This window comes from Methylobacterium sp. 275MFSha3.1, assembly GCF_900108435.1.
Classification (GTDB): Bacteria; Pseudomonadota; Alphaproteobacteria; order Rhizobiales; family Beijerinckiaceae; genus Methylobacterium.
The window spans coordinates 334,928-390,913 of the sequence record NZ_FNWP01000003.1 but is presented as its reverse complement, the minus strand read 5'-3'; the positions used below and the strand labels follow the sequence as shown (position 1 = coordinate 390,913).

The following is a 55,986-nucleotide window of genomic DNA, read 5'->3' as shown; positions in this document are numbered from 1 at the left end:
TCACGACGCTCCTGTTCATGCTGTGCTTCGCGGCGCTCGGCGCCGGCAACGGCGCGCTGTTCCAGCTCGTCCCGCTGCGCTGGCCCACCAACACGGCGGTGGCCGGCTCGATGATCGGCGAGATCGGCGCGCTCGGCGGCGCGATCCTGCCGAACGTCATGGGCCTGTCGAAGCAGTATACCGGCTCGTTCTCGCTGGGCTTCGTCGGCTACGCCGTCTTCACCGCGATCGTGCTCGGTTGCCTCGCCCTCTGGCAGCGCAAGTGGGTCGGGAGCTGGGTCGGGCCGCGCGGCAAGGCGCTCGGCAAGGCGATCGGCACCCCGACCGAGGCCGAGCAGGGTCAGCTCCGGCCCGCGACGGCCTGACCGGCGCCGCGGCGCCTCCCGGCGACGACCGACACGAGACGGGGGCCCGGGCGGCCCCCGTTTTCAGTTGCACCCCGTGGAATGAATTCACGTGCCGGATGCACGTCGGCGGTTGCCTTCCGCCGCGCGACGCGTTTGAATAATGCATTACGAAAGAGCGCCCGGCCCGTGAGCCGAGGTGCCCGGCGACCGCGCGAGGCGGCGCCCCCATGGGAGGAACGGTCGATGTCGAAGCGCTTCAGCGCCACGAACGGCGTGCTCGGCCTGCTCTGTCTGATGTACTTCATCACGTACCTGGACCGGGTGAACATCGCCACGGCCGGTGCGGAGATCATGCGCGATTTCGGCATGTCGAAGACCGATTTCGGTCTGATCCTGTCGGCCTTCGCGTACCCCTACGCGATCTTCCAGGTGATCGGCGGCTCGGTCGGCGACAAGTTCGGCGCCCGGCGCACGCTGCTGGCCTGCGGGGTGATCTGGGCCTCGGCGACCATCCTGACCGGCATGGTCGGCGGCCTCGTCAGCCTGTTCATGGCCCGGGTGCTGCTCGGCTTCGGCGAGGGCGCGACCTTCCCGACCGCGACCCGCGCCATGCAGAACTGGACGGCGCCCGGCCGGCGCGGCTTCGCGCAGGGCATCACCCACGCCTTCGCGCGGCTCGGCAACGCGGTGGCGCCGCCGATCGTGGCGTTCCTGATCTACCATTTCGGCTGGCGGACGAGCTTCGTCATCCTCGGCGCGGTGAGCTTCGTCTGGGTCGCGATCTGGTGGCTGTACTTCCGCGACGACCCATCCGAGCATCCGGCGATCACCGAGGCCGAGCTCGCGACGCTGCCGCCGCCCCGCCAGGTCGGCGCGAAGCAGAGCGTGCCGTGGGGTGCCCTGACGCGCCGGATGCTGCCGGTCACCGTCACGTATTTCTGCTACGGCTGGACGCTGTGGCTCTTCCTCGGCTGGCTGCCGAGCTTCTTCAAGGAGAACTATAGCCTCGACCTGAAGAACTCGGCCCTGTTCGCCTCGGGCGTGTTCTTCGCCGGCGTCGTCGGCGACACGGTCGGCGGCCTGCTCAGCGACTCGATCCTGCACCGCACCGGCAAGGTGAAGCTCGCGCGCCTGTCGGTGATCGTGATCGGCTTCCTCGGGGCGGCCGCGAGCCTCGCGGGCGTGTTCATGACCCGGGACCTGACCCTCGTGGCGCTGCTGCTGTCCTCCGGCTTCTTCTTCGCCGAGCTGGTGATCGGACCGATCTGGTCGGTGCCGATGGACATCGCGCCGAAATACGCCGGCACCGCCAGCGGCCTGATGAACACCGGCTCCGCCGTGGCGGCGATCGTCTCGCCGATCGTCTTCGGCGTCATCGTCGACGTGACCGGGAGCTGGACGCTGCCGTTCGTCGGCTCGATCGGCCTGTGCCTGCTCGGCGCCGCGCTGGCCTTCACGATGCACCCTGAGCGGGAATTCGTGGATCCCGTCACGCCGTCGGTCGGCCCCGCGGCCACCGTCCCGGCCGGGGAGTAGCGCGCGATGGCGGAGACGATGAAGCGGTCGGGTCCCCTCGCCGGGATGCGGGTGATCGAGCTCGCCCACATCATGGCCGGGCCGGTCTGCGGGCTGATGCTCGCCGACATGGGCGCGGAGGTGATCAAGGTCGAGAAGAGGGAGGGTGACGACACCCGTCGCACCGTCCCGCCCGCCCTCGAGGGCGAGAGCGCCGCCTACATGATGATGAACCGCGGCAAGCGCGGACTCAGCCTCGACCTGAAGGATCCGGACGGTGTCGCGGTCCTGCGGCGCCTGCTCAAGGGCGCGGACGCCCTGATCGAGAACTACCGCGGCGGCACGATGGAGCGCCTCGGGATCGGGTACGAGACCCTCAAGGTCGAGTTCCCGGAGCTGGTCTACTGCTCGCTCTCCGGCTTCGGCCGCACCGGTCCCTACGCCGACCGGGCTGGGTTCGACCTCGTGGCGCAGGGTATGAGCGGCCTCATGTCGGTGACGGGGGAGGGGCCCGGGCGTCCGCCGATGAAGTGCGGGCCGCCGGTCACCGACATCACCGCCGGCATCCTGGCCGCCATGGGCATCCTCGCCGCCTACGCGAACCGGCTCCGCACGGGCCGGGGCCAGGCGGTCGACACGTCGCTGTTCGAGGCCGGCATCACCCACACCTACTGGCAGTCGGCCATCGCCATGGCGACCGGGGTCGCGCCCGGGCCGATGGGCTCGGCCCATCCGCTGAACGCCCCCTACGAGGCCTTCGAGACCGCCGACGGCTGGATCACGATCGGCGCGGCCAACCAGACCAACTGGCTGCGCCTGCTCAAGGCCATCGGCGCCGACGACCTCGCGGAGGATCCGCGCTTCGCGCTCAACCGCGACCGGATGGCCAACCGGCACGCGCTCGCCGCGACCCTCGCGCCGATCTTCCGGGCCCACGGCTCGGCCGAGTGGCTCGCCCGGCTGGAAGCCGGCGGCGTCCCGGCCGGCCCGGTCCTCGACGTGAACGCGATGCACCGGGACCCGCAGACCCTCGCCCGCGAGATGGTGGTCGAGGTCGATCACCCGCGGGTCGGCCGCATGAAGACGCTCGGCCTGCCGGTGAAGTTCTCCGAGACGCCAGGTCGCGTGCACGGGCCGGCCCCGTTGCTCGGCGAGCATTCCCGCGCGATCCTGGCCGAGGCCGGCTACGCGCCGGCCGAGATCGACGCGCTGATCGCGCGGGGCGTGGTCCGCGAGACCGCGGCCTGACGCCGCCACCCGGAGACGCCGCGCATGACCGCCAAGCCCGCGACCGACGAGTTGCTGTTCACCACCGACGAGGCCGGCATCGCCCGCATCGTCCTGAACCGTCCGCAGGCGCGCAACGCGCTGACCTTCGCGATGTATCAGGGCCTGATCACCTGCTGCGAGGCGATCGCCGGGAACCCCGCAGTCAAGGCGCTGATCATCACCGGCGCGGGCGACAAGGCCTTCGCGGCCGGGACCGACATCGCCCAGTTCCGCGACTTCAGCACCGCCGAGGACGCGCTGGGCTACGAGCGCTTCATGGACAGGGTGCTGGGCTCCCTGGAGCGGCTGCGGGTGCCGACCATCGCGGCGATCGCCGGCGCCTGCACGGGCGGCGGCGCGGCCATCGCGGCGGCCTGCGACCTGCGCATCGCCACGCGCGACGCCCGCTTCGGCTTCCCGATCGCCCGCACCCTCGGCAACTGCCTGAGCCAGGGCAACCTCAAGCGGCTCTCCGGCCTGATCGGCCCGGCGCGGGTCAAGGACATCATCTTCACCGCCCGCCTCGTCGGCGCCGAAGAGGCGCTCGCCATCGGCCTCGTAGGCGAGGTGGTCGACGATCGGATCGCGCTCACGGAGCGGGTCGATACGCTGGCCCAGCTCTTGGCCAACCACGCGCCGCTGACCATGCAGGCGACCAAGGAGGGTCTGCGGCGGCTCGCCGAGGAGGAGGCCGGCGCCGAGGGCGCGCCGCATCCCGGCGATGACCTGATCCTCATGTGCTACATGAGCCAGGATTTCCGCGAGGGCATGGAGGCGTTCCTCGGCAAGCGCCCGCCCAACTGGACCGGGCGCTAGGGCCGCACCGGAGGGTGTTGCGACGGTCCGGAGAGAAAGCGTCTTCAGTGTCGAGACAGAGGCGCCATGCCTCTTCTCCCGGGCGGGAGAGGGTTGGGGTGAGGGACGAGAACGTTAAGGATCAAGCGCGCGATCCTCCGTCGACGGCGCGCGCCTCGTCTGGACAGCCCTGATCCCTCAACCTCTCCCTCTCCCGCGCGGGAGCGGGGATCCGCACCTCGTGCGGAGCGGGAATGGCGCTGGCCGCGCCGCTCAGCCCGGCAGCGCGCAGACATCGACCCAGGCGGCGCCGGTCAGCTCGGCCATCCGCGCCGGCGCGATCCGCACCGAGCTGTGGGTGCTGCCGGCCGCCGGCACCACCTCGTCGAACGCCCGCAGCGAGACGTCGCAGTAGACTGGCAGCGGCGTCGACAGGCCAAAGGGGCAGACGCCGCCCACCGGATGGCCGGTGAGCGCCTCGACCTCGCCGAAGTCGAGCATCCGCACCTTGCCGCCGAAGGCGGCCTTGGCCTTCCGGTTGTCGAGCCGCGCGTCGCCGCGCGTCACCACCAGGGCGACCTGATCGCCGACCCGGATCGAGAGCGTCTTGGCGATCTGGGCCGGGACGACGCCGTGGCCCTCCGCCGCCTCGGCGACGGTCGCGGTGCTGGTCTCCAGCACGATGACCGCGATGTCGGGCGCCTTCTCGGCGAAGAAGGCGCGCACGGAGGCGAGGCTCATGGTTCGGTCCGAAGCTCGGGATCGGGGCGGGGCGGCGCGCGCGCTGCCATAGGCGGCTCCGGTCGCGCCGGCCAGCGCGCCGACGCGGGCCGCCACTGCGCGGGGCGCGACGCTCGCGCGACCGTGTCCCCTCGCGCGACAGGCCCCTCTCCCGGCGGAGAGGGGCCTGCCCGGCAGACTCGCTGCGTGTTTCGACCTACCGCATCGTCGTCAGCAGCAGGTCCGGCAGCCACATCGCGATGCCCGGCACGAGGCACAGGATCAGGATCGCCACCGCCATCAGGATCACGAAGGGCAGGGTGCCCCAGATGATGTCCGAGAGCGGGATGTCCGGGGCGATGTTCTTGATGACGAAGATGTTGAGGCCCACCGGCGGGTGGATCAGGCCCATCTCCATGGTGATGGTCATCACCACGCCGAACCACACGAGGTCGAACCCGGCGGCCTTGAGCGGCGGCAGGATGATCGGCGCCGTCATCAGGATGATCGAGACCGGCGGCAGGAAGAAGCCGAGCGCGATCACCAGCGCCAGGATGGTCACCAGCAGCACCCACGGCGAGAGCTGCATCGCGACGATCGCGGCGGCGGCCGACTGCGAGATGTGCAGGTAGCTCATCACGTAGGCGTAGAGCAGCGACATGCCGATGATGAGCATCAGCATGGTCGATTCCCGCAGCGTCGCCGTCAGGATCGGCGTGACGTCGCGGAACCGCCAGACGCCGTAGATCGCGGCGATCAGCGCCAGGGCCATCAGCCCGCCGAGGCCCGCGGTCTCGGACGGCGTGGCGTAGCCGCCGTAGAGCGCCACCATCACACCGGTGAGCAGGACCACGAAGGGCAGGACCCGCGGCAGCGTCGAGAAGCGCTGCGCCATGCTGTACTGCTCGTCCGCCAGGATCGGCGAGGCCGGCCCGCCGCGCTCCAGGGCCACCTTCGCGGCGGCGTATTCCGAGCGGAAGCGCACCATCGACCACGCGGCGAACAGGCCCACGAGCAGGAGTCCCGGCCCGATGCCCGCGAGGAACAGCCGCCCGAGCGACTGCTCGGCCGCCACCGCGTACAGGATCATGGTGATCGAGGGCGGCAGCAGGATGCCGAGCGTGCCGCCCGCCGCGATGATCCCGGCCGCGAAGCCCGGCGAGTAGCCGCGCTTGCGCATCTCCGGGATGCCGGCCGAGCCGATCGCCGAGCAGGTGGCCGGGCTGGAGCCCGCCATGGCGGCGAAGAGCGCGCAGGCGAAGACGTTGGCGATGCCCAGGCCGCCCGGGATGCGGTGCATCCAGGCGTGCATGGCCGTGTAGAGATCCTGGCCCGCCTTGGACCGCCCGATGGCCGCGCCCTTCAGGATGAAGAGCGGGATCGACAGCAGGGTGATGGAGGCCATCTCCTCGTAGACGTTCTGCGCCACCGTATCGAGGGAGGCCCCGGGCATGAACGCCACCATGAAGGCGAGCGCCACGAAGCCCAGCGCGAAGGCGATGGGGATGCCCGAGAGCATCGCCCCGAGGGTCGCGCCCGCGTACAGGAAGCCGATCGCGGCCGTGCTCATCGTTCAACCTTCGCGGAAACGGTCTGACCCATTGGGTCCGGTCCCCGGGGCGCGACCTCGGCCGCCCCGTGCATGTCGCGATTCACGTCGGCCCCGAGCCCGATCTTGGGCTGCGCCCAGCCGGCGGCCCGGGGCCCGTAGGCGAGGGCCTCGGCGATCTGGAGGACGAACTGGACGCACAGCAGGCTCATGCCGACCGACATCAGCGTGTAGGGGATCCAGAGGGGCGGTCCCCAGGTCGACTGCGAGACCTGCCCGTCGACCCACGCCTCGTGATCGAGGGACCAGCTCTTCCAGGCGAAGAACAGGCAGAAGGCGAGGCTGACGACGTCGGCCAGCAGGAGCCGGACCCGGTTGGCGGCGGGCGGGAGGAGGCCGGTCAGGGCCTCGATCGCGACGTGCCCGCGCTTGGCCTGCACGCCGGCCGCCGACAGGAAGGTGGCCCCGATGATGAGGTACACCGCCATCTCGTCCTGCCACTCCGTCGGCTCCTTCAGGAGGTAGCGGACGACGACGCTGTGGGTCAGGACGAGGCAGGCTGCCACCAGGCAGAGGCCGCCGACGGCCAGGATCACCTTGTTCAGGAGGCGCATGCCCCAATCGAAGGTGCCGAGGAGGCCCGGAAGGCGCGGTTCCTCGGCCCCGCGCGCCTCCGGGGCGGCCGTGGCCGCGTCGAAGCCGTGGCTCACGCGACCTGCTCCGCGAGCTTCAGCAGTTCCGCGCAGTTCGCGTTCTTGGCGGCGTAGTCCTTCCAGGCCGTGCTGCGGGCGAGATCCCGCCACTGGCCGAGGGACTTCTCGTCGACCTGGACGACCTTGGCGCCGGCCTTGGCGAAGATCTCCTCGACGCGGGTGTCGTCCTCTTTCGCGCCGGCCTGGCCGAAGGCCTCGAGCTCCGTGCCGACCGCCATGATCAGGTCCTGCTGCTCCTTCGGCAGGCCCGAGAACACGATCTTGGACATCATGATCGGCTCGAGCATGAACCAGTAGGAGCGCTCGCGCCCCGAGGTCAGCGCCTTGGACAGCTCCTCAAGGCGGAAGGAGATCAGGCTGGTGGATGAGGTGATCACCGCGTCGCAGGCGCCGGTCTGCATCGCCGCGTAGGACTCGTTCGACGGGATCGAGAGGGTGGCCGCGCCGGCCTCCTTCATCATCATGTCCATCTCGCGCGAGCCGCCGCGGACCTTCATCCCCTTGGCGTCGGCCGGCGCCACGAGGGCGCGCTCCCGGCTCGCGACGCCGCCGGCCTGCCAGACCCAGGAGACCAGGATGATGCCCTTCGCGTCCAGGATCTCGGTGAGCTTGCGGCCGACCGGGGCCGCCTTCCACGCCACGGCCTGCGCGTAGGACGTCACGAGGGCGGGCATCAGGCCGATATTGAGTTCCGGAATCTCGCCGCCCGCGTAGGGGCTCGGGTAGAGCGACATGTCGAGCGCGCCCTTGCGCATGGCGCCGAACTGGGCGTTCGTCTTCATCAGCGAGGAGCCCGGGTAGACCTGGACGTCCAGGGCGCCCTTCGAGCGCTCGCCGACCATCTTGGCGAACTTCCGGCACATGCGGTCGCGGAAATCGCCCTCGTCGATCGTGCCGCCGGGGAACTGGTGGGACAGCTTCAGCGTCGTGGCCGCCTGCGCGCTGTTCAGGCCGAACCGCAGGATGGCCGGTGCCGCGAGCGTGGCCGCGATCAGCGATCGACGAGTTGGCGTCATGGAGCTCTCCCGCACCGCAAACAACGCGGCGTAATTTTGTGCGCTGCAATAGTACGGCGCCTCGTTGTATGCATGGAAAACCGGCTTGTATATTTTGTCAATGCTCCAGCATAATGTTCGCGCGCGCCGAACATCCGCCGGCCTCAAGGGCGGGGCGGCGCGCGACCCGTTCATCGGGGGAGGGAACGGCGGCATGAGCCACGCGCAGCGGCTGCGGCAGCGGATCGAGGATGAGATCGTCTCGGGCGAGCTCGCCTTGGGATCGCGGCTCGACGAGAACCAGCTCGCGGCCCGCTTCGGGGTCTCGCGCACGCCCATCCGGGAGGCGCTGCTGCAGCTCGCCGTCACCGGCCTCGTGCAGACGAAGCCCCGGCGGGGAGCGATCGTCAGCGCGCCCGAGCCGCACCTGCTGCTCGCCATGTTCGAGACGATGGCGGAGATCGAGGCGGCCTGCGGCCGTCTCGCGGCGCGCCGCCTCGTCCCCGAGGACGCCGCCGCGCTGCGCGCCGCGCTGGAGGGCTGCCGCGCCGCCCTGACCACCGAGGACACCGAGGCCTACTACGCCGAGAACTACGTGTTCCACACGGTCGTGTACCGGGCGAGCCGGAACGCCTTCCTGGCGGAGCAGGCGCTGTCGCTCCATCGCCGCTTGGCCCCGTATCGCCGGCTGCAGCTGCGCGTGCGCCAGCGCCTGCCGCAATCGCTGGCCGAGCACGAGGCGATCGTCGCCGCGATCATCGCGGGCGACGAGGCCGGCGCCGCGGAGGCCCTCCGGGGCCACGTGATCGTTCAGGGCGACCGCTTCACCGATCTGGTGGCCGGACTGCGGGCGCCGAGCGCCGCCTGAGCGGCGGGGGGCGCATCGCCCGCGATAATGGTGTCGGCGGCCTGTCCGAATCCGGGCCCGGCCCGGGGATCGTCCCTTCATCGCGCCCTAACCCTGCCGGCAGGTCGGACTGCGTAGGTGTTCCGCCCGACTCGACCATAAGTTGCAGTCCCGGCATTGTCGATCCGGAGCCGGGGATCGATCATGCTGAAGGACGTCGTCAGGAGCGCGGGCCGTCGCGCGGGGGTGGATATCTTCCGGGCCAGCCGGGAAGTTTTTCGCTGGAGCCACACGGTCCACGATTACTACCCCGTCGTGCCGTCCGCGCGCTGGTCGCCGGGCCGGGCGCCGCACGGCCAGCTCAAGGCGGTGCTCGCCCGGTCGCACGCGGCCTACGACAGCTTCCTCACGGAACTCGAGACGCGGGCGGACCTGCTGCACAGCGTCCCGCACGACGCGCCCGTGACCGGTGGGGCGACGCCCCACTGGAACAACACGTGGTTCACCGCCCTCGACGGCGCCGCGCTGATGACCATGCTGGCCTGGAAGCGCCCGTCTCGGTTCTTCGAGATCGGCTCGGGCTGCTCGACCTGCTTCGCGCGGCACGCGATCGACACCTTGAACCTTCCGACGCGGATCACCTCGATCGATCCGATGCCCCGCCGCGAGATCGACGCGCTTTGCGACTGGACCGTGCGCAGCCCGCTCGAATCCTGCGATCTGAAGATCTTCGAGGAACTGAAGGCGGGCGACATCCTCTTCTTCGACGGTTCGCACCGCTCCTTCGCGAATTCGGATGTGACGGTGTTCTTCTTCGAGGTGATGCCGCGCCTCGCACCGGGCGTGATCGTGCAGATCCACGACATCTTCATCCCGGACGACTACCCGTCCGCCTGGAACTGCCGATTGTACAACGAGCAGTACCTTCTGGCGGCGATGCTGCTGTGCGGCGCGCCGCCGTTCCGGGTGACCGTGCCGGTGATGTATATCTGCCAGGACCCGGCGATGAGCGCTCGGGTCAAGACGGTCTTCGCCGCCCGCGGCAACGGCCCCGACATCCCGTTCCTCTACGCGAACGATTCTTGCACGCCGGGCGCGTCGTTCTGGTTCGAGATGACCGGGACGCCCGGCTGATCGCGGGCGCGGTCTATCGCGGCTGAGGCTCAGGCGGTCTCGGCCGCACCGTAATTGGCGGCGATCACCGACTTCTTCCCGCGGATGTGCTCGCGCATCAGGACGGCCAGCGCCGCACCGTCCCGGGCGCGCAGCAGCGCGATCATGCGCTCGTGCTCGGAGACGGCGCGGGACCACTGCTCGGGGGTCTGGTGGGCGGAGTAGCGCGAGCGCTGGATCCGGCCGGACAGGCTCTCGTAGATGTTGGCGAGGATCGTGTTGCGGCTCGCCGCCATGATCCCCTCGTGGATGCGCCGGTTGTGGCTGAAGTAACCGGCCTCGTCGCCCGATTTCCAGGCCTCGACCATCGCGTCGTGGTCGACCACTAGGGCGTCGATGTCGGCGTCGGTGATCGTGCGGCAGGCGAGGTCACCGGCCGTCGCCTCGAGGCCGGCGATCACCTCCATCATCTCCTCGAGTTCGCCGTCCGAGATGCTGGCGACGCGCGCCCCGCGATTCGGGAGCAATTCGAGCAGTCCCTCCGTCGCCAGGATCTTGATCGCCTCGCGGAGCGGCGTCCGCGAGATCCCGAAGCGCTCGGTCAGCTCGCTCTCGTTGATCCGCGCCTTCGGCTCCATCTCGCCGGACCGGATCAGTTCGCGCATGCGCTCGGCGACCTCGTCGTGGAGGTAGCGGCGGCTGATGCCGATCCCGGGCTCGATTTTCTTCATGGTCCCCCGACACACGTCAGGTCAGTGCGACCTGTGGTCTATGTGTAGGTGCCCGGCAATGGAGTGTCGAGGCACGAGGGCCCGATCCAGCACGCGGGCCACATGTTCCGCCTGGAGACCCAGCCCGTCGTGGATCTGGTGACGGCAGCTCGTCCCGTCGGCCACCACGAGGTCGTCGGGCCCTGCGGCGCGCAGCGCCGGGAACAGCGACAGCTCCGCCATGACGAAGGACGTCTCGATGGATTCCGGCCGGTAGCCGAAGGCGCCCGCCATCCCGCAGCAGCTCGACTCGATGACCCGCAGGTCGAGCCCCGGCACCGACCGGAGCACCGTCTCGACCGAGCCCATGACGCCGAAGGATTTCTGATGGCAGTGGCCGTGCAGGTGCGCGACCCGGCCGCCCTGATCGGCGAACGGCAGCGCGATGCGTCCGGCCGTCAGGTCGGCGGCCAGCAACTCCTCGAACAGGAACGACTGCTTGGCCAGCAGCGCGGCCTCTTCGCCGGGCAGGAGCGCCGCGAACTCGTCCCGGAAGGTCAGCAGGCAGGACGGCTCGAGGCCGACGACCCGTGCCCCCGCGCGCAGGAACGGCAGAAGCGCGTCGAGGGTGCGGCGCGCCTCCTGGCGCGCCCGGTCGGTCTGGCCGGCGGAGAGCCAGGTCCGGCCGCAGCAGAGGGGGCGTCGGCCGCGGGACGGGTAGACCCGGTGCAGCCGGTAGCCGGCCGCCTGCAGGACGCGCTCGGCCGCCTCGAGATTCTCCCGCTCGAAGGCCCGGTTGAAGGTGTCGCCGAACAGGATCACGTCGCGGAAATCGCCCGCGACGTCCTGCGCGTGGGCGGGCTCGCCCTGCTCGCTCCAGGGCCGGCGCCAGCGCGGCAGCGAGCGCTTGGCCGAGAGGCCGGCGACGCGCTCCGAGAGGGCGGCGAGGGCCGGGTACCGGTCCCGCAGGTTGAGGAGCGGCGCCAGCCGCGCGGCGGCCCCGGCGTAGAGCGGCATCGTCGCGATGAGGCGCTCCCGCAAGGGAAGCCCGTGGCGGGCATGGTAGTGGTGGAGGAACTCGATCTTCATCTTGGCCATGTCGACGCCGGTCGGGCACTCGCGGCGGCAGGCCTTGCAGGAGACGCAGAGATCGAGGGTGCGCTTCATCTCCGGGCTGGTGAAGGCGTCCTTGCCGAGCTGGCCCGAGATCGCGAGCCGCAGGGAATTGGCCCGGCCCCGGGTCAGGTGCTGCTCCTCCCGGGTTGCCCGGTAGGAGGGGCACATGGCGCCGCCGACGAGCTTCCGGCAGGTGCCGTTGTTGTTGCACATCTCGACGGCGGAGCCGAAGCCGCCCCAGTCCGACCAGTCGAGGGCGGTCTTCATCGGCGCCGACACGGCGTAGTCCGGCTTGAAGCGGAACAGGCTGCGATCGTCGAACTTCGGCGCCCGCACGATCTTGCCGGGGTTGAGCCGGTTTTCCGGGTCGAACGCGTCCTTCACGGTCTCGAAGGCGCGGGTGAGCGTCGCGCCGAACAGCGGCTCGACGAATTCCGAGCGCGAGAGTCCGTCGCCGTGCTCGCCGGAATACGAGCCCTTGTAGCGGCGCACCAGCTCGGAGGTTTCCTCCGCGATCGCCCGCATCCGCCGGACATCGCCGGCCTCCTTCATGTCGAGGATCGGGCGGACATGCAGGCAGCCGACAGACGCGTGGGCATACCACGTGCCGCGGGTGCCGTTCTTGGTGAAGACCTCCGTCACCGCGTCGGTGTAGTCGGCGAGGTGCTCCAGCGGGACGGCGCAATCCTCGATGAACGAGACCGGCTTCGCGTCGCCCTTCATCGACATCATGATGTTGAGGCAGGCCTCGCGCACCTCCCAGACGGATTTCTGGCGCGCGGGCTCGACCACCTCCACGACGGCGTCCGGGAAGCCGTGATCGGCCATGCAGGCGTCGAGGCGCTTCAGGTCGCGCCGGAGCGACGCGAGGTCGTCGCCGGCGAACTCCGTCAGCAGAAGGCAGTTCGGCTTGCTCTTGGTGATGTCGGCGAGCGTCGTGCGGAACAGCGGGATATCGGCGCCGAGCACGAGGACGTTGTTGTCGACCAGCTCGACCGCCACCGGGTCCAGGCCGACGATGTGCCGCGTCGTCTCCATGGCCGCCCGGAAGGACGGGAAGTGGCACACGCCCATCACGCGGTGTGTCGGCAGGCGCGAGAGCTTCAGCGTCACCGCGGTGGTCGCGGCCAGCGTGCCCTCGGACCCGACGAGCAGGTGCGCAAGGTTCGGCTGGGCCTCGATCAGCGAATCGAGGTTGTAGCCGCCCACGCGGCGCTGAACCTTCGGGTAGTGCGCCTCGATCTCGGCGCGGTGGTCCTCGGCGAGGCCGCGCATCCGCGCGGCGAGCGCCGCGGCCCGATCCGACCCGTTCACGCCCGGATGCGCGTTTCCGGTCAGGCCGAAGCCGAAGGCCTCGCCGTCGTGGAGCAGCGCCTCGATCGCGAGGACGTTGTCGCTCATCTTCCCGTAGCGCAGGGAGCGGGCCCCGCAGGAATTGTTGCCCGCCATGCCGCCGATGGTGCAGCGGGTGGCCGTCGAGGGCTCGACCGGGAAGAACCAGCCGTCGGCCTTCACCCGGGTGTTCAGGCGCTCCAGCACCATGCCGGGCTCGACGGTGATCGTGCCGGCCTCCGCGTCGTAGGCCAGGACGCCGTTGAAGTACCGCGAGCAGTCGACGACGAGGCCGGACCCGATCGGCTGGCCGTTCTGCGAGGTGCCGCCGCCACGCAGGATTACCGGGGCGCCGTGCTCGGCGGCGATGCGCAGGGTCGCGGCGATGTCGGCGGCGGAGCGCGGCAGCACCACGCCGGCGGGCATGATCTGGTAGATCGACGCATCGGTGCTGTAGCGTCCGCGCGTGAAGGCGTCGAAGCGCGCCTCACCCTGGAGCTGCTCCGCCAGCCGGCGCGGCAAACCGGCCTCGAGGCGCGCCGCTGCACGCGGCGCCGGGGCATCCGCCCTCGCTTCCGTCACGATCGATCCCTCCCGAGATGGGACGCGCCCACCCGCGGGGAAATGTATTCAAAATTCACTGCGGCGCAAACCGGCCGCGGTGTCACGCTGGCAGCGGGCGGCCGGAGTCCTGTACTGCGCCGGGCCTCGCGGGCTGCCGCGAACCTCGCCCGGCGCGAGGCCCGTCGCAGCCCCGCGTCCGCCCGTCCGGCGGGTTCTGGTAACGGCCTCAGTGGTTGTCCCGCGGCACCCCGGAGGCCTGCGCGACCTTCTGGAACTTCACCGCGCCCTTCAGCACCATGCCTTGATCGAGCTGGTCGACCTGATCGCGGTAGATCTCCTGCCAGGGCGTCTGCGTCGCCGGGTAGGGATATCCGCCGCGCGCCGCCAGATCCGCGCGCCGGCGCGCGATCTCCTCGGCCGGGAGCAGGATGTCGGCGCTCCGGCGGTTGAGGTCGATCCGGATACGGTCGCCGCTCTGCAACAGGGCCAGCCCGCCGCCCGCGGCCGCCTCGGGAGACGCGTTCAGGATGGCGGGCGTGCCGGAGGTGCCGGATTGCCGGCCATCGCCGATGCAGGGCAGCGAGGTGACGCCGCGCCGGATCAGGGCGCCGGGCGGCTGCATATTCACCACCTCGGCGGCGCCGGGATAGCCGATCGGACCGGCCCCGCGCATGATCAGGATCGTGTTCTCGTCGATGTCGAGCGCCGGGTCGTCGATCCGCATGTGGTAGTCCTCGGGACCGTCGAACACGATCACCCGCCCCTCGAAGGCCATCGGATCGTTCGGATTGCGCAGGTAGCGGGCGGCGAATTCCTCCGAGATCACGCAGGTCTTCATGATCGCGGAATCGAACAGGCTCCCCTTGAGATTGAGGAAGCCGGCGCGCTCCATCAGCGGCTCGCCGTAGGCGCGGATCACGTCGCGGTTCCAGCTGTGCCGCCCGCGGTAGTTCTCGCCGACGGTCCGGCCGTTGCAGGTCAGGGCACCCTCGTGGACCTTCCCGGCCTCGATCAGCTCGGCGAAGACCGCCGGCAGGCCGCCCGCGCGGAAATACTCCTCGCCGAGCCAGCGGCCGGCGGGCTGCATGTCCACGAGCAGCGGGATCTCGAACCCGACCTGTTCCCAGTCGTCGCAGCTCAGCGGCACGCCGATATGCTTGGCGATGGCGTTGATGTGGATCGGCGCGTTGGTCGAACCGCCGATCGCTGCGTTGGCCACGATCGCGTTCTCAAAGGCCTCGCGGGTCAGGATGTCAGAGGGCTTGAGGTCTTCCCAGACCATCTCGACGATCCGCTGGCCGGTGGCGTAGGCCGCCTGGCCGCGTTCGCGGTAGGGCGCCGGGATCGCCGCCGAGCCGGGCAGCGCGAGGCCGAGCGCCTCGGCGAGGGCGTTCATTGTCGAGGCCGTTCCCATCGTGTTGCAGTGGCCCGTGGACGGTGCCGACGACCCGACGATGTCCATGAACTGCTGGAAGTCGATATCGCCGGCGGCATGCCGCTCGCGCGTCTTCCAGACGATCGTGCCGGACCCGGTCAGCTCCTTCTGGAAGTAACCGTTGAGCATCGGTCCGACGTTCAGCGAGATCGCCGGGATGTTGACGGTGGCCGCCGCCATCAGACAGGCCGGCATGGTCTTGTCGCAGCCGGTCAGCAGCACGACGCCGTCGAGCGGGTAGCCGTACAGCACCTCGACCAGCGATAGGTAGGCGAGGTTCCGGTCGAGCGACGCGGTCGGCCGCTTCCCGGTCTCCTGGATCGGGTGGCAGGGAAACTCGAAGGCGACGCCGCCGGCCGCCGTGATGCCGTCCCGCACCCGCTTGGCGAGCTCGACGTGATGGCGGTTGCAGGGCGACAGGTCGGAACCCGTCTGGGCGATGCCGATCAGGGGCTTGCCCGACCGCAGCTCCTCCGGCGTCAGCCCGTAATTGAGGTAGCGCTCCAGGTAGAGGGCGGTCATGCCCGGGTTGTGCGGGTTGTCGAACCAGGCCTTCGAGCGCAGGTCGGCGGGCGTGATCCGGCGTTTGTCGCTCATGGTCGCTTCCTCGCATCCTGGGGCCGGCGCTGGCGGTCCGGCTCGTGTCTTCCGCTACCGCGGCGGGCGTCGCGGCCGCGGTCGCGGCGCCCTGAGCTCAATCTTGCAATACTCTGAGGATTGATCCGCCGCAGCATCTCCGGCGCTGGATTAATTTCAGGACAGCATCCGGGTGTCACCATCGACGGAAATGGCCTGCCCCGAGATCGTCCGGCCACGCGGCGAGCAGAGCAGCAGGATCTGGTCGGCGAGCTGCCGCGCCGTGACGTACTCCTTCACCGACACGAATGAGAACGCCCGCGCCTCCATGTCGGCGAAGCTCGTGCCCTGCTGCTGGGCCTTCGATTCGAGCACCCGGCGCTGGCGATCCCCGGCGACGAGACCCGGGAGGATCGCGTTCACCCGGATCCCGGCATTGCCGAGCTCGATCGCCAAGGACTTGGTGAAGCCGATCACCCCCCATTTGGCGGCCGCGTAGGGGCTGCGCAGGGCGAAGCCGAACTTGCCCGCGGCCGAGGAGAGGTTGACGATCGAGGCGTTGGCGCTCTGACGCAGGTGCGGCACCGCCAGGCGCGCGCAGTTGAACTGGCTGGTCAGGCAGACCGTGAGGCAGCGATCCCACTCCTCGGGCGCGATCTCCTCGACCCGACCGGTCGGGCCGGCGATCCCGGCATTGTTGACGAGCACGTCGAGGCCGCCGAGGAACTCGACCGCCTGGTCCATCATCGCGGCGACGGCGTCGCGGTCGGCGACGTCGGTCCGGCTGCGCCCGACGGTGTCCGGCAGCGCGGCCAAGGCCTCGGCGTCGATATCGCAGGCGAAGACGCGCGCGCCTTCGTCCAGGAAGGCGTCGACGATCTCGCGACCGATTCCGGCAGCGCCCGCCGTCACCAGGACGCGCAGGCCGGCAATCCCCAGATCCATGATCAATCCTCTCCCTGAACGTCCCGCAATCCGCCGCGGGTCAAGATGAACTCCGCGGCTTCCCGGATGTCGGCGGCGATCGCGGCCGCGGCCGCCGCGCCGTCCCGGATCTCGATGGCCGCCACGGCCTCGGCGTGCCGGCGCAGAGCGAAGCCCTGGAGGAGGCGCTCCGGGTGGGCGCGCAGATCCAGGTTGATCACCGGGCCGGCCTTCAGCCAGAGCCGCGCGATGATCTCCTGCAGGGGTGCCAGCCCGCAGGCGCCGTAGATGGCGAAATGCAAGTCGCGGTTGAGCTGGACGGCGCGCGCCCTGTCGGGCTCCGCCGCCTCGGCCTCGGCCCGGAAGGCCGTCTCGGCGCTCCGGATCGCCGCGAGCTCGGCCCCCGTCCGCCGCTCGGCCGCCCGCGCCACCGCGATCCCCTCGACCGCGATGCGGGTCTCGACCAGGGCCCGGAACGCGGCCGCGCCCATGACCGGCACCCGGATCACCCGATTCGGCGCCACTTCCAGCACGCCGTCCGCCGCGAGCCGGCTCACCGCCTCGCGCACCGGCATGACCGAGACGCCGAGGGCCGCCGCACTCTGCCGGAGGGACAGCCGGTCGCCCGGCGCCAGCCGCCCCGAGGCGAGCAGATCCGACAGGGCCTCGTAGACGGTGTCGGACAGGGTCCGCCGCTCGAGCTGGGGCAGGTCGGCCAGCGCCAAAGTGGAATTCATATGCCGACACTAGACGGATCCGGCACTATCACGCTAGTGATCTGTGATCACAGTTCGGGTGAGGGCCGTCAGAGCCCGCCACAACAACCCGGCTGGAGGACACGCACGGGAGCGGAACGATGACGGACCGGTACGGGGATTCCCTTTCTCGCCGCAGCCTCCTGCGCGCCGGCGGCGCGGCGCTCCTCGCGCCGGCCCTCGCGAGCCCGGCGCTCTCCCAGGGGCAGTCGGAGGTGATCCGGATCGGTCACCTCACGCCGCGGACCGGCTTCCTCGGGCCGCTCGGCGAGTTCGCCGTGCAGGCGGCCCAGCTCGCGGTGGAGGAGATCAACGCGGCCGGCGGCATCGCGGGCCGGAAGGTCGAGCTCCTGTCGGAGGACAGCGTCAACCCGCAGACCGCCTCGGCCAAGGCCGAGCGCATGGTCCAGCGCGACCGCGTCGCCTGCCTCGTCGGCGAGATCAACTCCGCTTCGGCGCTGGCGATCAGCCAGGTCGCCCAGCGCGAGAAGATCCTGTTCATCAACACCGGCGCCAACTCGGACGCGCTGCGCGGCTCCGACTGCAAGCGGTTCATGTTCCACGTCGAATCGCAGAACACCATGATGGTGCGGGCCTGCGGGCGGGCGCTGCTCGACCGGGGCCTGATCAAGGGGCGCAAGGTCTACGCGCTCACCGCCGACTACGCCTTCGGCCACGATCTCCTGAAGCAGGCCAAGAAGTACTTCGCCGCCAACGACGCCACCCTCGTCGGCGAGGATCTGATCCCGACCGAGCTCACCGACTTCTCGCCGTTCCTGCTCAAGCTCCGTCAGGCCAAGCCGGACCTCGTGATCTGCAACCTCGCGGGCGCGCAGATCACCAACTTCCTGAAACAGTACAGCGAGTTCGGCCTGCCGTTCCCGGTCGCCGGCTTCGGCTTCGACACGGCGCTCGCCTGGGGCGCCGGACCGGGGAACTTCCTCGGCACCTGGCCGGTGATCTGGCACCACCAGATCGACTCGCCCTCGGCGAAGAAGTTCGTCGCCGCCTTCAAGGCCAAGTACAAGAAGCCGCCGGAGAACCAGGGCTGGGGCGACTACACAGCGATGAAGATCGTCGCGCAGTCTATGAACGAGCTCAAATCGACCGAATCGATCAAGGTCGTGGAGCACCTGGAATCGGGCGCGAAATTCGACATCGCCAAGGTCCGCGAGGGCTATTTCCGCCCCTGGGACCACGAACTGATGCAGGAGATGTTCGCGATCACTGCCCTGCCGGCGGATCAGGTCAAGAACCCCTACGACATCTTCACCTCGACCGGGCCGCTGCCCGGTCCCGGCGAGAGCCTGGAAGTGCTCGCCACCACCCGCGACGAGAACGCCTGCACCTTCCCGGCGTGAGGCGTCCATGCAGCTCGTCTTCATCCTGGAGCAGGTGCTCAACGGCCTGCTGATCGGCGTGCAGTATCTGCTGATCGCGCTGGGTTTGTCGCTGATCTTCAGCCTCGGCGGGATCGTGAACCTCGCCCACGGCGCCTTCTACGCGATCGGCGCCTACATGACCGTGCTGCTGACGCCGACCATCGGCTTCGGCGGTGCGCTCATCGCCTCGCCGCTCGCGGTGGCGGTGCTCGGACTCCTGATCGAGCGGTTCCTGCTCCGGCGCTTCTACCGCGGCGACCCGACGCTCGGCCTGCTCCTCACCTTCGGGCTCGCCATGGTGGCCGAGCAGGCCCTGCGCATGGCCTTCGGGGCGGCGCCGGTGCCCTTCGGGATCCCGAGCTGGCTGCGCGGACAGATCTTCATCGGCGACCTGATCTACTCGCGCTACCGGCTCTCGATCCTCGTCGTGGCCCTCGCCTGCGTCGCCGGCCTGTGGCTGCTCCTGACCCGCACCAGCTTCGGGCGGGTGGTCCGGGCGGGCGTGCAGAACCCCGACATGGTCGCGGCGCTCGGCATCTCGCTCCGACCCTACATGACCGCCGTGGTGACGATCGCGGTCGGGCTCGCGGCGCTCGCCGGGACCATGATGGCGCCGGTCACGGGCGTGCAGCCCGCCATGGGCGCCGAGATCCTGACCTTCGCCTTCGTGGTCGTGGTGATCGGCGGTCTGGGCTCCTTCTGGGGCGTGGTGCTCGCCGCGCTGATCGTCGGCGTGGTCCGGGGCCTCACTGCCTACGCCTACCCGCCGGCCACCGAGGCCGCCGTCTACGCCCTCATGGTGCTCGTCCTGCTGCTGCGCCCGCGCGGCCTGTTCGGCGAGCACATCGCCCGGTTCGAGTGAGCGGAGAGCGTCCCATGTCCGGAACCGCCGAGCCGCTGCCGCTCGCCCTGCCGCAGCGCGGCCTGATCCTGCGCGAGAGCCGCCAGCTCTGGGCGGCGCTCGCCGCCCTGATCGTCCTGCCCTTCGCCCTCGACGCGATCGGCCTGACGCTGATCACCGCCACCGACGTGGTGATCTTCGCCCTGGCGGTGCTCGGCCTCAACATCCTGGTCGGCTGGACCGGGCTCACCTCGTTCGGCCACGGGGCGTGGTTCGGGATCGGCGCCTACGCGGTGGCGATCCTCCAGACGCGCCTCTTCCCCGGCGACATGGCCCTGCCGCTCCTCGGCGCCCTGGCGATCACCGGGCTCGCGGCCCTCGCCGCCGGCGGCCTGATCCTCCGGCGGCGGGGCGTCTACTTCTCGCTCCTGACCCTCGCCTTCACGGCGATGCTCTACGCCATCGCGTTCCGCTGGACCGACCTCACCGGTGGCGAGAACGGCATCGGCAACCTGCACCGCTGGGCGGCGCTGCAGGAACCCGGCGCCTACTACGCCGCGGTGTCCGGGATCGCCTTCGCGGTCCTGATCGCCCTGTGGCGCTTCCGGCGCTCGCCGATGGGCACCGTCCTGGTGGCGATCCGCGAGAACGAGCAGCGTGCCGGCTTCCTCGGCTACGCCACCAACCGCTACAAGCTCGCGGCCTTCGTGATCTCGGCGACGATCACCGGGCTGGCGGGCGCGCTCGCGGCCTACAGTCACCGCTTCACCTCGGCCGACCCGATCTCCATCGCCTTCTCGGGCGAGCTGCTCGCCATGGTGGTGATCGGCGGGATGCGCTCGTTCCTCGGGCCGGCGCTCGGCGCGCTGTTCTACATCCTCTTCCGCGAGTTCCTGTCGATCTACACCGCCGATTGGCTGCTGTATTTCGGCCTGCTGTTCGTCGCCTTCATCGTGTTCTCGCCGGACGGGCTCGTCGGCATCGCGGCGCGGCTGCTCAAGCCGTTCCGGCGCGTCCCGACCGAGGGCGCGGCCATGTCGGCCCGCCGCGCCGGCGCCTCGGGCCGCGTCCCGGCCCGCTTCATCGCGGAGGGGCGCGGCGACGGCCCGGTGCTGGTCGCCGACGAGATCCGGAAGAGCTTCGGGCCCGTGAAGGCGGTGCGCGGCGTGTCCTTCGCGGTGGCCGACCGGACGCTCCACGCCCTGATCGGACCGAACGGCGCCGGCAAGACCACCGCCTTCAACCTGCTGTCCGGGATGTTCCGCCCGAGCGGCGGCAGCATCCGCCTCGACGGAAGCGAGATTGCCGGCTTGGAGCCGCACGCCATCACCCGGGCCGGGATCGGCCGCTCGTTCCAGATCACCAACCTGTTCCCGGGCCTCTCCGTGGAGGAGAACGTTCGCCTCGCGGTGCAGGCCCGGCACGCCGCGCATTTCAGCCCCTGGCGGGACGCGTTGGCCGTCCGGGAGATCGCCGACGACACCGCCGAGCTGCTGCGCTGGACCGGCCTGTCCGGCATCGAGCGGGCCGAGGCCGGCAGCCTGTCCTACGGCGGCCAGCGGCTGCTCGACATGGGGCTGGCCCTGGCCACGCGGCCGCGCGTGCTGCTGCTCGACGAGCCCCTCGCCGGGCTCGCGGCGGCCGAGCGCGAGCGGGTCGGCGACCTGATCAAGGCGCTCTCGGCCGACATCCCGGTGCTCCTCGTCGAGCACGACATCGACCGCGTCTTCCGCCTCGCCGACCGCGTCACCGTGATGGCCGACGGCGCCGTGCTGGTCGACGGCTCGGTCGCGGATGCCCGGGACGACGAGCGGGTGCAGGCGGTCTATCTCGGCTCGGGCACGGCGGCGATCGCCGCGAAGCCGCGCGCCAGCGCCGCCGAGGCCGAGACGCTGCTCGCCATGGAGGGCGTCGACACCTTCTACGGCAAATCGCACATCCTGAACGGGGTGAACCTGGCGGTGCGCCGGGGCGAGGTCGTGGCGCTCCTCGGACGCAACGGGGCCGGCAAGTCGACTCTGCTCAAGACCCTGATCGGCACCGCGCCGCCGGCCGCCGGCCGGATCGTGCTCGCCGGCCAGGACATCGCCGGCCTGTCGCCCGACCGGATCGCCCGGCTGGGGATCGGCTACGTGCCGCAGGGGCGGGCGCTGTTCGCCGGCATGACCGTCGCGGAGAATCTGGGCCTCGGCCGGCTGCGGCGGCTCACCGGCGCCGGCATCCACTGGGACGAGGAGAAGGTCCTCGAGTTCTTCCCGCGCCTGAAGGAGCGCTGGAGCGTCGACGCGGCCCGCCTGTCCGGCGGCGAGCAGCAGATGGTGGCGGTGGCCCGCGCCCTCTCGGGGGACACGCGGCTCCTCCTCCTCGACGAGCCCTTCGAGGGCCTGTCGCCGGCCGTGACCGAGGAGCTGTTCGAGGCCTTCGACCGGCTGCGCCGGGAGATCGCGATCATCCTGGTGGACCACCACCTCGACCTCGCCCTGGCGCTGTCCGACCGCACCGTCGCCCTGGAGCGCGGCAGCGTGCAGTGGACGGGCGAGTCGCGTCTCCTGCGCGAGGATCAGGAGTTGAGGCGGAAGGTGCTGTGGCTATGACCGAGAGCGTCGCGATCGTCGGCGCCGGCCTGATCGGCCGGGCATGGGCGATGATCTTCGCCCGTGCCGGCTGGGACGTGCGCCTGTTCGATCCCGCGGCGGGCGTCGCCGAGGCCGCGATCCCGCTCTGCGCCGAGGGGCTGCGGACCCTGGCGGCGAACGACCTCTGCGCGGATCCCGCGGGTGCCGCGGCGCGCATCCGCGCGGCCGGCACGCTCGCGGCCGCCCTCGACGGCGTCGCCTTCGTGCAGGAGAACGGCCCGGAGCGGCTGGAGGTGAAGCGAAGCCTGTTCGCGGACCTCGACGCCGCGACGCCGCGGGAGGCCGTCATCGCCTCGTCCTCCTCGGCGATCCGCTGCTCCCTGTTCACCGAGGATCTGCCCGGTCGGGCCCGGTGCCTGGTCGGCCATCCGGTGAACCCGCCGCACCTGATCCCGCTCGTGGAGATCTCCGGCGCGCCGTGGACGGCTCCTGAGGCGCTGGTGCGGGCCCGTCAGGTCTACGAGCAGATCGGGCAGGTCCCGATCACCGTGCTGAAGGAGATCGAGGGCTTCATCCTCAACCGGCTCCAGGGCGCCCTCCTGGCGGAGGCGTTCCGCCTCGCCTCGGAGGGCTACGTCACCCCGCAGGACCTCGACAAGACCGTCGCGGACGGCCTCGGCCTGCGCTGGAGCTTCATGGGTCCGTTCGAGACGATCGAGCTCAACGCGCCCGGCGGCATCGCCGATTACTGCGCCCGCTACACCGGTTTCTACAAGAGCCTCGCCGCCGACCCGGCTCCGCCCTCGGTCTACGAGGCGCCGGCCACCGAGGCGATCCTGGCCAAGTGGCAACCGCCGACCGATCTGCCCGCACGCATGAACCGCCGCGACGCGCGGCTGGCGGCGCTCCGCGCCCACAAGGCTTCACGGAAGGACTGAGCATGGCCTCACAGCGGAAAGTCATCATCACCTGCGCGGTGACGGGCGCGATCCACACGCCCAGCATGTCGCCGCACCTGCCCGTGACGCCCGAGGAGATCGCCGACGCCGCCATCGGCGCCGCCGAGGCCGGCGCCGCCATCGTGCACCTGCACGCCCGCAACCCGGAGAACGGCCAGCCCGACCAGACACCCGAGGCCTTCGCCAAGTTCCTGCCGGTGATCAAGCAGCGCTCGAACTGCGTGGTGAACATCACCACGGGCGGCGCGCCGACCATGTCCATCGAGGAGCGGGTGCGCCCGGCCGCGACCTTCCAGCCGGAGGTCGCCTCGCTGAACCTCGGCTCGATGAACTTCGGCCTGTTCGGCATGCTCGACCGCTTCAAGGACCTGAAGCACCAGTGGGAGCGGGACTATCTCGGCAACAAGGACATCATCTTCCGCAACACGTTCGGCCAGATCGAGCACATCCTGACAACCTGCGGCCCGAACGGGACGAAGTTCGAATTCGAGTGCTACGACACCGCGCATCTCTACAACCTGAAATACTTCTTCGACCGCGGGCTCGTGCAGGCGCCGCTGTTCATCCAGACGGTCTTCGGCCTGCAGGGCGGGATCGGCGCGCATCCGGACGACGTGATGCACATGAAGCGCACCGCCGATCGTCTGTTCGGCGATCAGTACCGCTGGTCGGTGCTCGGCGCGGGCCGCAACCAGATGAACATCGCCGCCATGGCGGCCGCGATGGGCGGCAACGTCCGCGTCGGGCTCGAGGACAGCCTCTGGGACGGTCCGGGCAAGCTCGCCGAGACCAACGCCGCGCAGGTCCGGCGGGTGCGCGCGATCATCGAGGGGCTGGGCCTCGCGGTCGCCTCGCCCGACGAGGCGCGCGAGATGCTGGCGCTGAAGGGCGGCGACAAGGTCGCGTTCTGATCGATCAGTCGATGGACGATGCGTCGCGGAAGGTGGGACGCATCGTCCGAGAGCGGCTGACGTTCAGGCTCTTCCGTCCTTGCGAGCGCAGCGAAGCAATCCAGACGCGCCTCAGGCCTCCGATCGCGCGCAACACTGGATTGCTTCGCTGCGCTCGCAAAGACGTAGGCGACCGCTCACGGCGAACCGAACACTTGATCTAGATCCGCCTGCGCGACGCCGTCGATCTCCAGGATCTTCAGCCGGCTCTGCTCGCCGGTCACGATGCGGACCGAGCCGCGGCTGACCTTCAGCGCCTTGGCGATCAGCGCGACGAGCGCCTCATTGGCCGCGCCCTCGACCGGCGGGGCGGCGACGCGGACCTTCAGGTAGGGCTGCCCCTTCTCGTCCCGGGCCCAGCCCTCCGCGGCGTCGCGGCCCCCGCGCGGCGTGAGGCGCACCGCCAAGCGGATCGCCACGGCGGAGCCCTCAGAAGATCTTGCCCGGATTCAGCCGGTTGTCCGGATCGAGCGCCCGCTTCACGAGCCGCATGACGGCGATCTCCTCGGGCGAGCGCGACAGCTTCAGCTTGGCCCGCTTCTCGAGCCCGATCCCGTGCTCCGCCGAGACGGAGCCGTTCAGCTCCGCCAGCGGCTCGTAGATCGCCGCGTCGATCGCCGCGTTGCCGGCGGCGTCGAGGCGGGTGGTGTTCCAGTGGAGGTTGTTGTCGCCGATATGCCCGTAGACGACCGCCCGGCAGCCCGGGATCGCCGCGAGCCGGTCGAGCGCGCCGCGGACGTAGCCGTCCATCCGCGCGAGCGGCACGCTCACGTCGAAGGCCCGGTCGATCCCGTCGGCGTTCAGGTGCTCGACGCGGTCGCGGATCCGCCACATGCCGCGGCGCTGCTCCTCCGAGGCGGCGACCACGGCGTCGAGGATCGTGCCGTCGCCCATCAGCCCTTCCAACAGACCGAGGAACCGGTCCGATTCCTCGGGGACGCACTCGACCTCGATGATCGCGTAGAATGGGTAGTCCGGCCCCAGCGGCGGGGTCGCGCGCCCGGGCGCCGTCATCAGCCGGTAGAAGTCCGGCCACAGGCCCTCGAACGAGGACACACGCCCCTGGAAGGCGCTCTGCGCCGCCCGCAGCACCCGCGCGCCGTCATCGACTCCGGGGCACGCGATCAGCGCCGTCGCGTAGCCGGCGGGCTCCGGCCGCAGGCGGATGACCGCCCGCGTGACGATGCCCATCGTGCCCTCGGTGCCGAGGAAGAGCTGCTTGAGGTCGAGCCCGGTGTTGTTCTTGATGAGCGGCCGCATCGACGACACCACCGTGCCGTCGGCGAGCACCGCCTCCAGGCCGAGCACCATCTCGCGCATCATGCCGTAGCGCAGCACCCGCAGGCCGCCGGCGTTGGTAGAGATCGCGCCGCCGATCGTCGCCGAGCCGCGGGCGCCGAGGTCGAGGGGGAAGAACAGGCCCGCCGCGGACGCGGCGTCCTGCACGCTCTCGAGCGTCGCGCCGGTGCCGACCACCACCGTCATGCCGAGCGGGTCCACCGGCTCGATGCCGGTCATGCGCTCGGTCGACAGGGTGATCTCGTCGGGCTGACAGAGCGTGCCGTCGACGAGGCCGGTGGCGCCGCCCCGCGGGACCACCGCGACGCCCGCCGCGTGGCAGGCGGCCATGACGGCGCCGGTCTCCTCCGTGCTGCGCGGGCGGACCAGGGCCAGGGCGGCGCAGGGCTCGGTCGGGCGCGTCCAGTTGGCCGAGCGTCCCCGCAGCTCCGCGCCGGTGACGAGACCGGACGGTCCGACGATCGCGGCGAGGCGGTCGAGGAAGGCGGTGTCGGTCATCGGCATCATCTCGGGGCTCGGTCCGATCGCCGCTCTGTCACAGAATCCCGCGCGCGGCGAGGTTCCGCATGAGCGCGCGGGCACCGAAGGTCCAGGGCTCGCAGGCGTCGCAGGGGCGCATGCGGTTGACGAGGCAGCCGAGTTCCGGGCTCGCCACCGCGACGCGGTCGCCGTCGGCGTGGGTGAAGCCGAGGCCCGGCCCGTGCCGGTCCTGGATCGGCGCGAACATCGTGCCGAGGAGGAGGAGGGCGCCGTCGGGGTAGTTGTGCGTCCGCCCCATCAGCGCCTCCGCCAGCTCCTCCGGGTCGCGGCTGATCTCGGAGAGCGGCGAGGTGCCCTCCAACCGGAAGCCGTCCGTGCCGGTGACCTCGAGGGTCACGGTCGTGCGGCGGACGTCGTCGAGGCCGAACGTGTCGTCGAACAGGCGCAGGAACGGCCCCACGGCGCAGGAGGCGTTGTTGTCCTTGGCCTTCCCGAGGAGCAGCGCCGATCGGCCCTCGAAGTCGCGCAGGTTCACGTCGTTGGCGAGCGTCGCCCCGATGATCCGCTGGTCGGAGGCGACCGCGAGCGCCACCTCGGGCTCGGGGTTGTTCCAGTGCGAGTCCGGGTGCAGCCCCGCATCCGCGCCGCAGCCGACGGCCGAGAGCGGCTGCGCCTTGGTGAAGATCTCGGCGTCCGGGCCGATGCCGACTTCCAGGTACTGGCTCCAGGCGCCCTGGGCGACCAGCACCTCCTTGAGGGCCATGGCCTCGGGCGAACCGGGCTTCAGCCGGCGCAGGTCGTGCCCGACCAGGCGCTCGACCTCGGCGCGGATCGCCGCCGCGGCGGCGAGATCGCCGCGTGCGCGCTCCTCGATCACCCGCTCCAGCATCGAGGTGGCGAAGGTCACGCCCGCCGCCTTCAGGGCCTGAAGGTCGACCGGGGCCAGGAGCCACGGCTTGGTGGCGTCGCGCGCGTCCGGCGGCGTGTTGGCCAGCACCGCGTCGAGGCTGCCGAGGTCCTCGCCCTGGGCGCCGCGCAGGGCGGCGGCGGGGTCTCGGGCCTCGCACAGGTCGCTGACGGTGGGGAAGGCGGCGGTAACGTCGACGATTCGGGCCGCACCATCCGCGTCGGCGCGGATCGCCACGACGCTCGGACCGGCCACGTCCGGCCGCCACACCCGGCCCACGAGGGCGCCCCGGCATCCGTCGGCGGGCAGGATCTCCCGCGCGGTCAGGCCCGATAACGACATGTGCTCACGTCCCCTGGATGTCCGCCTTGGATGTCAGCCGCTGAATGCCCGCGCGCGACGGGCTCGGTTCCGGCACCGCGGCCGGCGCCCGATCCCATAGCATTCCGCGCCGCCCGTCATCCCGCCGGAAGTTTCACCGGGCCGCGCTCGTCACGGGCGCCGAGCGAGCTCGCCTGACAGATCCAAGATTATCTGCAGCTTTGCCAGAAGGCCGGCTTGCTTTCCCGCGAACCCTCATTTGTACTGCTGCCCTAGAGCCGCCGACAGAGCGGCCTTGATCGGGAGGAAGCATGGCCTCGGTGGGAATCCGCGAGGTTCGCAAGGCTTTCGGATCGACGAATGTCCTGCACGGCGTGTCGGTGGATATCCGGGACGGTGAATTCGTGATCCTGGTCGGCCCGTCGGGCTGCGGGAAATCAACGCTCCTGCGGATGATCGCCGGGCTCGAGAACATCTCCGGCGGCGAGATCCGCATCGGCGAGCGCGTGGTGAACGATGTGCCGCCCAAGGAGCGGGACATCGCCATGGTGTTCCAGAACTACGCCCTCTATCCGCATCTCACCGTCCGCGAGAACATGGCGTTCTCGATGCGGATCCGGAAGGCGCCGGCCTCCGAGATCGATCTCCGGGTCAACAAGGCCGCCCAGATCCTCGGGCTGGCTCCCCTGCTGGACCGCTACCCGCGCCAGCTCTCGGGCGGCCAGCGCCAGCGCGTCGCCATGGGCCGGGCGATCGTGCGCGACCCGCAGGTCTTCCTGTTCGACGAGCCGCTCTCCAACCTCGACGCCAAGCTCCGCGTGGCGATGCGCACCGAGATCAAGGAGCTGCACCAGCGCCTGAAGACGACGACGATCTACGTCACCCACGACCAGATCGAGGCCATGACCATGGCCGACCGGATCGTGGTGATGCACGACGGGGTCGTGGAGCAGATCGGGCCGCCCCTCGAACTCTACGACCGGCCCGACAACCTGTTCGTTGCCGGCTTCATCGGCTCGCCGGCCATGAACTTCATGCCCGGCAAGGTCCGGGCGAACGGGCGTCTGACCTTCACCACCGAGACCGGCCTGTCGATCCCGCTCGCCGACGCGCCCTCCGGGGTCGACGGCCGGCCGCTCATCCTGGGCGTCCGCCCCGAGCATTTCGACCTCGCGCCCGAGGGGATCGCCGCGGAGGTCGTCGTCGTGGAGCCGACCGGCTCAGAGACCATGCTGGCGGTGCGGGCCGGGGGCCAGGACATCACCTGCGTGCTGCGCGAGCGCGTGCGCGAGCGGCCGGGCGAGACGATCTCCCTGCGGCCGAACCGCGTGCACTTCTTCGACGCCGAGACCGGCCGTCGCCTGCCGAGCTGACCCGCGTCGGATCCGGCGCGGATTCGAGGCGCGCGGCGCCTCCAGGATCACGATCACCGAGGGAGAAGTAACGATGTCCGTTCTCGATCGCCGGTCCCTCCTCGCGGGCGCCGCAGCGACAGGCCTCGCCGCCGGTGGCGACCTCCTCGGCTTCGCCAAGGCCTGGGCGCAGAACGCGGAGTGGAAGCCCGAGCCGGGGGCGAGCCTGTCGCTCCTGCGCTGGAAGCGCTTCGTGCCGGCGGAGGACGAGGCCTTCATGAAGCTCGTCGACGCCTTCACCAAGGCGACGGGCGTCAAGGTCACGGTGACCAACGAGTCCTTCGACGACATCCAGCCCAAGGCGTCGGTCGCCGCCAATACGGGCCAAGGGCCCGACATGGTCTGGGGTCTGTTCTCGTTCCCGGCGCTCTTCCCCGACAAGTGCCTGCCGCTCGAGGACGTGGCAGAATCCCTCGGCAAGAAATACGGCCCCTGGTTCCCGTCGGCCGAGGCCTACGGCAAGGTCAAGGGCAAGTGGATCGCGATCCCCGTGGCGTTCAACGGCGGCTATCCGAACTACCGCATCTCGGCGATGAAGAAGGCCGGGTTCGACAAGTTCCCGACCGACACGGCGGGCTTCCTCGAACTCTGCCGCGGCCTGAAGAAGAACAACACGCCCGCCGGCTTCGCCCTCGGCCACGCCACCGGTGACGGCAACACGTGGTGCCACTGGGCGCTCTGGTCGCACGGCGGCAACCTCGTCGACGCCAACGAGAAGATCGTCATCAACTCGCCCGAGACCGCCAAGGCGCTCGAATACGTCAAGTCGCTGTACGAGACCTTCGTGCCCGGCACGGTGTCGTGGAACGACTCGTCGAACAACAAGGCGTTCCTGGCCGGCGACCTGTACCTGACCAACAACGGCATCTCGATCTACGCGGCGGCCAAGAAGGACAACCCGAAGCTCGCCGAGGACATGGACCACGCGGTCTGGCCGATCGGCCCGGTCGGCAAGCCCACCGAGTTCCAGCTCGCCTTCCCGATCCTGGCCTTCAAGTACTCGAAGGCGCCGAACGCCTGTAAGGCCTTCATCGCCTTCATGATGGAGGCGGCGAACTACAATCCCTGGCTGGAGGCGGCCCAGGGCTACCTCTGCGAGCCGCTGTCGAACTATCCGAAGAACCCGATCTGGACGAGCGACCCGAAGAACGCGGTCTTCGCCGAGGCGGGACGGCGCTCCCTGGCGGCGGGCGGCCTCGCGCCGGTGAGCGAGCGGATCGCCGCGGTGCTGGCCGACTTCGTGATCGTCGACATGTTCGCCAGTCACTGCACCGGCCGCGAGGACGTGAAGGGCGCCATCAAGAACGCCGAGCGCGCCGCCACCCGCATCTTCCGGAACACCTGACCGCACCCGCCGGAGGCGAGACCATGGCGCACACGGCCCTGACGCAGCCCGCCCCGGCCGCAATCCCGACCCGCTCGGCCTGGCAGCGCGTGCGCGCGAGCCGCGGCTGGGCGGGGTTCTGGTTCATGCTCCCGACGGCGCTGATCCTCGGCCTGTTCCTGGCCTACCCGCTCCTGAAGGGCATCTGGCTGTCCTTCACCAACGCGCGGATCGGCCGCGACGGGGTCTTCGTCGGCCTGGAGAACTACGAGTGGCTCTGGGACGACGACGTCTTCTGGCTCTCGGTGTTCAACACCTGCCTCTACACGGCGGTGGCATCCGTGGTGAAGTTCGGGGTCGGGCTCTACCTCGCGTTGCTGCTCAACAAGAACATGCCGTTCAAGTCTATCATCCGGTCGATCGTGCTGATCCCGTTCGTGGTGCCGACCGTGCTGTCGGCCATCGCCTTCTGGTGGATCTTCGACAGCCAGTTCTCGATCATCTCCTGGTCGCTGCGCCATCTCGGGGTGATCGACGGCAACATCGACTTCCTCGGCGATCCCGCCATGGCGCGAGCCTGCGTGATCTTCGCCAACATCTGGCGGGGCGTGCCGTTCATCGCCATCACGCTGCTCGCCGGTCTCCAGACGGTCTCGCCCTCGCTCTACGAGGCCGCGACGCTGGACGGCGCCTCCAACTGGCAGATCTTCTCGCGGATCACCCTGCCGCTCCTGACCCCGATCATCGCGGTCGTGATGACCTTCTCGGTGCTGTTCACCTTCACCGACTTCCAGCTGATCTGGGCCATGACGCGCGGCGGCCCGGTGAACGCCACCCACCTGATGGCGACCCTGTCGTACCAGCGCGGCATCCTCTCGGGGACGCTCGGCGAGGGCGCGGCCATCGCCACCGCCATGGTGCCGTTCCTGCTCGCGGCCATCGGCATCTCGTGGTTCGGCCTGCAGCGCAGGGCCTGGCAATCCGGGGGGAACGACCGATGAGCGCGCCCGCACCGCCCGCCCACGCCGATCCGCATCTCAACTCCGTATTGGAGGCGCGGCCCGCCGGGCTCACGGACAATTCGGAGGGCATGGCCTATCTCGAGCGCCTGCCCCGGCGGCTCGTGACGACCTACCTGCCGCTCCTCCTCATCCTCGCCGTGCTGCTGTTCCCGTTCTACTGGATGGCGCTGACGGCCATCAAACCGGACGAGCAGCTGATCGACATGGAGCGGTTCAACCCGTTCTGGGTCGTGGATCCGACGCTCAAGCACATCAACAAGCTCCTCTTCGAGACGCAGTATCCGCGCTGGCTCTGGAACACGATGTACGTGTCGGTGGCGGCGACCGTGCTGTCGCTGTTCGCGAGCGTGCTCGCCGCCTATGCCTGCGTCCGCGTGCGCTACCGGGGCGCCGGCTGGGTCGGGGCGGCGATCTTCCTCGCCTACCTCGTGCCGCCCTCGATCCTGTTCATCCCGCTCGCCACCATCATCCAGGCCTACGGCCTGTTCGACTCGCCGATCGCCCTGATCCTCGCCTACCCGACGATCCTGATCCCGTTCTCGACGTGGCTCCTGATGGGCTACTTCAAGACCATTCCCTACGAGCTGGAGGAATGCGCGCTGATGGACGGCGCCAGCCGGTGGCAGATCCTCACCAAGATCATCCTGCCGCTCGCCTTCCCGGGGCTGATCTCGGCGGGGATCTTCTCCCTGACCCTGTGCTGGAACGAGTTCATCTACGCGCTGACCTTCCTGTCCTCGACGCAGAACAAGACGGTGCCCATCGCCGTGGTGAGCGAGTTCGTGGACGGCGACGTCTACAAGTGGGGGTCGCTGATGGCCGGCGCGCTGCTCGGCTCGCTGCCGCTGGTGATCCTCTACTCGTTCTTCGTCGAGTACTACGTCTCCGCCCTCACCGGCGCCGTGAAGGAATAAGGGACGGGCAGGACCGTCGTCGTCGCGCGCGCAGCGAAGCGTGCCGGGGCGGCGGGACTTCGGTCGGCGTGGCGCGGGCCGGATCGCTGCGCTGCGCTCGCGAGGACGGAGACCGTTGCCAGCAGGGCTCGACGAGGCGGACAATGCGCGCGGATCCGCCGACGCAGAATCGCGGATTGGCCCCATCGAAGGTCACGCCATGGCCCACTTCATCGACGCCCGCTCCACCCTGGTCAACGACGCCGTCGACGGCCTCGTCGCCGCGAGCGGCGGACGCCTGGCACGGCTCGACGGCGACCCGGGCATCCGCGTCGTCCTCCGCGCCGCTCCGGATCCCGGGAAGGTCGCGGTCATCTCCGGCGGCGGCTCCGGCCACGAGCCGGCCCATGCGGGCTTCGTGGGACCGGGCCTGCTCAGCGCCGCTGTCTGCGGTGACGTCTTCGCCTCGCCGAGCGTCGACGCGGTGCTGGCCGGGATCCTCGCGGTGACGGGGCCGGCGGGGTGCCTGCTCGTCATCAAGAACTACGCGGGTGATCGGCTGAATTTCGGGCTCGCCGCCGAGCGCGCCCGGGCGCTCGGCCACAGGGTCGAGACCGTGATCGTCGCGGACGACATCGCGCTGCCGGACGCCAAGCAGCCCCGCGGCGTCGCCGGGACGCTGTTCGTCCACAAGGTGGCGGGTCATGCCGCGGAGGCCGGGGAACCGCTCGAGACCGTGGCGTCGCTCGCCCGCCGGGCGGCCGGGGCGGCGAAGTCGCTCGGCATCGCGGTCTCCACCTGCACGATCCCCGGCTCGCCGCGCAGCGAGCGGCTGGCGGAGGGACAGGCCGAGCTCGGCCTCGGCATCCACGGCGAGCCCGGCGCGGAGCGCATCGCGCTGCCGAAGGCCAGCGACCTCGCCGAGCTGATGGCCGAGCGTCTCGCGCGGGCCGTCGAAGGTGCGGACCGGCTGGCGCTGCTCGTGAACAATCTCGGCTCCGCCTCCGCGCTCGAGATGCAGGTCCTCACCCGCGCCGTGCTCGCCACCGGCCTGGGGCGGCGCGTCCGCCTGCTGCTCGGGCCCGCGCCACTGATGACGGCGCTCGACATGCACGGTGCCTCGCTGTCGGTCCTGCCGATCGACGACGCGCTGGAGCGCGCCCTGTCGGAGCCCGTCCCGGTCCCGGCCTGGCCCGCGGCGGTGCGGGTCGCGCCGCCGATCCTGCGGCCAGTGCCCGAGGGACTCGCGGGCGAGGCCTTCGCGCCGTCGCACGACGCCGTCACCGCCGCCCGGATCCGGGCCGTCGCCGAGGCCCTGATCGGGGCCGAGGACACCCTGAACGGCCTCGATGCCAAGGTCGGGGACGGCGATGCCGGCACGACCTTCGCGGGCGCGGCGCGGGCCGTCCTGGCAGATCTGGACCGGCTGCCGCAGGCGGAACCCGCGGCCCTGTGCCGGGCGCTCGCCGAGCGGATCGGGCGCGCGGTGGGCGGATCGAGCGGCGTGCTCGGCTCGATCTTCTTCGCCGCGACGGCCTCGGCCCTCGCCGGCGCCGCCGCGTGGCCCGAGGCGCTCGGGCAGGGCGTGGCGCGCGTCCAGGGTTACGGCGGCGCCCGGGCCGGCGACCGCACGCTGCTCGACGCCCTGATCCCCGCCGTCGAGGCCCTGACGGGCGGCGACCTCGCGGCCGCCGCGGCGGCGGCCCGGGCCGGCGCCGAGGCCACGGCCGGCATGGATCGCGCCGGCGCGGGCCGCTCCAGCTACCTGGCCGCCGGGGACCTCGCCGGTGTCCAGGATCCCGGTGCCGCCGGCGTCGCGGCGGCGTTCGCGGCCCTGGCCGGGGCGTAGGCGCCGCGCGCCGTCGCCCGGCATCCGTTGACGCTCCAGCCGTCGAGGCCTACCCCATCCCCATGCGCACCGGCCTGATCCTCGACGATTACCAGCAGGCGGCCCTCGCGCTCGCGGACTGGGCGCGCCTCTCCGACCGCGTCGCGGTCTCCGCGATCAGCCAGCACATCCCGAATCCGGACGACCTCGTGGCGCGGATCGCGCAGGCCGAGATCCTCGTGATCATGCGGGAGCGGACGCCGTTCCCGGCGGCTCTGCTGGAAAGGCTGCCGCGGCTGGAACTCCTCGTCACCAGCGGCATGCGCAACCTCGCCATCGACCTCGCGGCGGCCCGCGCGCGCAACGTCGTCGTCTGCGGCACCGATTCCAGCCCGACGCCGCCGACGGAGCTGACCTGGGCGCTGATCCTCGGACTGGCCCGACACGTGGCGCCGGAGAGCCTGACCCTGCGCGCGGGCGGCCCCTGGCAGAGCACGATCGGGACCGACCTCGCCGGCGCGACCCTCGGCGTTCTGGGCCTGGGGAAGATCGGGACGCGGGTGGCCGAGATCGGGCGCGCCTTCGGCATGCGGGTGATCGCCTGGAGCCCGAACCTCGACGATGGCCGCGCAGCAGCCGCCGGGGTGGAGCGGGCGGCCTCGAAGGAAGCCCTGCTGGAGGCGAGCGACGTCGTCACGATCCACCTCGTGCTGGGCGACCGGACCCGCGGCCTCCTGGGCGCGGCCGAGCTGCGCCGCATGCGCCGCGACGCGTTTCTCGTGAACACCTCGCGCGCGCCGATCATCGATCAGGCCGCGCTGGTCCAGGCGCTGAAGGACGGCTGGATCGCCGGCGCGGGCCTCGACGTGTTCGAGACCGAGCCGCTGCCGGCCGACAGCCCGTTCCGGCGCCTGCCGAACGTGCTGGCGCTGCCGCATCTCGGCTACGTGTCGCGCAACAACTACCGGACCTTCTTCACCCAGGCGGTGGAGGACATCGAGGCCTGGCTCGCCGGCGCCCCGATTCGGCAACTGGGCTGACGTCGCGGAGCTTGCCGGACCCGGGCTCAGTCCCGGCGCGGGTCCAGCGCGTCCGCGAGGCCGTCGCCGATCAGGTTGAGCGCCACCAGGGTCGCGATCAGGAACGCGGCCGGGGCCGCGAGCAGGTGCGGCGCCGCCTCGATGGAGCGGGCGCCCTCAGCGATCAGGACGCCCCAACTGGTCTGCGGCTCCTGCACGCCGAGCCCGAGGAACGACAGGAAGCTCTCCAGCAGGATCACCTGCGGCACCAGCAGCGTCGCGGTCACGGCCACCGGGCCGAGGGTGTTCGGCACGATGTGCCGGAGGATGATCCGGGGTGTCCCGAGGCCGAGTGCCCGCGCGGCGCGGACGAAGTCGCGCTCGCGCAGCGACAGGGTCACGGCGCGCACCACCCGGGCCATGTCGAGCCACTCCACCGCGGCGATCGCCACCAGCATGAGCAGCAGGCTCGGGCGGAAGAAGACCAGCAGCAGGATCACGAAGAACACGAAGGGGAGCGCGTAGAGCACGTCGACGGCGCGCATCATCACGGCGTCGACGGCGCCCCCGACGAAGCCCGCAATCGCCCCGTAGGCGACGCCGATGAGCAGGGCGACGAGGCTGGCCGCGAGCCCGATCGCCAGCGAGATCCGGCCGGCGACGAGGCAGCGGGTCAGCAGGTCGCGGCCCTGGATGTCGGTGCCGAGGGGGAAGTGCAGGCGCCGGACCGGCACCGCCACGACGAGGCCGCGGCCGCCGTCCCGCTCGTCCACGACGGTCGGGGTCCCGAACAGGGCCGAGCGCGGCAGGTAGACGAGGCTACGCCGGTCGACGCCCGCGTCGGAGCCGAGGGTGAGCCGCAACGTGTCGCCGTCGCGCTCGACCGCGTCGAGCCGCGCGCGCATCCGGAAGGCCAGACGCTCGAGCGCCGGCCGGAGACGCGCGGCGTCGGGCTGTGCGGAGAGGCCGGCCGGGAGCTGGCGCAGGTCCGGATAGGCGCGCTCGGGATCGTGGCCGGTGAGGCCCGGGCCGACCAGGCAGGCGAGGGCGATCAGGACCAGCACGGCGAGCGCCGCCACGGCGGTCCGCTCCCGCGCGAACCGAAGGACGGCGCGCCGGGCCGGCGCCGTGGAAACCGCCGTCACGCCGCCACCCGGAGGCGCGGGTCGAGCCACGCACAGGCGAGGTCGGCGGCGAGGTTGAGCAGGATCACCAGCCCGGCGACGAGCAGGACCGTGCCCATCACCAGCGTGTAGTCGCGGTTGAGCGCGCCCTCGACGAAGTACCGGCCGATCCCCGGCAGCCCGAAGATCGTTTCGACCACCACCGAGCCGGTGAGCAGGGCCGCCGCCAGCGGTCCGAGATAGGCGACCACCGGCAGCAGCGCCCCCCGCAGGGCGTGCCGGGTGACGCGGGCCGGCGGCAGGCCGAGGCTGCGCATGGTGCGGACGGGCTGCGTCCGCAGCGCCTCGGCGAGCGAGGTCCGGGTCAGCCGGGCCAGGGCGCCGACCTGCGGCAGGGCCAGCGTCACCACCGGCAGGACGAGGTGGCTCGGGGCGCCGTCGTTCCAGCCGCCGAGCGGCAGCCAGCGCAGGGTCAGGCCGAAGGCGATCTGCAGCAGCGGCGCGACCACGAAGCTCGGCAGCGAGAGGGTCAGGGCGGCCCCGACGCCGAGGAGCCGGTCGACGAACCCGCCGCGCCGGAGCGCCGCCACGATCCCGAGGCCGACCCCGAGCACCGTCGCCAGCGCGAGGGCGAGGGCGCCCAACGTCGCGGAGACCGGCAGGCCCCGGGCGATCAGGCCGAGGACGCTCTGGTCGCGGAACGAGAAGGACGGACCGAGGTCGCCCCGCGCCAGCGCCGCGAGGTAGCTCCCGAACTGCGCGATCAGCGGCCGGTCGAGGCCGTAGACCCGGCGCAGGTTCTCCATGGCGGCGGGCGCCAGCGGCCGCTCCAGGTCGAACGGCCCCCCCGGAGCGAGGCGCATCAGGAAGAAGCTGACGGTCACCACGGCGAGCAGCGTCGGCACCGCCTGGAGAAGGCGGCGCAGGATGAAGCGGATCACGCGTCGAGCCTCATGAAGCGGGTCGGCGCGGCGTTGCGCAGGTTCGGGTGGTAGCCGTGCAGCCGCGGCGCGATCAGCGCCTTCGATCGGTAGTGCATCAGCGGGATCCACGGCAGCTCGCGCAGGGCGATCGCCTCGGCGTCGTAGAGCAGGCCGGCCCGGCGGGTGAGGTCGCGCTCGGTGGCGGCTCGCGCCATCAGGGCGTCGTAGGCGACGTCCGACCAGTGGCCGGCATTCATGCCGTCATTCCCGCTCTGGAGCAGGAACAGGAAGTTCTGCGGATCGGAATAGTCGGCGATCCAGCTGTAGCGGGCGACGTCGAAGTCGCCGCCGTCGCGCAGGTAGGCGAAATGCGTCTTCGCGTCCGTGTAGACGTAGCGCGTCACGATTCCGAGGTCGCGCCACATCTCGCCGAGCGCCACCGCGATGGTGCGGTTGTTGTCGCTGATATTGAACCGGTACTCCACCGTGAGTGGCCGGTCCGGGCCGAAGCCCGCCTCCGCGAGCAGCCGGCGCGCCTCCGCCTCGTGGTCGATCGGCAGGCCGAGGCGGCCCTCGGTCTCGGGGGGCGTGCGGTAATTGTCGAGGCCGGGCGGGCACAGGGAGTAGGCCGGGCTCATGGTGCCGCCGTTGAGGCCGTCGGCGAGGTACTCGCGGTCGATCACGAGCGACAGCGCCCGGCGGACGCGCCGATCCGAGAACGGCGCCTTGCGGGTGTTCACCACCAGCGCCGCGAGCCCCAGCGAGGGGCCGAGCACCACCTGCGGCCCGAAGCGGCGGCGCAGGTCGGTGATCTGGTCGACGGGCAGGTCGGAGAGGGAGTCGATCTCCCCGGCGGCGTAGCGGCGCACCGCGGCGGCGATGTCGGGCGTCGGCAGGAAGGCGACGCGCCGGATCGCGAGGCTCGCGGCGTCCGGATGGTGCGGGTTGGCCTCCAGCGTGATCGCGCCGCCCGGCACGCGGTCGGCGAGCCGGTAAGGTCCGTTGGTCACGAGGTTTCCCGGCCGGGTGAAGCTGTCGCCGTAGCGCTCGACCGAGGCGCGGTGGACCGGAAGCGCGGTCTGGTGGGTCAGGAGTTCCAGGATGTAGGGCGTCGGCTGTTCCAGCGTGATCGCGAGCCGGAGCGGCGCCTCGGCGGCGACGCCGAGGGCGTCGGCCGGCGTCTCGCCGCGGTTCACGGCGGCGGCGTTGCGGATCGGGAACAGGATCTCGGCGTATTTCGCCGCCGTGGCCGGGTCGAGCATTCGGCGGAACGCGTAGACGAAGTCGTTCGCTGTGACCGGCTCGCCGTTCGACCAGCGGCCGTCGGGGCGCAGGTCGAAATTCAGGCTCACCCCGTCCTCGGAGATCGACCAGGCGCGCGCCGCGCCCGGGATGATCGTGCCCCGGTTGTCGTAGGTGAGCAGCCCGTCGCAGAGGTCGCGCAGGATGTGCGCCTCCGCGACCGTGGACGAGCGGTGCGGGTCCAGCGTCTCGGGATCGGCGTCGTTGCCGCGGCGGTAGAGCGCGTCGGCCGCGCGGGCGGGCCGCACGGCCGCGAGGGCGAACGCGCCGGCCAGCCAGTCGCGCCGGCGCGGGCGCACGGTCAGGCGCCGGTGTCCGGCTTCAGGCCGGCCGCCTCGATCCCCGCCACCGCGCAGATCTCGTCGTTGTCGGAGGTGTCCCCGGAGATGCCGACCGCGCCGAGAAGGCGTCCCTCGCCGGAGCGGATCAGCACGCCGCCCGGCACCGGCACGAGGGCGTCGGGCCCGGCGAGGTGCGTCACAGCGGCGACGAAGTAGGGCTGCTGCTCGGCCCGCGCGTGGATCGCCCGGGAGCCGAGGCCCAGCGCCAGGGCACCGTTGGCCTTGCCGCTCGCGATCTCGGCCCGGCGCAGGGACGTGCCGTCCTCGACCGAGACCGCCTTGAGCGCGCCGCGGGCATCGTAGACGACGACGGCGAGGGGCTTGAGGTTGCGGGTTCGCGCCTCCCGCAGGGCGGTGTCGACGATGGTGCGGGCGGCCTCGAGGGTCAGGTCGATCATCGGATTCCAACACGGACGCCGCTCCGGGCGGCGTCCTCATCCTTACGGACCGGGGCGTGCCGGGTCCACCGACGCGCAGGCGCTGCGGCTTTCGCTCCGCTGGGCCCGGCCGGCGCGCCGCCTAGTTTCGCCCTGGCCCGCGCGGGAGGCCCCGGCGGACCGAGCGAGGATCGTCCATGGCAGCGGCCGAACGCCCCTACGTAATCTGTCACATGACGTCGTCGGTCGACGGCCGGATCAAGGTCCGGCGCTGGAAGACGCTGGACGCCGACAGCCATTACGAGCGCGTCCACGGCGAGCTGAAGGGCGATGCCTGGATGTGCGGGCGCGTCACCATGCAGGGCTACGCCGACAGCGCCGATCCGCTGTCGGAGCCGGTCGCCGATGACGGCGCGCCGGTCCCGCGGGAGGACCACGTCGCCCGCCGCGACGCGCCGGGATACGCCGTGGCCCTCGACGCACGGGGGCGCCTGGACTGGGGCGCGCGCGACGCGATCGAGGGAGACCACGTCGTGGTGGTGCTCACCGAATCCGTGCCGGACTCGCACCTGCGCGCGCTGCGGGCCGGTGGCCAGTCCTACCTGTTCGCGGGCGACCGGACGGTCGACTTTCCCCTGGCGATGGCGAAGCTGCGCGCCCTGTTCGGGATCGAGCGCCTCCTCGTCGAGGGCGGCGGCCACATCAACGGCTCCATGCTCAGGGCCGGCCTCATCGACGAGCTGAGCCTGCTCCTCGTGCCCGCCGTCGACGGCCTGAGCGGGACGCCGGCGGTGTTCGACTTCGCCGGCGAGGAGGCGGACACGATGGGCAGCCGTCGCAAGCTCGACCTGACGGCCTGCGAGCGCCTGTCCGACGGCGTCGTGTGGCTCCGCTACCGGATCACGCCGGTCGAGCCGCCGGCAGGCGAATGATGCTGGCCAGGAACGCGTCGTAGCCGGCCGCGACCGCCTCCGGCCGCTCGAAATGCGGGAACGCGCCGGTCGGCAGGGTGTCGACGCGCCAGTTCGGCCGGTCGGCGACCCGCGGCACCAGCCGGTAGTCGACGAAGTCGCCGCGCTCCCCGTGCACCATCCAGACCGGGAGGCGCAGGCGCTCGTAGAGGCGGGTCGCGTCGGTGGGGAACAGGTGGCCCGCGATGAAGCAGAACGGGGCGTGCTCGGCGCCGGGCTGGTGAGCCGAGGCGTGATCGTAGGCGAGCAGACCCTCGTCGATCTCGGAGGAGCCGAAGGTCTTCTCCAGGAAGAACCGCATGCTCGGCCGCGTGACCAGCGCGTCGAAGAGCGGCCGGCCGAGCGGAGGGCGGTCGAGGACGCGGAGCAGCCAGTCGCGGCCGCGATGGCCGTCCGGCGGACCCTCCCCGGAGAGCCGGGCGTCGAACCCCGTCGGGCTCACCAGCGCGAGGCTGCGATAGGCGTCGGACCGCTCCAGGCTCGCCCGCGCCAGGAACGAGCACGAGAGCGACAGGGCGAGGGCGTCGATCGCCCAGCCGCCGTGCCGGCTCCGGATCTCGTCGACCGCCGCGTGGATCGCCTCCACCATCAGGCGCGGCGTGTAGCGGCGGCGCGAGCGCTCCGAGAAGCCGAACCCCGGGAGTTCCAGGGCGTAGACCGGGCGCGTGCCGCGGTAGCGCAGGTACAGCGGCCGGACCTCGTAGGCGTTGGCCGCCGCGTTGATCGAGTGGATCAGCAGGAGCGGCACGCCCTCGGCCTCAGCGGAGCCGTAGAGCGACAGCGCGCCGGCGCGGCGGGTTCGGATCCGCTCGTGGCGGCCCGGCAGGGCAGGCGGCAGGGTCATCCGGCGGTCCACGGCCAGCGCGCTCCATCCGACCAGCGCCGCCGCCGATCCGGCGAGCGTCAGGGCCGCCGCGGTCGCGGCGCGACCGGTGCGATGGCGGGACACGGAACTCATCGGAACACCTCGACGTCCTTCCCGCGGCGGCGGGCCGTGGCCGACAACGCCGGGCCCGCGGGGAAGTGCCCGTCCGGACGCTACGAGGCGTGGCCGGCGAGGCTGCCGGCATTCACCGCCGGGGCCCGGCTCGCCGGCCGCGCCGGCGCGTCGCCCCGGCCCGCGGCCTCGCGCAGGAAATCCACCGTCGGCGCGTCGTTGAGCCAGCCCTGGACGCGCTGCGAGATCAGGAGCTTCCGCTCGCGCCGGTCGTAGTTCGCGTAGGAGGCGGCGACGAATTCGGGCCGGCTCATCGTGCGCGCGGGGCCGGACCGGCGCGTCTCCGCCTTGAAGAACAGGGCGCTGCCGGGCACGCCGTAATGCTGGGCGATCTCCGGATAGACCGGCCAACTGCCCTGGCCGCCGAGATCGTCCGGGAGGAACGCGTCGAGGTCGCATTCCTCGAAGGGCACGCCGGCCCGGGTCAGCAGGCCGCGGGCGAGGTCGGCCACCACGTAGAGCTTCGTGTGGTTGATCGAGTGCATGAAGCAGCCCCGACGCGCCCAGCGCGTGAGGTGCGTGTCGAGATCGTACCCGGCCTGGACGCCGAGGCCGCGCAGGTACGCGACCGACTCGTCCCAGAGATTGAAGTATCCGAGGCGCTCGAAGACCGGCTCGGAGAACAGCCGCAGCGCCTGCGCCTGCGAGAAGCCCGACAGGTAGGCAAACAGCGTGATCGCCGAGTGCGAGTGCCCCATCGGACCCGAGATCAGGCCGTTGAGCGTGACGTGATCCTGAACGCCCACGTGGACGAGGTCGGGATGGTAGGCGCTGAACACGATGGTCGGGATCAGGCGGACCTTCGGGTGCGTCCGAAGCGTGTCGATCGAGCCGCCGCCCTTGAACTTGGGCAGGTAGATGCTGGTGAAGACGTGGTCGTACCCGTCCGCGTGCGCCATCAGGTCGGCGAGCCGCGGGAACCGGCGGGACGCCGTGAAGGCCGAGACGAAATCCACCTGCGCGTGCGGCAGCAGGTAGCGCATCGTCTTGGCGATGGATCCGGCCTGACAGACGCCGATCACGAGGATGCGCGGCGAGCCGGTCCGCTTCTTCCCGAACTGCGCGAGCCGGTGCCGCGCGCGCCAGAGGCTATCGACGGTCAACATCCGGCCTCTCTCGCATGTCCGCGGGCCGCGGGCAAACACCGCACCCGTGCGGATCCCGCGGGCCGGGACCGCCGATCGCGCCCATCGGGAGGAGCCCCCTCGCGGTGCCGACCGTCGGACCGCCTGCACGACCCGCGCGGCGGAACCGCGGCTCACGGCGACGCGCGCCGCCTGTGGATCGCCCGGGCTCGGAGGGACGCGCTCGTCGATCTCCGATTATTCGGAGCGCCGCCCGCCATCTCTGAAAACAGCGGAAGCAACGCGTACAGCGCACCGCCGAATTCCAACGATGTCGCCCAGATATACGGGCCATGAAAGTCTGTGGCGGAGACGATTCAACTTGCGTGCCGTTGACAGAGTCAAGTCGTTGGATACAAATCCGATTCAACGAAGCATGAAGCTCGCGGACTGGGCGCTCGCGGTCATGAGGACCGGCAGGCCCCCGATGACCGAGGTGGATCCCCTCTCTCGCCGTGACTCCGCGTCAGCGGCCGCTCCGACGGGCGCGGGGCGCTTCCGACCGACCTGCCTGGACAACGGGCCACGGTCCGAGCCGCTCGGACGGCGCAGCCGCGGCATGCCCGCGGTGGCGCCCCTCCGCATCGCCGCGACGGTCGTCGATCCACGCCCGCATGACCGTCGGCAACCGGTCGATGCGCGGGCGACGGCGCTGCGCGGGTCGGAGGCCGGGTTCCGCATCGGGTCGAAAGCTGGAGACTGCGCGATGGATTACGTACCTCCGATGGCCGCGATCGCGGCGGTCGCACAGAAGGCGCCGCCCGGCGAGGCGACCGCGCTCACCCCGGCGCGCGACGTGAATCCCGTCGCGGCGCCGGATCCGCGGTCGATCTACACGCTCACGCCGGAGGCGGCCGGGGCCGTCTTCGCGCTCGTCGAGAACCGCATCCAGGTGATCGACGCCGCGCTCGACGTGACCGACCGGCGGGGCACGCAGGTCGCTGCCGCCGCGATGGCGACGGCCACGGCGACGACCCCGGTCGTGTCGCCGGAGACGACGAAGACGATCGGTGCCGCCAATCGCAACTGGAGCGAGGATGTCCGGTTGGATCACAGCCCGTCCCGGCTCGTCGGCGCCGACACGGTCGTGGCGTACGACAGCCCGCGGGTCACGGCGGCCTGGAGCCTGGCCTTTCCGGACGTGCCCGGCCGGCGGTTCCGGGCCGTGCAATTGCCGGGTCCGAGCCTCCGCTCCGTCCTGCGCGAGGCGGAGGCCGGTTTGGACGACACGGGGAGCGACATCTACCTGCTCTGCAACAGCGCGCATTTCGAGACGATCCGCCAAGCCCACCCGCGCACCCACATCAACTGGATCAACGTCGACAACGACGAGATCGTCGTCGTCTGGCGGAAGCCGTCCGAGGCGGGCTAGCGACAGGCCCGACCGGCTCGGGGCGGCCGCGATCGCGACCGGACCGGGGCTACCCCGCCCGGACGAACGGGAGCCCGGCGGGACCGCCCGATCAGAGCGTCGGCAGCACCGCGCGCAGGTGGGCGGCGAAGGCGCGGGTCAGCGGCGCGGCGTGCGCCTCGTCCAGGCGGATCGTCAGGCCGATCCGCGGCAGCGCGGGCAGGCCGCTGCCGCGGTTCAGGATGCGCAGGTCGGGCGGGACCGCGGCGCGGGTGAGGACCGCGACCGCCTGGGCGGAGCGCGCCACCGCCAGGAGCCCGGACAGGCTGCCGCTCGCGTAGGCGATCCGGTACGCGCGCCCACCCGCGTCGAGGGCGGCCCGCGCCGCCCGGTGGTCCAGCGTGTCGGGGTCGCCGAGCGCGAGCGGCAACGGGTCGGGCCATGGCGCTTCGGCGCCGCGCGGCGCCACCCAGACGAGGTCCTCGCGCCGCAGGATCTCCCGCCCGGCCGCCAGCGGGACCGAGACGAGGGCCAGATCGAGCTCGCCGCGGGCGAGCCGCTCCTCCAGACGGGGCGTCGCGCCGCAGACCACCTCGATCGCCGCGTCGGGATGCAGGTGCGCGAAGCCGCGCAGCAGGGTGGGGAGGAAGGCCTGCGCGTAATCGTCCGGGCAGCCGAACCTGAGCGTGCCGTTGAGGCGGCCGCCGGACAGTTCCGCCACCGCGTCGTCGTGCGAGGCCAGGATCCGGCGCGCGTGGACGAGGAGCCGCTCGCCCTGCACCGTGAGCACCACCCCGCGCCCGGTCCGGCGCAGCAGCGGCTGCGCGACCAGATCCTCCAGTCGCTTCATCTGCATGCTGAGGGCGGCCTGGCTGCGCCCGACCCGCTCCGCGGCCCGGCTCAGCGCGCCCGTCTCCGCGACCGTGGCGAAGCTGCGCAGGAGGTCGATGTCGAAGCTCTGGGCCATCAGGATCGCTGAACCCTCGGTTCAGAACTATAAGCTTCTCTGGGATCGCGGGCGGTCCTAGCATGGCGGGGCCTGCCACGGGACCCGGATCGATGACGACGCGGAACGACGACCCCGACTTCTGGACGCGCGCGCGCCGGCACCTCGTGCGCTACGGCGGCGCCTTCGCGCCGGTCATCATCGAGCGCGCGGAGGGCAGCTTCGTCTACGACGCGGACGGCCGGAAGATCCTCGACTTCACCTCCGGCCAGATGAGCGCGATCCTGGGGCACGGGCATCCCGAGATCGCCGCCGTCGTCGCCGACCACGTCGGGCGCCTGGATCACCTGTTCAGCGGCATGCTGAGCCGGCCGGTGGTCGACCTCGCGACCGCGCTGGCCGGCCTCGCCCCCGGCGGGCTGGAGCGCGCGCTTCTCCTGACCACCGGCGCCGAGGCCAACGAGGCCGCCCTGCGCATGGCCAAGCTCGCCACAGGCGGCTGGGAGATCGTCAGCTTCGCGCAGTCGTGGCACGGCATGACGGCGGGGGCCGCTTCGGCGACCTACAGCGCCGGCCGCAAGGGCTACGGCCCGGCCCCCGTCGGATCCTTCGCGATTCCCGCCCCGAACGCCTACCGCCCGACCTTCGCGCGGGACGGGGCCGCCGACTGGCAGACCGAGCTCGACTACGCCTTCGCGCTGGTGGACCGGCAGTCGACCGGCAACCTCGCCGCGTTCCTGGCGGAGCCGATCCTCAGCTCCGGCGGCATCCTCGAACTCCCGCCCGGCTACCTCACGGCGATGAAGCGCAAATGCACCGAGCGGGGCATGCTGCTGATCCTCGACGAGGCCCAGACGGGCATCGGCCGCACCGGCCTGATGTTCGCCTGCGAGCGCGACGGGGTGGTGCCCGACATCCTCACCCTCTCGAAGACCCTGGGCGCCGGCCTGCCCCTCGCGGCGGTCCTGACCACGCCGGAGATCGAGGATCTCTGCCACGCCCGCGGCTTCCTGTTCTACACCACGCACGTCTCCGACCCGCTTCCCGCCGCGGTCGGCCTCAAGGTGCTGGAGATCGTCCGGCGCGACGGCCTGGTCGGCCGGGCCGAGGCGGCCGGCGCGCGGCTGGCGGCGCGGCTGCGGGCGCTGCAGCAGCGCTTCGCCTGCATCGGCGACGTGCGCGGGCGCGGCCTCCTGCAGGGCGTGGAGATCGTGGCCGACCGGGACACGAAGGTGCCGGCCCCGGAACTCGGCGACGCGATCACGCGGCGCTGCCTCGAACTCGGGCTGAGCATGAACATCGTGCAGCTGCCCGGCATGGGCGGCGTGTTCCGCATCGCCCCGCCGCTCACCGCCACGGACGCGGAGATCGACCTCGGGGTCGACATCCTGGAGCGGGCGATCGAAGCCTCGGTGTGAGGCGGCCCCGTCAGGCCGCCTCGATCTCCGCGCTGACCGTCAGCCACTCCTCCTCGGCGGCGGCGAGCGCGGTCGCGGCGTCCGACCGCATCTTGGCGATCTCGCCGGCCTTGGCGGCGTTCTCCCGGAACGCGGACCCGTCCTCCAGGGCGGCGTCGATCTTCTGGATCGCCGCAGTCAGCTTGGCCATCCGCGCCTCGATCGCCTCAAGCCGCTTGCGCAGGGGCGCGAGGGCCGCGCGGCGCTCGACGCCGGCGCGGCGCGCCTCGGCCTTCTGGCCGCCGGAGGGCTCCGAGTCGCGCTCGACCTCGCGCTCGGGCCCCGACAGGACGAAGCGCCGGTAATCGTCCATGTCGCCGTCGAAGGTCTTCACCGTGCCGTCCGCGACCAGCCAGAGCCGGTCGGCGCAGGCCTCGACCAGGAACCGGTCGTGCGAGACGAGGATGACGGCGCCCTCGTAGTCGTTGATCGCCTCCACGAGGGCCTGCCGGCTCTCGATGTCGAGGTGGTTGGTCGGCTCGTCGAGGATCAGGAGGTGCGGCCCGTGGAAAGCGGCGAGCCCCATGAGCAGGCGCGCCTTCTCGCCGCCCGACAGCTTCTCGACCGGCGTGTCGGCCTTGTTGGCGCCGAATCCGAGCCGCGCCGTCGCGCTGCGGACCTTCGCCTCGGGGACATCCGGCATCAGGGTCCGGACATGCGCGTAGGCGCTCTCGGCGGGGCGCAGCTCGTCGAGCTGGTGCTGGGCGAAGTAGGCGACCTCCATCTTGGAGGAGCGCTTCACCTCACCGGCGACCGGCCCGAGTCGGCCGCCGATCAGCTTGCAGAAGGTCGACTTGCCGTTGCCGTTCGCGCCCAGCAGCGCGACTCGGTCGTCCGGCGCGAGGCTGAGGTCGAGGCCGGTCAGGACGATCCGGTCCCCGTAGCCGGCCTTGACGCGCTCCATGGCGACGATCGGCGGCGACAGCGGCTTCTCCGGGCTCGGCAGGTGGATCACCGGCACGTCGTCCTCGAGGAGCGCGGCGATCGGCTCCATCTTGGCGAGCCGCTTCATCCGCGACTGCGCCTGCCGCGCCTTGGTGGCCTTGGCCTTGAAGCGGTCGATGAAGCTCTGCAGGTGCGCGCGCTCGGCATCCTGCTTGGCCTTCGCCTTGGCCTGGAGAACGCGCTTCTCCGAGAGCTGCTTGGCGAAGCTGGTGTAGCCGCCGCGGTAGATCGCCAGCTTGCCGCGGTCGAGGTGCAGGATGTGATCGACGCTGGTGTCGAGCAGGTCGCGGTCGTGGCTGATGATGATCGCGGTGCGCGGGTAGCGTTCCAGGTAATCGTACAGCCAGAGCGTGCCCTCGATGTCGAGGTAGTTGGTCGGCTCGTCGAGGAGCAGCAGGTCCGGCTCCGAGAACAGGACGGCGGCGAGCGCCACGCGCATCCGCCAGCCGCCGGAGAAGTCCGCGCAGGGCCGCGCCTGGGCCGCCGCGTCGAAGCCCAGCCCGTGCAGGATCGCGGCGGCCCGGGCCGGCGCCGAGTGGGCGCCGATATCCACGAGCCGCGTCTCGATCTCGGCCCGGCGCAGACCGTCCGCGTGCTCGGCCTCCGCCATCAGGCGGGCGCGCTCCGTGTCCGCGGCGAGCACGACCGCGTGCAGCGTCTCCGGTCCGGCCGGCGCCTCCTGGGCGACGGCGCCGATCCGCATGCCCTTGGGCAGCGCCACCGACTTCGCGTCGACCGGCAGGTCGCCGAGAATGGCCTTGAACAGGGTGGTCTTGCCGGCCCCGTTGCGCCCGACCAGCCCGACGCGGGCGCCTTCCGGGATCGTGAAGCTCGCGGAATCGAGAATCAGACGGTCGCCGATGCGGTAGGTGAGGTCGTTGACGCGCAGCATGCCGGCGTTCTGGCGGTCCGGACGCCGCGAGGCAAGCGCCGCCGTCGCGCGGGCAGGCCGGCATCCCCGTGTCGCCCCCCGACACAACGCGGCGCCTATTTTGAGCTTCAAACATCAGCTTCGGCTGTCGGATTTTTAACGGAATGCCGTCAAACCTGTGGCGAGTGCTGCGCAAATAGACGCTGATAGTGCGTTCATCGGCTCTAGAACGTCGGCACGTGAGCCGGAAAAGCGCCCGGGCGGGGGCGAGCCACAGGGGGGAATCTTGGGCCAGACCCTGATCCTGACCGACGATGTCGAGCGCGCCGAGAGGCTCGCGCGCAATCTCGGCGGCGTCACGCCCGTTGTGCTGCACGACCTCTACGGCGACGCCGTCCCGCCGCGGGGGGCGGGGCTGATCATCAGCGACGTCAGCGCGCTGACCTCCGAATCCGTGCGCCGGCTGCGCCAGGCGCTGTCCACCGCGCGCGGGCCCGGCATCCCGTTCCTGGCCCTGATCCACGGCAACCTCGGCCGCGGCGAGATCCAGGCCACCGCCCTCGGCGCGACCCGCGCGATGCCGGCCGCCGCGGTCAGCGCCATGCTGCTGAACGCGGTCGCGACCCTGATCGGCACCGCCAAGGCCCCGCCGCAGACCGGCAACTGGCAGGAGCAGGTGAACGAGGCCCGCTCGGCCTTCGTCAGCCTGTTCCGCGCCGATCAGGCGCCCCCGGCCGCGCTGGTCGAGAACGGCGCCGACTTGGTCAACCAGGCGATCCGCGAGGCCAAGGTGCGCGAATGGCTCAGGGTCGTGGCGAGCTTCGACGACGTCACGCACCGCCACTGCCTGAGCGTGGCCGGAATCGCGGCCGAGTTCGCGCGCGTCCTGGGGCTCAACGAGGCGGATTCCCGCTACCTCGTCAAAGGCGCGCTGCTCCACGACATCGGGAAGGCCAAGATCCCCCTCGCGATCCTGAACAAGCCCGCGCCGCTGACGCCGACGGAGCGCGCCGAGATGGCTCGCCACCCGGCGCTCGGACACGAGATGCTGCTGACGGGCGACTACGACGCGCTGACCCTGTCGGTGGTCCGCTCGCACCACGAGTATCTCGACGGGTCGGGCTATCCGGACGGGCTGCGCGGGCAGCAGATCCCCGACCTCGTCCGCCTGATCACCATCGCCGACATCTTCGCCGCGCTGATCGAGGCGCGCCCCTACAAGGCGCCGAAGGCCCCGCGCGAGGCCTACGCCATCCTCGAATCGATGAGGGCGAAGCTCGATGCGGACCTCGTCCGCGCCTTCGGAGCGGTCGCGGTCGCCTGCGAGACGCCGCGCCGCGCCTCCGCCTGAACCCGACCCTCAGACGAGTTCCCAGGCCTTGCCGTCCCGCATCAGGGCGGTGACGAGGGCGTGGTTCAGCTCGTGCCCCGTGTGGAACGCCGAGATCCGACCCTCGACCGGGTGGCCCGCCAGCGCGAGGTCGCCGACGAGGTCGAGGATGCGGTGGCGAACCGGCTCGCCAGGGACGCGCATCCCGCCCAGGACGTGCCCGCGCACCAGCAGCGCTGCCGAGCGGGGCGAGACGCCCTGCAGGAAGTCGTTCCGCATCAGGTAGCCGTAGGCGCGGCCCGCCATGGCCCGCGCGTAGCGCCCGAAGCTGCGCGCCGGCGCGATCTCCCGCTCGAAGGATTCCGGCGTGATCGCGCCCGACCAGTCGATCGAGCCGAAATGCGCCAGCGCGACGTGGCCGGTGATGTGCAGGCCCGGGCCCGGCTCGATCTCGAGGCGGCGCCGCCCGTTCTCGACCGCCACCGTGCGCAGCAGGCGGATCACCCGGCAGGGCAGGCTCTGCTCGCGGCGGCCCGCGATCCGTATCGCCTCACACCAGGGCGTCGCGCTCCCGTCGAAGATCGGCAACTCGTCGGCGTCGATCTCGGCCAGCACGTTGTCGATCCGCAGCGCGCTGAGCGAGGCCATCAGGTGCTCGATCGTGCGCACGAGGACGCCGTCGCGTCGCAGCGCCGAGGAGAGCGGCTGCGATACCCGGTAGTGCCAGTGGGCGGGCACGTCGACCGCCCGTCCGTCCTTCAGGTGGCGGCGGAAGACGATGCCGTGGCCGGCCGGGGCGGGGCTGACGCGGACCGTGGCGTGCCGCCCGGAATGGAGGCTGCGGCCCGAACGCTCGAAGGGGCGCGCGAGTGTCGCCTGCTGGCGGGGACCGGTGGAGGATGTCGAGCGCGGGAAAGGTACGTCTTGATGCATCGATACTGCCCGCCTCGGCGGGCCAGGAATTTAGCCCTGATACCTGATCCACGCTAATAAACTCCTGTTCATCGGGACGCGGCTTGACCGCCCCGCCCGCGACCGTCACGATTGCGGTGCCCGATCGATCCAGCACCGCCCCGGCGGGGCGCGGCTTCACTGTGCGGGCTGCTCCCGTCCCCAGATCTGCTGGCCGGCCCCCGTCAGGGCAGGGACGGAGGCCGGAGTTGAGGGAACACGATCGATGGCGCGGTTGGGGACAATACCTTTCTTCAAGGATCCCGGCATCGAGCTCAGCCCCTACGAGCCCCGCTGCCACTGGCGCCGCTTCGACGAGAACGAGGTCCTCGTCGACTTCGACGATATCTCCACCGACGTGTACTTCATCGCCTCCGGCGAGGTCCGCATCCTGAACCGGACCCAGTCCGGCAAGGAAGTCATCCTGGGCGAGATGCGGGGCGGGGCCTTCTTCGGCGAGCTCGCCGCCATCGACGGGATCGGCCGCTCGGCCAACGTCACGGCGCTGACCCGCGGCGAGGTCTGCGTGGTGCCGGCGCCGGTCTTCCGGCAGATCGTGTTCGCGTCCGAGGCGATCGCCGACCGGCTGTTCCGCCTCCTGGCCAAGCGCGTGCGGGAGTTGAACACGCGGCTCATGGAGCACGCCCTGCTCGACCTGAAGCACCGGCTCTACGCCGAGCTGCTCCGCCTCTCCGTGCCCCGGGCCGGCACGGCGGGCGAGCGGGTGGTCTCGCCGCCGCCCTACCACCACGTCCTCGCCGCGCGGATCGGCTGCCGCCGCGAGCAGGTGACCCGGGAGTTCACCGCGATGGCGGCGGAGGGACTGGTCGACCGCACCCGCGGCGCCCTGGTCCTGCGCCGGCCGGACCTCCTGGAAGCGCGCGTGGCCGAGGCGCTGCGCGAGGATTCCTGATCCGTTGTCCGAGGGGCCTGCGCCGCGCCTGCGGCTGGAGGAGCTGACCAAGCGCTTCGGCACCCATCGGGCCGTCGACGCCGTGTCCCTCGACCTCGAGGCGGGGGAGTTCTTCTGCCTGCTCGGCCCGTCCGGATGCGGCAAGAGCACACTCCTGCGCATGATCGCGGGCTTCGAGAGCCCGACCTCGGGACGGATCCTGCTGGGCGCGCAGGACCTGACCGCGCTGCCGCCCCATCGGCGGCCGGTCAATATGATGTTCCAGTCCTACGCCCTGTTCCCGCACATGAGCGTGGCCGGCAATATCGGCTACGGGCTGAAGGGCCTCGGCCGCTCCGCCTCGGCGGAGCGCGTGTCGGAACTGCTCAAGCTCGTGCGCCTGGACGGGTTCGGCGACCGTCGACCGGAGACGCTCTCGGGCGGCCAGCGCCAGCGGGTCGCCCTGGCCCGGGCGCTCGCCCGGGAGCCGAAGCTGCTGCTGCTCGACGAGCCGCTCGGCGCGCTCGACCGCGGCCTGCGCGAGGAGACCCAGGGCGAACTGCGCGCGGTCCAGCGCCGCCTCGGCACCGCCTTCGTCGTCGTCACGCACGATCCCGAGGAGGCGATGATGCTCGCCGACCGGATCGGCGTCATGGAAGCGGGCCGCCTGATCCAGGTCGGGCCGCCGGCCGATCTCTACCGGCGCCCGGCGAGCCGCTTCGTCGCCGGCCTGCTCGGCGACGTGAACCTCATCCCCGGCCGTGTCGGCGCCGGAGGCGCCGACACGGTCCGCACGGTCGAGACCGCGCACGGTCCCGTGCGGGGCGTCGCGGAGGCCGCGCTCGCGGAAGGGGCCGCGGTCGTGGTGGCGGTGCGGCCCGAGGACGTGGTGCTGGGCACGGAAGGGCTGCCGGTGGTCGTCGCCGACGCCGTGTTCCTGGGCGACCGGGTGCGCCGGACGCTGCGCCTGCCCGACGGCGCCACGCTGCGGGCGAGCGGGCGGCCCGCGGAGGCCGCCGCGGCGCCGGGCTCGGACGCACAGGCCAGCTTTCCCGCCGACGTCGCCGTGATCCTGCCGGCATGAGGGCCGCCAGAGCGGAGGCCGACCGCGCGACCGGGCGAACGGAGGCCGGGTCCGCGCGCGCCCGCAAGCGCGGCCGGGTGTTCGACCGTCTGGCGCGCCTGCCGCCCTTCCTGTGGCTGGCGGCGTTCTTCCTGCTGCCCTTCGTCATCACCCTGAAGATCAGCCTCTCGGAGCCGGCCACGGCGATCCCGCCCTACCTGCCGCTGCTCGACTGGCGCGGCGGGCTCGACGGCTGGTCGGCTTTCCTCGAGGCCCTGAACTTCGACAATTACCGCACGCTCGCCGCCGACCCCCTCTACCGCGACGCCGCCCTGGGCTCCCTGACCTACGCGGGCGTCGCCAGCCTGATCCTCGTCGCTCTCGGGACGCCGCTCGCCTACGCCCTGGCGCGGGCGCCGTCCCGCTGGCAGCCGCTCCTCGTCGCGCTGGTGATCGTGCCGTTCTGGACGAGCTTCCTGATCCGGATCTACGCCTGGATCGCGATCCTGAAGCCCGAGGGACTGCTCAATCTCGCCCTGCGCCGGCTCGGCCTGATCGACGCGCCGCTGACGATCCTCAACACCGACGCGGCGGTGATCGTCGGTCTCGTCTACGCCTACCTGCCCTTCATGGTGCTGCCGCTCTACGCGGTGATGAACCGCCTCGATCCGACCCTGCGCGAGGCCGCGGCGGATCTCGGCGCCTCGCCGAGCCGGGTGTTCTGGACCGTGACCGTGCCGCTCAGCCTACCCGGGATCGCGGCCGGCGCGGGGCTCTGCTTCATCCCGATGGTCGGCGAGTTCGTGATCCCCGACCTGCTCGGCGGGTCGGAGACGCTGATGCTCGGCCGGGTGCTCTGGAGCGAGTTCTTCTCGAACCGCGACTGGCCGCTGGCCGCGGCGGTCGCCGTGCTGATCCTAGCCATCGTCATCGGACCGGTGGTCCTGTTCCGGGACAGCCTGCGCGCGGGCGAGGGCGAGGCGCCGTGAGCTGGGTGACCCGCACCGCCCTGGTGGCCGGCCTGGGCTTCCTCTACGGGCCGATCGCGGTGCTGATCGTCTACTCGTTCAACGCCTCGCCGATGGTGACGGTCTGGGGCGGGTTCTCGACCCGCTGGTACGGCGCCCTGCTCGCCGACGCGCCGCTCCTGTCGGCCGCCTGGGTCTCCCTGAAGGTCGCTTTCCTCGCGAGCCTGCTCGCCACGATCCTGGGGACGCTGGCCGCGCTCGCCCTGGAGCGGCAGGGCCGCTTCCGCGGTCGCGCCCTGTTCACGGGTCTCGTCTTCGGGCCGATCGTGATGCCGGAGGTGATGATCGGGCTGTCGCTCCTGCTCATGTTCATCGGGATCGGGCTGGACCGCGGCCTCCTGACGATCGTCATCGCGCACACGACCTTCTGCACCGGCTTCGTGGCGGTGGTGGTCGGCGCGCGCCTGCGCGGCCTCGACCGGTCCCTCGAGGAGGCCGCGGCCGATCTCGGCGCGGCGCCGGCGCGCGTGCTGATGACCGTGACGCTGCCGCTGCTCGCGCCCGCCCTCGCGGCCGGCGCGCTCCTCGCCTTCACCCTGTCGCTCGACGACCTGGTGATCGCGAGCTTCGTCTCCGGCCCGGGCTCCACCACCCTGCCGATGCGGCTCTACAGCCAGGTCCGCCTCGGCGTGAATCCGGAGATCAACGCGGCCTCGACCCTCCTCGTCGGGCTGGTGAGCGTCGCGGTGCTGCTGGCGTCCTGGCTGACCGCCCGCCGCGGACAGGGTTGAGCGGGCATCACTCCGCGGCCTGCGCGGCGGTCGCGCCCCCGCGCACCATCTGCGCCACGGCGACCGTCACGACGACGTTCACCACCAGCGCCACGATGCCGACATTCACGTCCTGGAGCGGTCCCAGGATCGGCAGCTTCGCCAGGCTGAACCCGGAGAGGACGGTCGCCGCCACGGTGGCCACGCCCGCGACGATCCCGGCGATGGCGGCGCGGCGGTCGAGGGGATTGCGGCGCATCAGGCTGGTGATGAAGCAGGGGAAGAGCTGCGTCACGAAGTTGTAGCCCATGAGCAGGAGCTGCACGATCGTATCGCCGCCCGACAGGGTGAAGCCGACGCAGACCAGCGCCAGCACCGGCACGAGGATCTTGCACAGCCGCGCGGTCGCGGCGTCGTCCATGCCGGGACGCAGCGGCCGGACGAGGTTGTTCGCCACCAGCGTGACGCCCGCGATCAGGATCATGGAGCCCGGGACGAGGGCGGTCAGCACCCCCGTGGCGCCGATCAGCCCGATGACCCAGGGCGGGAAGGTCGCGAGGGAGAGCTTGAACAGCGAGAGGTCGACGTCGGGCCCCGTCAGGCCCGGCACCTGCATCACGGCGGTGAAGCCGATCACGAACACGAACAGGTTGATCAGCTGGTAGATCGGCAGGATCACGGCGTTGCGGCGGAAGGCGCCCGGCTCGCGCGCCGTGTAGAGCGACGCGAAGGTGTGGGGCCACATGTAGCCGCCGAGCGCGGTCAGCAGGACCGTGGTGGTGAACCAGGTCGGGCTCTGGCCGCGGTCGGGCAGGGCCAGGAAGCCGGGCTTCGCGGCCTCGATCGCCGTGAACAGGCCCTCGTAGCCGCCGTAATAGTGGACCGGCAGGTAGATCCCGAGGAAGACCACCACGAACAGGATGCTGGTGTCCTTGATCACCGCCGTCCAGGCGGAGCCGTGCACGCCCGACACCACGACGTAGGCGGTGAGCGCGGCCGCGCCGATCCAGACCGCGGTCGTCGACGAGATCGCGCCGTAGGACGCCGTCGAGACGATGATCCCGAGGCCCTTGAACTGCAGCACGAGGTAGGGGACGAGGGCGACGATCCCCACGAGCGCCACCAGCATGCCGAGCGCGCGGCTGCCGTACTTGCGCGCGAAGAAGTCGGGCTGCGTGTAGAGGTTGTGCTGCTTGGCGTAGCGCCAGACCGGGGGCAGCAGCCAGTACGAGGTGACGTAGGCGAGCGTCAGGTAGCAGAGGATGTAGTAGGCGGGGCCGCCCTTGCCGTAGGCGATGCCGGAGCCGCCGAGGAACGTGAAGGTCGTGTAGATCTCCCCGGCCATCAGCAGGAAGACCAGGGCGGTGCCGAAGCCGCGGCCGCCGACGGTCCACTGCTCCAGCCCCATCTCGCGGCCGACCCGCGCGTAGAGTCCGAGGCCGATCGCCAGCGCGAAGCCGGCGGCCACGATAACGAGCGCGATGCTCATCGGAGATCCTCCGGCGCGCGGTTCTGAGGGTCGGTCAGGTAGATCACCCCCATCACGACCGAGGTTCCGATCACGCAGAACACCAGCCAGGCGAGGAGCAGCGGCAAGCCGAACACGAAGGGCTCGACCCGGTTCAGGAAGAACGGGCCGACCAGGATGCCGAGGAAAGGTAGGGCGGCCAGCCACCGCAGATTTCGCATGCGCGATACCGTTCAGAAGGCCCCGATATCGCGGGTTGAATCAGTCACGGACCGCTGTCAACGCCGCGATGGCCCAACGGCGCTCATCCCGATCACGTCTGCGTGCTGTGCGCTCGCGCACGCGGCCGCGCTCCGGTCGCGCATATCCTCAGCGCAGCGTCGCGCCGTCCGACACGGCGGGCGCCGAAGGATTTCACGATGACCCGCACTCTGACCATCGCGGCGCTGGCCGCGCTCCTCGCCGTTCCGGCGGTCCAGGCGGAGGCCCGCCCGCGGCACACCCCCGCCAAGGCGCAGCCCAGCGCCGCGATCAAGGCGCGCCAGACCGTCCTGAACGATTTCAACGCGCGGATGAGCCGCCTGGACGCGCTCATGGGCACCCCGAGCAGGTCGTCGGTCCGCGCGCGCTCGGCCGAGGCCGGCCGCTAGGAAACGTGACGCGCCGGTCGCCCGGACTCCCGCGTCGATTCAGCGGCCCAGGCCGCCCGCCTCCTCCACGAAACGCGCCACCGCGTCCGCGCCCGCGCCCTTGCGCAGGGACGCGAACACGTACGGCCGGGTGCCACGCATCCGCTGCGTGTCGGATTCCATCACCGACAGGTCGGCGCCGACGAGCGGCGCGAGGTCCGTCTTGTTGACGATCAGCAGGTCGGACCGGGTGATGCCCGGACCGCCCTTGCGGGGGATCTTCTCGCCGCCGGCGACGTCGATCACGTAGAGCGTGATGTCGGCGAGTTCCGGCGAGAACGTCGCCGCGAGGTTGTCGCCGCCGGATTCGATCAGCACGAGGTCGAGCTTCGGGAAGCGCCGGCTCATCTCGGCGACGGCGGCGAGATTGATCGAGGCATCCTCCCGGATCGCCGTGTGCGGGCACCCCCCAGTCTCGACGCCGAGGATGCGCTCCTCCGGCAGGGCGCCCGCGACGGTGAGGATCCGCGCGTCCTCCTTCGTGTAGATGTCGTTGGTGATGGCGCAGATCTCGTAGCGGTCGCGGAAGCGCTTGCAGAGCTGCTCCATCAGGGCGGTCTTGCCGGAACCGACAGGTCCGCCGATGCCGACGCGGAGGGGGCCGTTCGTGGAGGTCATGCTGCGGGCTCAGGATCGGA

At 71.3% G+C, this 55,986-nt stretch carries 51 protein-coding genes (2 of these 51 only partly in view); 26 read left to right on the top strand and 25 right to left on the bottom strand.

Going from position 1 to position 55,986, the window contains the following annotated elements:
- The 4 genes from BLW78_RS04765 to BLW78_RS04750 form a co-directional block, all read left to right on the top strand.
- Positions 1–365 carry the final stretch of a nitrate/nitrite transporter gene (locus BLW78_RS04765; RefSeq protein ID WP_091677116.1) on the top strand. 898 nt of this gene lie to the left of the window's left edge, so 365 of the gene's 1,263 nt are visible here — the last part of the coding sequence; its start codon lies beyond the left edge, outside the window; its stop codon occupies positions 363–365.
- Positions 366–590: 225 nt separating this feature from the next.
- Complete coding sequence (locus BLW78_RS04760) at positions 591–1,883, top strand: MFS transporter (protein ID WP_091677113.1); 1,293 nt, start codon at positions 591–593, stop codon at positions 1,881–1,883.
- A 6-nt stretch (positions 1,884–1,889) separates the two neighbouring features.
- On the top strand, positions 1,890–3,110 hold the full coding sequence (locus tag BLW78_RS04755) for a CaiB/BaiF CoA transferase family protein (protein WP_020091893.1): 1,221 nt from the start codon (positions 1,890–1,892) through the stop codon (positions 3,108–3,110).
- A gap of 24 nt (positions 3,111–3,134) precedes the next feature.
- On the top strand, positions 3,135–3,947 hold the full coding sequence (locus BLW78_RS04750; RefSeq protein ID WP_091677110.1) for an enoyl-CoA hydratase/isomerase family protein: 813 nt from the start codon (positions 3,135–3,137) through the stop codon (positions 3,945–3,947).
- 252 nt (positions 3,948–4,199) lie between these two features.
- Here BLW78_RS04750 and BLW78_RS04745 read toward each other — a convergent pair whose 3' ends face one another.
- The 4 genes from BLW78_RS04745 to dctP form a co-directional block, all read right to left on the bottom strand.
- Positions 4,200–4,667, bottom strand: coding sequence for a YbaK/EbsC family protein (locus BLW78_RS04745; protein WP_091677109.1), 468 nt, complete (start codon positions 4,665–4,667; stop codon positions 4,200–4,202).
- Positions 4,668–4,863: 196 nt separating this feature from the next.
- Positions 4,864–6,216, bottom strand: coding sequence for a TRAP transporter large permease (locus BLW78_RS04740; protein WP_091677106.1), 1,353 nt, complete (start codon positions 6,214–6,216; stop codon positions 4,864–4,866).
- On the bottom strand, positions 6,213–6,905 hold the full coding sequence (locus BLW78_RS04735; RefSeq protein WP_091677103.1) for a TRAP transporter small permease: 693 nt from the start codon (positions 6,903–6,905) through the stop codon (positions 6,213–6,215). Before BLW78_RS04735 ends, BLW78_RS04740 begins: the two co-directional genes overlap by 4 nt.
- Entirely contained in the window at positions 6,902–7,924 is a 1,023-nt protein-coding gene (dctP, locus tag BLW78_RS04730; protein WP_020091898.1) for a TRAP transporter substrate-binding protein DctP, read from the bottom strand. The genes BLW78_RS04735 and dctP overlap by 4 nt, the downstream gene beginning before the upstream one ends.
- A 193-nt stretch (positions 7,925–8,117) precedes the next feature.
- Here dctP and BLW78_RS04725 point away from each other — a divergent pair, with 193 nt between their 5' ends.
- Positions 8,118–8,771 carry a GntR family transcriptional regulator gene (locus BLW78_RS04725; protein WP_056528436.1) on the top strand — a complete coding sequence of 218 codons (654 nt, stop codon included), beginning with the start codon at positions 8,118–8,120 and terminating at the stop codon, positions 8,769–8,771.
- A 183-nt stretch (positions 8,772–8,954) separates the two neighbouring features.
- A complete protein-coding gene (locus BLW78_RS04720; protein ID WP_091677101.1) occupies positions 8,955–9,884 on the top strand; it encodes a class I SAM-dependent methyltransferase in 930 nt (309 codons plus the stop codon).
- 29 nt (positions 9,885–9,913) lie between these two features.
- Here the strand turns inward: BLW78_RS04720 and BLW78_RS04715 are convergent, their stop codons facing one another.
- The 5 genes from BLW78_RS04715 to BLW78_RS04695 all read right to left on the bottom strand — a co-directional run bounded on the left by BLW78_RS04715 (position 9,914) and on the right by BLW78_RS04695 (position 17,257).
- Positions 9,914–10,594: a GntR family transcriptional regulator gene (locus tag BLW78_RS04715; RefSeq protein WP_091677098.1), complete on the bottom strand. Its 681-nt coding sequence runs from the start codon at positions 10,592–10,594 to the stop codon at positions 9,914–9,916.
- A gap of 21 nt (positions 10,595–10,615) precedes the next feature.
- Complete coding sequence (locus BLW78_RS04710) at positions 10,616–13,603, bottom strand: FAD-binding and (Fe-S)-binding domain-containing protein (RefSeq protein WP_091677096.1); 2,988 nt, start codon at positions 13,601–13,603, stop codon at positions 10,616–10,618.
- Between the two features lie 208 nt (positions 13,604–13,811).
- Positions 13,812–15,617 (bottom strand): IlvD/Edd family dehydratase, encoded by a 1,806-nt coding sequence (locus BLW78_RS04705; RefSeq protein WP_091677093.1) that lies wholly within the window; start codon positions 15,615–15,617, stop codon positions 13,812–13,814.
- A 156-nt stretch (positions 15,618–15,773) separates the two neighbouring features.
- Positions 15,774–16,541, bottom strand: a complete 768-nt coding sequence (locus BLW78_RS04700) for an SDR family oxidoreductase (RefSeq protein ID WP_091677090.1) — start codon at positions 16,539–16,541, stop codon at positions 15,774–15,776.
- Positions 16,542–16,543: 2 nt separating this feature from the next.
- Entirely contained in the window at positions 16,544–17,257 is a 714-nt protein-coding gene (locus tag BLW78_RS04695; protein WP_091677087.1) for a GntR family transcriptional regulator, read from the bottom strand.
- 119 nt (positions 17,258–17,376) lie between these two features.
- Here BLW78_RS04695 and BLW78_RS04690 point away from each other — a divergent pair, with 119 nt between their 5' ends.
- From BLW78_RS04690 to BLW78_RS04670, 5 genes are read left to right on the top strand one after another with little or no spacing between them, the layout of a single operon-like run.
- Positions 17,377–18,636, top strand: coding sequence for an ABC transporter substrate-binding protein (locus tag BLW78_RS04690; RefSeq protein ID WP_020091906.1), 1,260 nt, complete (start codon positions 17,377–17,379; stop codon positions 18,634–18,636).
- A gap of 7 nt (positions 18,637–18,643) precedes the next feature.
- Positions 18,644–19,519, top strand: coding sequence for a branched-chain amino acid ABC transporter permease (locus BLW78_RS04685; RefSeq protein ID WP_091677084.1), 876 nt, complete (start codon positions 18,644–18,646; stop codon positions 19,517–19,519).
- Positions 19,520–19,533: 14 nt separating this feature from the next.
- Positions 19,534–22,092, top strand: a complete 2,559-nt coding sequence (locus tag BLW78_RS04680) for a branched-chain amino acid ABC transporter ATP-binding protein/permease (protein WP_091677082.1) — start codon at positions 19,534–19,536, stop codon at positions 22,090–22,092.
- Positions 22,089–23,012 carry a 3-hydroxyacyl-CoA dehydrogenase gene (locus BLW78_RS04675; protein ID WP_091677079.1) on the top strand — a complete coding sequence of 308 codons (924 nt, stop codon included), beginning with the start codon at positions 22,089–22,091 and terminating at the stop codon, positions 23,010–23,012. Before BLW78_RS04680 ends, BLW78_RS04675 begins: the two co-directional genes overlap by 4 nt.
- A gap of 2 nt (positions 23,013–23,014) precedes the next feature.
- Positions 23,015–23,944 (top strand): 3,5-dioxohexanoate:acetyl-CoA acetone transferase, encoded by a 930-nt coding sequence (locus tag BLW78_RS04670; RefSeq protein ID WP_091677076.1) that lies wholly within the window; start codon positions 23,015–23,017, stop codon positions 23,942–23,944.
- A 176-nt stretch (positions 23,945–24,120) separates the two neighbouring features.
- Here the strand turns inward: BLW78_RS04670 and BLW78_RS04665 are convergent, their stop codons facing one another.
- Genes BLW78_RS04665 through BLW78_RS04655 form a run of 3 tightly spaced genes read right to left on the bottom strand, consistent with a single transcriptional unit; the run spans position 24,121 to position 27,011 of the window.
- Complete coding sequence (locus tag BLW78_RS04665) at positions 24,121–24,402, bottom strand: DUF167 domain-containing protein (protein WP_091677074.1); 282 nt, start codon at positions 24,400–24,402, stop codon at positions 24,121–24,123.
- Positions 24,403–24,412: 10 nt separating this feature from the next.
- A complete protein-coding gene (locus BLW78_RS04660) occupies positions 24,413–25,780 on the bottom strand; it encodes an FAD-binding oxidoreductase (protein WP_234082416.1) in 1,368 nt (455 codons plus the stop codon).
- Positions 25,781–25,817: 37 nt separating this feature from the next.
- Positions 25,818–27,011: a fumarylacetoacetate hydrolase family protein gene (locus BLW78_RS04655; protein WP_091677071.1), complete on the bottom strand. Its 1,194-nt coding sequence runs from the start codon at positions 27,009–27,011 to the stop codon at positions 25,818–25,820.
- A gap of 290 nt (positions 27,012–27,301) precedes the next feature.
- Here BLW78_RS04655 and ugpC point away from each other — a divergent pair, with 290 nt between their 5' ends.
- From ugpC to BLW78_RS04625, 6 genes are all read left to right on the top strand, one after another.
- Positions 27,302–28,363, top strand: coding sequence for an ABC transporter ATP-binding protein (ugpC, locus tag BLW78_RS04650; RefSeq protein ID WP_091677069.1), 1,062 nt, complete (start codon positions 27,302–27,304; stop codon positions 28,361–28,363).
- Positions 28,364–28,436: 73 nt separating this feature from the next.
- Positions 28,437–29,747 (top strand): ABC transporter substrate-binding protein, encoded by a 1,311-nt coding sequence (locus BLW78_RS04645; protein WP_020091915.1) that lies wholly within the window; start codon positions 28,437–28,439, stop codon positions 29,745–29,747.
- Between the two features lie 23 nt (positions 29,748–29,770).
- Complete coding sequence (locus BLW78_RS04640; RefSeq protein WP_020091916.1) at positions 29,771–30,727, top strand: carbohydrate ABC transporter permease; 957 nt, start codon at positions 29,771–29,773, stop codon at positions 30,725–30,727.
- A gap of 89 nt (positions 30,728–30,816) precedes the next feature.
- Positions 30,817–31,662: a carbohydrate ABC transporter permease gene (locus BLW78_RS04635; protein WP_234082978.1), complete on the top strand. Its 846-nt coding sequence runs from the start codon at positions 30,817–30,819 to the stop codon at positions 31,660–31,662.
- Positions 31,663–31,861: 199 nt separating this feature from the next.
- Complete coding sequence (locus BLW78_RS04630) at positions 31,862–33,490, top strand: dihydroxyacetone kinase subunit DhaK (protein ID WP_091677066.1); 1,629 nt, start codon at positions 31,862–31,864, stop codon at positions 33,488–33,490.
- Between the two features lie 62 nt (positions 33,491–33,552).
- The gene (locus tag BLW78_RS04625) at positions 33,553–34,509 is read left to right on the top strand and encodes a D-2-hydroxyacid dehydrogenase family protein (protein WP_170855084.1); all 957 of its coding nucleotides are present in this window, start codon (positions 33,553–33,555) and stop codon (positions 34,507–34,509) included.
- 26 nt (positions 34,510–34,535) lie between these two features.
- On the opposite strand, the gene BLW78_RS04620 is transcribed toward BLW78_RS04625, so the two are convergent.
- Genes BLW78_RS04620 through BLW78_RS04605 form a run of 4 tightly spaced genes read right to left on the bottom strand, consistent with a single transcriptional unit; the run spans position 34,536 to position 38,576 of the window.
- Entirely contained in the window at positions 34,536–35,633 is a 1,098-nt protein-coding gene (locus tag BLW78_RS04620; RefSeq protein WP_091677063.1) for an ABC transporter permease, read from the bottom strand.
- Entirely contained in the window at positions 35,630–36,553 is a 924-nt protein-coding gene (locus BLW78_RS04615; RefSeq protein WP_091677061.1) for an ABC transporter permease, read from the bottom strand. Before BLW78_RS04615 ends, BLW78_RS04620 begins: the two co-directional genes overlap by 4 nt.
- Positions 36,550–38,136 (bottom strand): peptide ABC transporter substrate-binding protein, encoded by a 1,587-nt coding sequence (locus BLW78_RS04610; RefSeq protein ID WP_091677059.1) that lies wholly within the window; start codon positions 38,134–38,136, stop codon positions 36,550–36,552. Before BLW78_RS04610 ends, BLW78_RS04615 begins: the two co-directional genes overlap by 4 nt.
- 2 nt (positions 38,137–38,138) lie before the next feature.
- Positions 38,139–38,576, bottom strand: a complete 438-nt coding sequence (locus tag BLW78_RS04605) for a GlcG/HbpS family heme-binding protein (protein WP_020091923.1) — start codon at positions 38,574–38,576, stop codon at positions 38,139–38,141.
- Between the two features lie 176 nt (positions 38,577–38,752).
- On the opposite strand from BLW78_RS04605, the gene BLW78_RS04600 reads away from it, so the two are divergent.
- Entirely contained in the window at positions 38,753–39,487 is a 735-nt protein-coding gene (locus BLW78_RS04600) for a dihydrofolate reductase family protein (protein WP_091677056.1), read from the top strand.
- Here BLW78_RS04600 and BLW78_RS04595 read toward each other — a convergent pair.
- Together BLW78_RS04595 and BLW78_RS04590 are read right to left on the bottom strand one after the other, a co-directional pair.
- Positions 39,456–40,484, bottom strand: coding sequence for an alpha/beta fold hydrolase (locus tag BLW78_RS04595; protein WP_091677054.1), 1,029 nt, complete (start codon positions 40,482–40,484; stop codon positions 39,456–39,458). The two genes, BLW78_RS04600 and BLW78_RS04595, sit on opposite strands and share 32 nt — an antisense overlap.
- An 80-nt stretch (positions 40,485–40,564) precedes the next feature.
- Positions 40,565–41,629 (bottom strand): WcbI family polysaccharide biosynthesis putative acetyltransferase, encoded by a 1,065-nt coding sequence (locus BLW78_RS04590; RefSeq protein ID WP_020091925.1) that lies wholly within the window; start codon positions 41,627–41,629, stop codon positions 40,565–40,567.
- Between the two features lie 724 nt (positions 41,630–42,353).
- Here BLW78_RS04590 and BLW78_RS04580 point away from each other — a divergent pair.
- Positions 42,354–43,019: a hypothetical protein gene (locus BLW78_RS04580; RefSeq protein ID WP_244526769.1), complete on the top strand. Its 666-nt coding sequence runs from the start codon at positions 42,354–42,356 to the stop codon at positions 43,017–43,019.
- 91 nt (positions 43,020–43,110) lie between these two features.
- Here BLW78_RS04580 and BLW78_RS04575 read toward each other — a convergent pair whose 3' ends face one another.
- Positions 43,111–43,965 carry a LysR substrate-binding domain-containing protein gene (locus tag BLW78_RS04575; RefSeq protein ID WP_091677049.1) on the bottom strand — a complete coding sequence of 285 codons (855 nt, stop codon included), beginning with the start codon at positions 43,963–43,965 and terminating at the stop codon, positions 43,111–43,113.
- Between the two features lie 92 nt (positions 43,966–44,057).
- On the opposite strand from BLW78_RS04575, the gene BLW78_RS04570 reads away from it, so the two are divergent.
- Entirely contained in the window at positions 44,058–45,362 is a 1,305-nt protein-coding gene (locus tag BLW78_RS04570) for an aspartate aminotransferase family protein (RefSeq protein WP_091677046.1), read from the top strand.
- A gap of 10 nt (positions 45,363–45,372) precedes the next feature.
- On the opposite strand, the gene BLW78_RS04565 is transcribed toward BLW78_RS04570, so the two are convergent.
- Complete coding sequence (locus tag BLW78_RS04565) at positions 45,373–47,238, bottom strand: ABC-F family ATP-binding cassette domain-containing protein (protein WP_091677043.1); 1,866 nt, start codon at positions 47,236–47,238, stop codon at positions 45,373–45,375.
- A 265-nt stretch (positions 47,239–47,503) separates the two neighbouring features.
- Between BLW78_RS04565 and BLW78_RS04560 the strand changes: the two genes are divergently transcribed.
- Positions 47,504–48,568 (top strand): HD-GYP domain-containing protein, encoded by a 1,065-nt coding sequence (locus BLW78_RS04560; protein ID WP_091677041.1) that lies wholly within the window; start codon positions 47,504–47,506, stop codon positions 48,566–48,568.
- 9 nt (positions 48,569–48,577) lie between these two features.
- Here the strand turns inward: BLW78_RS04560 and BLW78_RS04555 are convergent, their stop codons facing one another.
- Positions 48,578–49,480: a UDP-3-O-acyl N-acetylglycosamine deacetylase gene (locus BLW78_RS04555; protein WP_091677038.1), complete on the bottom strand. Its 903-nt coding sequence runs from the start codon at positions 49,478–49,480 to the stop codon at positions 48,578–48,580.
- Between the two features lie 244 nt (positions 49,481–49,724).
- Here BLW78_RS04555 and BLW78_RS04550 point away from each other — a divergent pair, with 244 nt between their 5' ends.
- Genes BLW78_RS04550 through BLW78_RS04535 form a run of 4 tightly spaced genes read left to right on the top strand, consistent with a single transcriptional unit; the run spans position 49,725 to position 53,212 of the window.
- Entirely contained in the window at positions 49,725–50,411 is a 687-nt protein-coding gene (locus BLW78_RS04550; protein WP_026604752.1) for a Crp/Fnr family transcriptional regulator, read from the top strand.
- A gap of 4 nt (positions 50,412–50,415) precedes the next feature.
- On the top strand, positions 50,416–51,474 hold the full coding sequence (locus tag BLW78_RS04545) for an ABC transporter ATP-binding protein (protein ID WP_091677036.1): 1,059 nt from the start codon (positions 50,416–50,418) through the stop codon (positions 51,472–51,474).
- Positions 51,471–52,442: an ABC transporter permease gene (locus tag BLW78_RS04540; RefSeq protein WP_042673521.1), complete on the top strand. Its 972-nt coding sequence runs from the start codon at positions 51,471–51,473 to the stop codon at positions 52,440–52,442. The genes BLW78_RS04545 and BLW78_RS04540 overlap by 4 nt, the downstream gene beginning before the upstream one ends.
- A complete protein-coding gene (locus BLW78_RS04535) occupies positions 52,439–53,212 on the top strand; it encodes an ABC transporter permease subunit (RefSeq protein ID WP_042673520.1) in 774 nt (257 codons plus the stop codon). The genes BLW78_RS04540 and BLW78_RS04535 overlap by 4 nt, the downstream gene beginning before the upstream one ends.
- A 7-nt stretch (positions 53,213–53,219) precedes the next feature.
- Here the strand turns inward: BLW78_RS04535 and BLW78_RS04530 are convergent, their stop codons facing one another.
- Positions 53,220–54,680 (bottom strand): sodium:solute symporter family protein, encoded by a 1,461-nt coding sequence (locus BLW78_RS04530; protein WP_091677033.1) that lies wholly within the window; start codon positions 54,678–54,680, stop codon positions 53,220–53,222.
- Positions 54,677–54,880: a DUF3311 domain-containing protein gene (locus BLW78_RS04525; RefSeq protein ID WP_091677030.1), complete on the bottom strand. Its 204-nt coding sequence runs from the start codon at positions 54,878–54,880 to the stop codon at positions 54,677–54,679. Before BLW78_RS04525 ends, BLW78_RS04530 begins: the two co-directional genes overlap by 4 nt.
- Positions 54,881–55,078: 198 nt before the next feature.
- Here BLW78_RS04525 and BLW78_RS04520 point away from each other — a divergent pair, with 198 nt between their 5' ends.
- The gene (locus BLW78_RS04520) at positions 55,079–55,309 is read left to right on the top strand and encodes a hypothetical protein (protein ID WP_056528533.1); all 231 of its coding nucleotides are present in this window, start codon (positions 55,079–55,081) and stop codon (positions 55,307–55,309) included.
- A 39-nt stretch (positions 55,310–55,348) separates the two neighbouring features.
- Here the strand turns inward: BLW78_RS04520 and ureG are convergent, their stop codons facing one another.
- Positions 55,349–55,966 carry an urease accessory protein UreG gene (gene ureG / locus BLW78_RS04515; protein WP_091677028.1) on the bottom strand — a complete coding sequence of 206 codons (618 nt, stop codon included), beginning with the start codon at positions 55,964–55,966 and terminating at the stop codon, positions 55,349–55,351.
- Positions 55,967–55,975: 9 nt separating this feature from the next.
- On the bottom strand, positions 55,976–55,986 hold the end of the coding sequence (locus BLW78_RS04510) for an urease accessory protein UreF (RefSeq protein ID WP_091677025.1). 679 nt of this gene lie beyond the right edge of the window; the window shows 11 of its 690 coding nt (coding positions 680–690); the start codon falls outside the window, past its right edge; it ends in the stop codon at positions 55,976–55,978.

What these genes read in the sequence shown, in the direction of transcription:
- BLW78_RS04700 (WP_091677090.1), bottom strand. Translation starts at nt 16,541, where the DNA reads ATGGATCTGGGGATTGCCGGCCTGCGCGTCCTGGTGACGGCGGGCGCT.
- ugpC (WP_091677069.1), top strand. Translation starts at nt 27,302, where the DNA reads ATGGCCTCGGTGGGAATCCGCGAGGTTCGCAAGGCTTTCGGATCGACG.
- BLW78_RS04565 (WP_091677043.1), bottom strand. Translation starts at nt 47,238, where the DNA reads ATGCTGCGCGTCAACGACCTCACCTACCGCATCGGCGACCGTCTGATT.
- BLW78_RS04750 (WP_091677110.1), top strand. Translation starts at nt 3,135, where the DNA reads ATGACCGCCAAGCCCGCGACCGACGAGTTGCTGTTCACCACCGACGAG.
- BLW78_RS04575 (WP_091677049.1), bottom strand. Translation starts at nt 43,965, where the DNA reads ATGGCCCAGAGCTTCGACATCGACCTCCTGCGCAGCTTCGCCACGGTC.
- BLW78_RS04570 (WP_091677046.1), top strand. Translation starts at nt 44,058, where the DNA reads ATGACGACGCGGAACGACGACCCCGACTTCTGGACGCGCGCGCGCCGG.
- BLW78_RS04725 (WP_056528436.1), top strand. Translation starts at nt 8,118, where the DNA reads ATGAGCCACGCGCAGCGGCTGCGGCAGCGGATCGAGGATGAGATCGTC.
- BLW78_RS04630 (WP_091677066.1), top strand. Translation starts at nt 31,862, where the DNA reads ATGGCCCACTTCATCGACGCCCGCTCCACCCTGGTCAACGACGCCGTC.
- BLW78_RS04695 (WP_091677087.1), bottom strand. Translation starts at nt 17,257, where the DNA reads ATGAATTCCACTTTGGCGCTGGCCGACCTGCCCCAGCTCGAGCGGCGG.
- BLW78_RS04530 (WP_091677033.1), bottom strand. Translation starts at nt 54,680, where the DNA reads ATGAGCATCGCGCTCGTTATCGTGGCCGCCGGCTTCGCGCTGGCGATC.
- BLW78_RS04605 (WP_020091923.1), bottom strand. Translation starts at nt 38,576, where the DNA reads ATGATCGACCTGACCCTCGAGGCCGCCCGCACCATCGTCGACACCGCC.
- BLW78_RS04640 (WP_020091916.1), top strand. Translation starts at nt 29,771, where the DNA reads ATGGCGCACACGGCCCTGACGCAGCCCGCCCCGGCCGCAATCCCGACC.
- BLW78_RS04680 (WP_091677082.1), top strand. Translation starts at nt 19,534, where the DNA reads ATGTCCGGAACCGCCGAGCCGCTGCCGCTCGCCCTGCCGCAGCGCGGC.
- BLW78_RS04550 (WP_026604752.1), top strand. Translation starts at nt 49,725, where the DNA reads ATGGCGCGGTTGGGGACAATACCTTTCTTCAAGGATCCCGGCATCGAG.
- BLW78_RS04760 (WP_091677113.1), top strand. Translation starts at nt 591, where the DNA reads ATGTCGAAGCGCTTCAGCGCCACGAACGGCGTGCTCGGCCTGCTCTGT.
- BLW78_RS04685 (WP_091677084.1), top strand. Translation starts at nt 18,644, where the DNA reads ATGCAGCTCGTCTTCATCCTGGAGCAGGTGCTCAACGGCCTGCTGATC.
- BLW78_RS04525 (WP_091677030.1), bottom strand. Translation starts at nt 54,880, where the DNA reads ATGCGAAATCTGCGGTGGCTGGCCGCCCTACCTTTCCTCGGCATCCTG.
- BLW78_RS04555 (WP_091677038.1), bottom strand. Translation starts at nt 49,480, where the DNA reads ATGCATCAAGACGTACCTTTCCCGCGCTCGACATCCTCCACCGGTCCC.
- BLW78_RS04660 (WP_234082416.1), bottom strand. Translation starts at nt 25,780, where the DNA reads ATGACCGACACCGCCTTCCTCGACCGCCTCGCCGCGATCGTCGGACCG.
- BLW78_RS04675 (WP_091677079.1), top strand. Translation starts at nt 22,089, where the DNA reads ATGACCGAGAGCGTCGCGATCGTCGGCGCCGGCCTGATCGGCCGGGCA.
- dctP (WP_020091898.1), bottom strand. Translation starts at nt 7,924, where the DNA reads ATGACGCCAACTCGTCGATCGCTGATCGCGGCCACGCTCGCGGCACCG.
- BLW78_RS04590 (WP_020091925.1), bottom strand. Translation starts at nt 41,629, where the DNA reads ATGTTGACCGTCGATAGCCTCTGGCGCGCGCGGCACCGGCTCGCGCAG.
- BLW78_RS04520 (WP_056528533.1), top strand. Translation starts at nt 55,079, where the DNA reads ATGACCCGCACTCTGACCATCGCGGCGCTGGCCGCGCTCCTCGCCGTT.
- BLW78_RS04595 (WP_091677054.1), bottom strand. Translation starts at nt 40,484, where the DNA reads ATGAGTTCCGTGTCCCGCCATCGCACCGGTCGCGCCGCGACCGCGGCG.
- BLW78_RS04690 (WP_020091906.1), top strand. Translation starts at nt 17,377, where the DNA reads ATGACGGACCGGTACGGGGATTCCCTTTCTCGCCGCAGCCTCCTGCGC.
- ureG (WP_091677028.1), bottom strand. Translation starts at nt 55,966, where the DNA reads ATGACCTCCACGAACGGCCCCCTCCGCGTCGGCATCGGCGGACCTGTC.
- BLW78_RS04625 (WP_170855084.1), top strand. Translation starts at nt 33,553, where the DNA reads ATGCGCACCGGCCTGATCCTCGACGATTACCAGCAGGCGGCCCTCGCG.
- BLW78_RS04645 (WP_020091915.1), top strand. Translation starts at nt 28,437, where the DNA reads ATGTCCGTTCTCGATCGCCGGTCCCTCCTCGCGGGCGCCGCAGCGACA.
- BLW78_RS04635 (WP_234082978.1), top strand. Translation starts at nt 30,817, where the DNA reads ATGGCCTATCTCGAGCGCCTGCCCCGGCGGCTCGTGACGACCTACCTG.
- BLW78_RS04655 (WP_091677071.1), bottom strand. Translation starts at nt 27,011, where the DNA reads ATGTCGTTATCGGGCCTGACCGCGCGGGAGATCCTGCCCGCCGACGGA.
- BLW78_RS04670 (WP_091677076.1), top strand. Translation starts at nt 23,015, where the DNA reads ATGGCCTCACAGCGGAAAGTCATCATCACCTGCGCGGTGACGGGCGCG.
- BLW78_RS04720 (WP_091677101.1), top strand. Translation starts at nt 8,955, where the DNA reads ATGCTGAAGGACGTCGTCAGGAGCGCGGGCCGTCGCGCGGGGGTGGAT.
- BLW78_RS04580 (WP_244526769.1), top strand. Translation starts at nt 42,354, where the DNA reads ATGGATTACGTACCTCCGATGGCCGCGATCGCGGCGGTCGCACAGAAG.
- BLW78_RS04705 (WP_091677093.1), bottom strand. Translation starts at nt 15,617, where the DNA reads ATGAGCGACAAACGCCGGATCACGCCCGCCGACCTGCGCTCGAAGGCC.
- BLW78_RS04540 (WP_042673521.1), top strand. Translation starts at nt 51,471, where the DNA reads ATGAGGGCCGCCAGAGCGGAGGCCGACCGCGCGACCGGGCGAACGGAG.
- BLW78_RS04715 (WP_091677098.1), bottom strand. Translation starts at nt 10,594, where the DNA reads ATGAAGAAAATCGAGCCCGGGATCGGCATCAGCCGCCGCTACCTCCAC.
- BLW78_RS04755 (WP_020091893.1), top strand. Translation starts at nt 1,890, where the DNA reads ATGGCGGAGACGATGAAGCGGTCGGGTCCCCTCGCCGGGATGCGGGTG.
- BLW78_RS04745 (WP_091677109.1), bottom strand. Translation starts at nt 4,667, where the DNA reads ATGAGCCTCGCCTCCGTGCGCGCCTTCTTCGCCGAGAAGGCGCCCGAC.
- BLW78_RS04740 (WP_091677106.1), bottom strand. Translation starts at nt 6,216, where the DNA reads ATGAGCACGGCCGCGATCGGCTTCCTGTACGCGGGCGCGACCCTCGGG.
- BLW78_RS04600 (WP_091677056.1), top strand. Translation starts at nt 38,753, where the DNA reads ATGGCAGCGGCCGAACGCCCCTACGTAATCTGTCACATGACGTCGTCG.